Origin of the sequence: Elongatibacter sediminis, assembly GCF_037892215.1 — a bacterium.
GTDB classification, from domain to species: Bacteria; Pseudomonadota; Gammaproteobacteria; order Xanthomonadales; family SZUA-36; genus Elongatibacter; species Elongatibacter sediminis.
In genome coordinates this window covers 1-57,671 of record NZ_JAZHOG010000013.1, presented here as the reverse complement: position 1 = coordinate 57,671, position 57,671 = coordinate 1, and the positions used below count along the sequence as shown (strand labels likewise).

The 57,671-nt window shown below is 61.5% G+C and carries 57 protein-coding genes and 1 tRNA gene (1 of these 58 running past the window's edge); 23 read left to right on the top strand and 35 right to left on the bottom strand.

The annotated features are described in order from the left end of the window. Positions 1-282 carry part of the coding region annotated (locus tag V3330_RS17090) for a DUF7467 domain-containing protein (protein WP_354696661.1) on the top strand (this coding region is incomplete at its 5' end). 1,797 nt of the annotated region lie to the left of the window's left edge, so 282 of the 2,079 annotated nt are shown. A gap of 146 nt (positions 283-428) precedes the next feature. Here V3330_RS17090 and V3330_RS17085 read toward each other — a convergent pair. Further along, a complete protein-coding gene (locus tag V3330_RS17085) occupies positions 429-1,733 on the bottom strand; it encodes a hypothetical protein (RefSeq protein WP_354696660.1) in 1,305 nt (434 codons plus the stop codon). Between the two features lie 259 nt (positions 1,734-1,992). Between V3330_RS17085 and V3330_RS17080 the strand changes: the two genes are divergently transcribed. The 5 genes from V3330_RS17080 to V3330_RS17060 are packed head-to-tail and all read left to right on the top strand — an operon-like array spanning position 1,993 to position 6,275. Then, positions 1,993-2,745, top strand: a complete 753-nt coding sequence (locus V3330_RS17080) for a DUF2520 domain-containing protein (protein ID WP_354696659.1) — start codon at positions 1,993-1,995, stop codon at positions 2,743-2,745. After that, on the top strand, positions 2,742-3,533 hold the full coding sequence (panB, locus tag V3330_RS17075) for a 3-methyl-2-oxobutanoate hydroxymethyltransferase (RefSeq protein ID WP_354696658.1): 792 nt from the start codon (positions 2,742-2,744) through the stop codon (positions 3,531-3,533). The genes V3330_RS17080 and panB overlap by 4 nt, the downstream gene beginning before the upstream one ends. After that, positions 3,530-4,294, top strand: coding sequence for a pantoate--beta-alanine ligase (gene panC, locus V3330_RS17070; RefSeq protein ID WP_354696657.1), 765 nt, complete (start codon positions 3,530-3,532; stop codon positions 4,292-4,294). Before panB ends, panC begins: the two co-directional genes overlap by 4 nt. Next, a complete protein-coding gene (gene coaBC, locus V3330_RS17065; RefSeq protein WP_354696656.1) occupies positions 4,291-5,505 on the top strand; it encodes a bifunctional phosphopantothenoylcysteine decarboxylase/phosphopantothenate--cysteine ligase CoaBC in 1,215 nt (404 codons plus the stop codon). Before panC ends, coaBC begins: the two co-directional genes overlap by 4 nt. Continuing rightward, entirely contained in the window at positions 5,502-6,275 is a 774-nt protein-coding gene (locus V3330_RS17060; RefSeq protein ID WP_354696655.1) for a type III pantothenate kinase, read from the top strand. Before coaBC ends, V3330_RS17060 begins: the two co-directional genes overlap by 4 nt. A 1-nt stretch (position 6,276) precedes the next feature. Here V3330_RS17060 and V3330_RS17055 read toward each other — a convergent pair whose 3' ends face one another. Continuing rightward, the gene (locus V3330_RS17055; protein WP_354696654.1) at positions 6,277-8,853 is read right to left on the bottom strand and encodes a glutamate ligase domain-containing protein; all 2,577 of its coding nucleotides are present in this window, start codon (positions 8,851-8,853) and stop codon (positions 6,277-6,279) included. A 170-nt stretch (positions 8,854-9,023) separates the two neighbouring features. Here V3330_RS17055 and V3330_RS17050 point away from each other — a divergent pair, with 170 nt between their 5' ends. From V3330_RS17050 to V3330_RS17010, 9 genes are all read left to right on the top strand, one after another. Continuing rightward, positions 9,024-10,256, top strand: a complete 1,233-nt coding sequence (locus tag V3330_RS17050) for an acyl-CoA dehydrogenase family protein (RefSeq protein WP_354696653.1) — start codon at positions 9,024-9,026, stop codon at positions 10,254-10,256. 10 nt (positions 10,257-10,266) lie between these two features. Continuing rightward, entirely contained in the window at positions 10,267-11,316 is a 1,050-nt protein-coding gene (locus tag V3330_RS17045) for a phosphotransferase (protein WP_354696652.1), read from the top strand. A 101-nt stretch (positions 11,317-11,417) separates the two neighbouring features. Then, positions 11,418-13,145, top strand: coding sequence for a tetratricopeptide repeat protein (locus V3330_RS17040; RefSeq protein ID WP_354696651.1), 1,728 nt, complete (start codon positions 11,418-11,420; stop codon positions 13,143-13,145). A 19-nt stretch (positions 13,146-13,164) separates the two neighbouring features. After that, positions 13,165-13,710: an NADPH-dependent FMN reductase gene (locus V3330_RS17035; protein ID WP_354696650.1), complete on the top strand. Its 546-nt coding sequence runs from the start codon at positions 13,165-13,167 to the stop codon at positions 13,708-13,710. A gap of 296 nt (positions 13,711-14,006) precedes the next feature. Then, on the top strand, positions 14,007-14,243 hold the full coding sequence (locus V3330_RS17030; protein ID WP_354696649.1) for a hypothetical protein: 237 nt from the start codon (positions 14,007-14,009) through the stop codon (positions 14,241-14,243). Between the two features lie 185 nt (positions 14,244-14,428). Beyond that, a complete protein-coding gene (locus V3330_RS17025; RefSeq protein ID WP_354696648.1) occupies positions 14,429-15,547 on the top strand; it encodes an MlaE family ABC transporter permease in 1,119 nt (372 codons plus the stop codon). Positions 15,548-15,550: 3 nt separating this feature from the next. After that, positions 15,551-16,369, top strand: a complete 819-nt coding sequence (locus V3330_RS17020; protein ID WP_354696647.1) for an ABC transporter ATP-binding protein — start codon at positions 15,551-15,553, stop codon at positions 16,367-16,369. Further along, entirely contained in the window at positions 16,353-17,288 is a 936-nt protein-coding gene (locus V3330_RS17015; RefSeq protein ID WP_354696646.1) for an MlaD family protein, read from the top strand. Before V3330_RS17020 ends, V3330_RS17015 begins: the two co-directional genes overlap by 17 nt. Then, positions 17,285-17,893: an ABC-type transport auxiliary lipoprotein family protein gene (locus tag V3330_RS17010; RefSeq protein WP_354696645.1), complete on the top strand. Its 609-nt coding sequence runs from the start codon at positions 17,285-17,287 to the stop codon at positions 17,891-17,893. The genes V3330_RS17015 and V3330_RS17010 overlap by 4 nt, the downstream gene beginning before the upstream one ends. Positions 17,894-17,910: 17 nt before the next feature. Here the strand turns inward: V3330_RS17010 and V3330_RS17005 are convergent, their stop codons facing one another. Beyond that, the gene (locus tag V3330_RS17005) at positions 17,911-20,343 is read right to left on the bottom strand and encodes an ATP-grasp domain-containing protein (RefSeq protein ID WP_354696644.1); all 2,433 of its coding nucleotides are present in this window, start codon (positions 20,341-20,343) and stop codon (positions 17,911-17,913) included. Positions 20,344-20,350: 7 nt separating this feature from the next. After that, positions 20,351-20,812, bottom strand: a complete 462-nt coding sequence (aac(6'), locus tag V3330_RS17000) for an aminoglycoside 6'-N-acetyltransferase (protein ID WP_354696643.1) — start codon at positions 20,810-20,812, stop codon at positions 20,351-20,353. Between the two features lie 205 nt (positions 20,813-21,017). Between aac(6') and V3330_RS16995 the strand changes: the two genes are divergently transcribed. From V3330_RS16995 to V3330_RS16985, 3 genes are read left to right on the top strand one after another with little or no spacing between them, the layout of a single operon-like run. Next, positions 21,018-22,052, top strand: a complete 1,035-nt coding sequence (locus V3330_RS16995) for a succinylglutamate desuccinylase/aspartoacylase family protein (protein WP_354696642.1) — start codon at positions 21,018-21,020, stop codon at positions 22,050-22,052. Further along, entirely contained in the window at positions 22,053-23,057 is a 1,005-nt protein-coding gene (locus V3330_RS16990) for a lipid A deacylase LpxR family protein (protein ID WP_354696641.1), read from the top strand. Positions 23,058-23,080: 23 nt separating this feature from the next. Further along, complete coding sequence (locus V3330_RS16985) at positions 23,081-25,291, top strand: copper-transporting P-type ATPase (protein WP_354696640.1); 2,211 nt, start codon at positions 23,081-23,083, stop codon at positions 25,289-25,291. Between the two features lie 44 nt (positions 25,292-25,335). Here the strand turns inward: V3330_RS16985 and V3330_RS16980 are convergent. The 5 genes from V3330_RS16980 to nadA form a co-directional block, all read right to left on the bottom strand. Further along, a tRNA-Ala gene (locus V3330_RS16980) sits at positions 25,336-25,411 on the bottom strand. A gap of 105 nt (positions 25,412-25,516) precedes the next feature. After that, on the bottom strand, positions 25,517-26,803 hold the full coding sequence (locus V3330_RS16975; protein ID WP_354696639.1) for an MFS transporter: 1,287 nt from the start codon (positions 26,801-26,803) through the stop codon (positions 25,517-25,519). A 77-nt stretch (positions 26,804-26,880) separates the two neighbouring features. Then, positions 26,881-28,437, bottom strand: a complete 1,557-nt coding sequence (locus tag V3330_RS16970; protein ID WP_354696638.1) for an L-aspartate oxidase — start codon at positions 28,435-28,437, stop codon at positions 26,881-26,883. Between the two features lie 4 nt (positions 28,438-28,441). Continuing rightward, positions 28,442-29,290 (bottom strand): carboxylating nicotinate-nucleotide diphosphorylase, encoded by an 849-nt coding sequence (gene nadC / locus V3330_RS16965; protein WP_354696637.1) that lies wholly within the window; start codon positions 29,288-29,290, stop codon positions 28,442-28,444. Beyond that, positions 29,274-30,326: a quinolinate synthase NadA gene (gene nadA, locus V3330_RS16960; RefSeq protein WP_354696636.1), complete on the bottom strand. Its 1,053-nt coding sequence runs from the start codon at positions 30,324-30,326 to the stop codon at positions 29,274-29,276. The genes nadC and nadA overlap by 17 nt, the downstream gene beginning before the upstream one ends. Before the next feature lie 133 nt (positions 30,327-30,459). On the opposite strand from nadA, the gene V3330_RS16955 reads away from it, so the two are divergent. Together V3330_RS16955 and V3330_RS16950 are read left to right on the top strand one after the other, a co-directional pair. Then, entirely contained in the window at positions 30,460-31,680 is a 1,221-nt protein-coding gene (locus V3330_RS16955; RefSeq protein WP_354696635.1) for a hypothetical protein, read from the top strand. Positions 31,681-31,703: 23 nt separating this feature from the next. Further along, complete coding sequence (locus V3330_RS16950) at positions 31,704-32,207, top strand: acyl-CoA thioesterase (protein WP_354696634.1); 504 nt, start codon at positions 31,704-31,706, stop codon at positions 32,205-32,207. 18 nt (positions 32,208-32,225) lie between these two features. Here V3330_RS16950 and nhaC read toward each other — a convergent pair whose 3' ends face one another. The 5 genes from nhaC to V3330_RS16925 form a co-directional block, all read right to left on the bottom strand. Beyond that, entirely contained in the window at positions 32,226-33,749 is a 1,524-nt protein-coding gene (gene nhaC, locus V3330_RS16945; RefSeq protein WP_354696633.1) for a Na+/H+ antiporter NhaC, read from the bottom strand. A gap of 7 nt (positions 33,750-33,756) precedes the next feature. After that, positions 33,757-34,416 (bottom strand): uracil phosphoribosyltransferase, encoded by a 660-nt coding sequence (upp, locus tag V3330_RS16940; protein WP_354696632.1) that lies wholly within the window; start codon positions 34,414-34,416, stop codon positions 33,757-33,759. After that, positions 34,413-35,051, bottom strand: coding sequence for a hypothetical protein (locus V3330_RS16935; RefSeq protein ID WP_354696631.1), 639 nt, complete (start codon positions 35,049-35,051; stop codon positions 34,413-34,415). Before V3330_RS16935 ends, upp begins: the two co-directional genes overlap by 4 nt. Positions 35,052-35,112: 61 nt before the next feature. Next, positions 35,113-35,652 (bottom strand): bactofilin family protein, encoded by a 540-nt coding sequence (locus tag V3330_RS16930; RefSeq protein WP_354696630.1) that lies wholly within the window; start codon positions 35,650-35,652, stop codon positions 35,113-35,115. Between the two features lie 159 nt (positions 35,653-35,811). Next, positions 35,812-36,324 (bottom strand): CarD family transcriptional regulator, encoded by a 513-nt coding sequence (locus V3330_RS16925; RefSeq protein WP_354696729.1) that lies wholly within the window; start codon positions 36,322-36,324, stop codon positions 35,812-35,814. Positions 36,325-37,054: 730 nt separating this feature from the next. On the opposite strand from V3330_RS16925, the gene V3330_RS16920 reads away from it, so the two are divergent. Next, complete coding sequence (locus tag V3330_RS16920) at positions 37,055-38,398, top strand: sensor histidine kinase (RefSeq protein ID WP_354696629.1); 1,344 nt, start codon at positions 37,055-37,057, stop codon at positions 38,396-38,398. Positions 38,399-38,423: 25 nt separating this feature from the next. Here V3330_RS16920 and V3330_RS16915 read toward each other — a convergent pair whose 3' ends face one another. The 10 genes from V3330_RS16915 to V3330_RS16870 form a co-directional block, all read right to left on the bottom strand. Then, positions 38,424-39,110, bottom strand: coding sequence for a response regulator transcription factor (locus tag V3330_RS16915; protein ID WP_354696628.1), 687 nt, complete (start codon positions 39,108-39,110; stop codon positions 38,424-38,426). A gap of 58 nt (positions 39,111-39,168) precedes the next feature. Next, positions 39,169-40,680, bottom strand: coding sequence for a BCCT family transporter (locus tag V3330_RS16910; protein WP_354696627.1), 1,512 nt, complete (start codon positions 40,678-40,680; stop codon positions 39,169-39,171). Next, positions 40,677-42,038 carry a metal-dependent hydrolase family protein gene (locus V3330_RS16905; protein WP_354696626.1) on the bottom strand — a complete coding sequence of 454 codons (1,362 nt, stop codon included), beginning with the start codon at positions 42,036-42,038 and terminating at the stop codon, positions 40,677-40,679. Before V3330_RS16905 ends, V3330_RS16910 begins: the two co-directional genes overlap by 4 nt. Positions 42,039-42,120: 82 nt before the next feature. Further along, a complete protein-coding gene (locus tag V3330_RS16900; RefSeq protein WP_354696625.1) occupies positions 42,121-42,567 on the bottom strand; it encodes a hypothetical protein in 447 nt (148 codons plus the stop codon). A 71-nt stretch (positions 42,568-42,638) separates the two neighbouring features. Further along, positions 42,639-43,163 carry a GNAT family N-acetyltransferase gene (locus V3330_RS16895; protein ID WP_354696624.1) on the bottom strand — a complete coding sequence of 175 codons (525 nt, stop codon included), beginning with the start codon at positions 43,161-43,163 and terminating at the stop codon, positions 42,639-42,641. A gap of 105 nt (positions 43,164-43,268) precedes the next feature. After that, positions 43,269-43,481 (bottom strand): type II toxin-antitoxin system HicB family antitoxin, encoded by a 213-nt coding sequence (locus V3330_RS16890; protein WP_354696623.1) that lies wholly within the window; start codon positions 43,479-43,481, stop codon positions 43,269-43,271. A 9-nt stretch (positions 43,482-43,490) separates the two neighbouring features. Continuing rightward, positions 43,491-43,625 carry a type II toxin-antitoxin system HicA family toxin gene (locus tag V3330_RS16885; RefSeq protein ID WP_435791840.1) on the bottom strand — a complete coding sequence of 45 codons (135 nt, stop codon included), beginning with the start codon at positions 43,623-43,625 and terminating at the stop codon, positions 43,491-43,493. A 75-nt stretch (positions 43,626-43,700) separates the two neighbouring features. Then, positions 43,701-43,958, bottom strand: coding sequence for a hypothetical protein (locus V3330_RS16880; RefSeq protein ID WP_354696622.1), 258 nt, complete (start codon positions 43,956-43,958; stop codon positions 43,701-43,703). A gap of 211 nt (positions 43,959-44,169) precedes the next feature. After that, complete coding sequence (locus tag V3330_RS16875) at positions 44,170-44,526, bottom strand: DUF1428 domain-containing protein (protein WP_354696621.1); 357 nt, start codon at positions 44,524-44,526, stop codon at positions 44,170-44,172. 115 nt (positions 44,527-44,641) lie between these two features. Beyond that, complete coding sequence (locus V3330_RS16870; protein ID WP_354696620.1) at positions 44,642-45,202, bottom strand: YdeI/OmpD-associated family protein; 561 nt, start codon at positions 45,200-45,202, stop codon at positions 44,642-44,644. Between the two features lie 332 nt (positions 45,203-45,534). Here V3330_RS16870 and V3330_RS16865 point away from each other — a divergent pair, with 332 nt between their 5' ends. Together V3330_RS16865 and V3330_RS16860 are read left to right on the top strand one after the other, a co-directional pair. Then, entirely contained in the window at positions 45,535-45,864 is a 330-nt protein-coding gene (locus V3330_RS16865; RefSeq protein WP_354696619.1) for an ArsR/SmtB family transcription factor, read from the top strand. Between the two features lie 46 nt (positions 45,865-45,910). Further along, on the top strand, positions 45,911-46,396 hold the full coding sequence (locus V3330_RS16860; RefSeq protein WP_354696618.1) for an SRPBCC family protein: 486 nt from the start codon (positions 45,911-45,913) through the stop codon (positions 46,394-46,396). A gap of 136 nt (positions 46,397-46,532) precedes the next feature. Here the strand turns inward: V3330_RS16860 and V3330_RS16855 are convergent, their stop codons facing one another. The 11 genes from V3330_RS16855 to V3330_RS16805 all read right to left on the bottom strand — a co-directional run bounded on the left by V3330_RS16855 (position 46,533) and on the right by V3330_RS16805 (position 57,239). Further along, on the bottom strand, positions 46,533-46,826 hold the full coding sequence (locus V3330_RS16855) for a hypothetical protein (protein WP_354696617.1): 294 nt from the start codon (positions 46,824-46,826) through the stop codon (positions 46,533-46,535). 88 nt (positions 46,827-46,914) lie between these two features. Next, positions 46,915-47,223, bottom strand: a complete 309-nt coding sequence (locus V3330_RS16850) for a hypothetical protein (protein WP_354696616.1) — start codon at positions 47,221-47,223, stop codon at positions 46,915-46,917. Between the two features lie 105 nt (positions 47,224-47,328). Further along, a complete protein-coding gene (locus tag V3330_RS16845) occupies positions 47,329-47,664 on the bottom strand; it encodes a hypothetical protein (RefSeq protein WP_354696615.1) in 336 nt (111 codons plus the stop codon). A 155-nt stretch (positions 47,665-47,819) separates the two neighbouring features. Beyond that, a complete protein-coding gene (locus V3330_RS16840; protein WP_354696614.1) occupies positions 47,820-48,977 on the bottom strand; it encodes a PD-(D/E)XK nuclease domain-containing protein in 1,158 nt (385 codons plus the stop codon). A gap of 20 nt (positions 48,978-48,997) precedes the next feature. Then, on the bottom strand, positions 48,998-51,190 hold the full coding sequence (locus tag V3330_RS16835; RefSeq protein WP_354696613.1) for a Piwi domain-containing protein: 2,193 nt from the start codon (positions 51,188-51,190) through the stop codon (positions 48,998-49,000). Between the two features lie 123 nt (positions 51,191-51,313). Continuing rightward, entirely contained in the window at positions 51,314-52,204 is an 891-nt protein-coding gene (locus tag V3330_RS16830; protein ID WP_354696612.1) for a DUF5677 domain-containing protein, read from the bottom strand. A gap of 111 nt (positions 52,205-52,315) precedes the next feature. Beyond that, positions 52,316-54,007: an AAA family ATPase gene (locus V3330_RS16825; protein ID WP_354696611.1), complete on the bottom strand. Its 1,692-nt coding sequence runs from the start codon at positions 54,005-54,007 to the stop codon at positions 52,316-52,318. Positions 54,008-54,619: 612 nt separating this feature from the next. Then, a complete protein-coding gene (locus V3330_RS16820) occupies positions 54,620-55,144 on the bottom strand; it encodes a hypothetical protein (RefSeq protein WP_354696610.1) in 525 nt (174 codons plus the stop codon). Between the two features lie 117 nt (positions 55,145-55,261). Beyond that, a complete protein-coding gene (locus V3330_RS16815; RefSeq protein ID WP_354696609.1) occupies positions 55,262-55,702 on the bottom strand; it encodes a hypothetical protein in 441 nt (146 codons plus the stop codon). A gap of 103 nt (positions 55,703-55,805) precedes the next feature. Continuing rightward, positions 55,806-56,780 carry a hypothetical protein gene (locus tag V3330_RS16810; protein WP_354696608.1) on the bottom strand — a complete coding sequence of 325 codons (975 nt, stop codon included), beginning with the start codon at positions 56,778-56,780 and terminating at the stop codon, positions 55,806-55,808. Positions 56,781-56,840: 60 nt separating this feature from the next. Further along, entirely contained in the window at positions 56,841-57,239 is a 399-nt protein-coding gene (locus V3330_RS16805; RefSeq protein ID WP_354696607.1) for a hypothetical protein, read from the bottom strand. Between the last annotated feature and the right edge of the window lie 432 nt (positions 57,240-57,671).

Genomic DNA, 57,671 nt, shown 5'->3' with positions numbered 1-57,671 from the left:
TCCACGGTGAATTTCCCGCCGATTGTAGACGTGAAAATCTACAGCAAGAACACCAACCGCGCGCCACTGGATACCTACACGGACGTTCAGGTGGGTGACATGATGATCGTCGAGGATCCGTCCAAGAGCGGCAAGATTCCGCCGACTATCGTTATCCAGATTCTCGATCCGGACAGTGGCGCAGTGCTGCAGACCATCACGTTCCACGGGTCCTGCTCCGCGCCGTTGAATGTCGGTGACGAGTTTGGCGGAATTACCATTCTTGGAGGCGTCTACTTCTGACCCTCCACTCGGGACTCCCCGAAGCAGAAACGAAAAAAGGGGCCGGAATTCCGGCCCCTTTTTGTTTCAGCCTGTTATGCACTGCGTCCAGCGAACGCCTCGACCCTGAAGATTCGATCGAAGCCCGCCACGGTGCCGCGGCCGGACTACAGCAGATCGGGCATGCCCGGCCCCTGGTATGTCGACTCACACAGCGTCACCGCATCGTTGGCGATGCGCTGAATCGGAACCACCCCGCTCACGTTGGCCGTCCCCAGGTCGTAGGTCACGGTGCCGCTCAAACAATCGGTGAAGTCGAGCTGGATGGATCCGTCCACGCTCTGGGCCGGAGCGGGGGAACTGGCGTCGAAAACACCACCGGTCGTCCATTCGATATCCAGGTCGGCCGTCCCGCCGCTGAACGGGCCGAACGCGGTAAGCCAGCGATGGCCCGGATCGCCGATCTGCGCGGTGACCGAATTATCAGGCCGTGACAGGTCGTAACTGAACCACGCCAGAAAGAGCTGATTGATGTTGTCGAACACATCCAGGAAGAACCCCTGCCCGCCTGTCGCCGGGTTGAACCAGCTACCGGCCATGCCGTGATTCAGGCGAAAACTTGCGGGTGGGGCGAACACGAAGAAAAACTCGCCGGTCTGGCCGGTATTCAACGGCTGAACGACGAAGTAATAATCCTGACCCGCTTGCAATTCAATCGCGCCGAAATCATCCGCCCCGCCTTGACCGTCGATGAATGCGATCCGGTTCTGAGTCGGGTTGCCGGTATTGACCGGCGCTGAAAACACCTGCAGGCACATGTCCACATCGTGGGCGATGGAAATGTCCGTGTAGTAGTAGGTTCCCGGTCTGGACACCCGTACCGGACCGCTCTGAATATAAGGGGTATTGCCACAGACGGAATCCAGGTTGGGCTCCGAACCGGTGAAACTTCCGGAAGTGAATTCGGGTACATCCCGCACGGCATTGGCACTCACAGCCCCGGGACCCGCGAAGGTTACGACCCAGGCGCCCTCGCCCGCCTCGCACCACTGCTGCACCACCAGAACGTAATTCGTGCCCGCGCTCAGATTCACACTGCCGAAGCTGTCGACTCCGTCCGGCGTGAGCAGGTTCTGAGTCGGATTACCCGGATTGAACGTTCCCTGATAGACCTGGGCCGAGATATCCACCCCATTGAAGTTGAAGGCATCGAACAGATCGTATTCACCGTTTGCGCCCACCTGAAACGAAACCTGCTGGTAGGGAAGCTGTTTTGGCGTGCTGCAGGTTCCCGGCAAATTGGACGTCACGGCCTCGCTGCCGTCGAATTCACCGCTGAGCACGGAATTCGCGGACCAGCCGGCGGTCGGCGCCAGGATACCGGCCAAAGCCACTGCCACGGCCGCCGACAAGTGCCGGCGGGCGGGATTTCTCCGAATTGCCGGTGGTGTTACCCCTTGTTGATGCATCATCGTAGCTCCTGTGATGGTCATGACATGGATGGAGCCGATGATAGCACCGGCGCGACCGTCCGTAGCCGACGTCGAGCCTTGCGGATGGTATACTTTCGGCAGGTCTGAGTGTTTTCCGGCCAGGGCTGACCCGGTTGCGGGCAGCCACCCGAATCGCCACAACGTGTGCGACTGCGCGGAAAACCAGCAGGCCAGACAGGCCCCGGGATGCCGTGTATCCCGGACAGGAACAGGACTTGATCCCAGAGGACAGGTACCGATGACACACTTCGCCATTCTCGGTGGCGGCCGGCTCGCCCGGCACATGCGCCACTATTTCGCCCTACTCGGCTTGCCCCACAGCGCCTGGGCACGAAACCCGTCGCCCGACCTGAACACCCATGGCGGAATCGATTCCGACCGCCGCTTGCGCAAAACTCTCGAGCCGGCAACGCACGCCCTGGTGTTGATCTCCGACGACGCCATTCCAGGCTTCCTCACGCGCCATCCCGCGCTGCAGGACAAGACCGTGCTGCATTGTTCGGGGACTCTGAGCCTTCCCGGCATCGCCGGCGCTCATCCGCTGATGACGTTCGGGCCCGGGTTCTACACCCTGGAGGAGTATCGGCGCATCCCGTTCATGGTGGACAGCGGACACCGGTTCGAGCATCTCCTGCCGGGACTCCCCAACCCGCATTTTCCGATAGCGCTGGAACACAAGCCCCGTTACCACGCGCTGTGCGTGATGGCGGGCAATTTCAGCCAGATCCTGTGGCAGGGGGTGACCGACCGATTCGCCGACATCGGCCTGCCTGCGACGGCCCTGGAGCCGTATCTGCACCGGGTCGTCGGAAATTTCACGGAGCATCCTGAAACCGCCCTGACCGGACCGCTCAGTCGCGGCGACCGGGGAACCATCGAGCGCAACCTTCAGGCCCTGGCGGGTGACAACCTCCAGCCCGTGTATCAAGCTTTTCTCGACCACTGGAACGCCGAAACCGGTTCCGGGCGAAATACGGAGGTGGCCTCATGAATATCCTGACCTTCGCCGAGCACAAGCGCAAACACGAAAAACTCGTGATGGTGACCTGCTACGACTACACCGCCGCGCGCATCGTCGCCCAGGCCGACATCGACATGATCCTGGTCGGAGACAGCGCGGCCATGGTCATGCACGGCCACGACAGCACCCTGCCCATCAGCACCGACGAGATGGCCATGCACGTCCGCGCCGTACGCCGCGGCGCTCCGAAAACGTTCATCGTCGGCGACCTGCCCTTCCTTTCCTACCGCCGCTCCCAGTCGGAGACCATGGACGCGGTGGCCCGGCTGATGCGGGCTGGCGCGGAAGCCGTGAAGCTGGAAGGCATCGCGGGCAACGCGGAAATCATCCGCCACATCGTCGACTCCGGTGTCCCGGTCATGGGACACATCGGACTGACCCCGCAATCGGTCAACCAGCTCGGCGGCTTTCGCGTGCAGGGCGTCGAGGCGGACGACCGGGAACGGCTCAAACGCGAAGCCGTCGCCTGCCAGGAAGCGGGATGCTTCGCCCTGGTACTCGAATGCGTACCGGAAACCCTGGCGGCCGAAATCACCTCGCTGTTGAAGATTCCCACCATCGGTATAGGTGCCGGCGCCGAAACCGATGGGCAGGTACTGGTCATGCACGATCTGCTGGGCCTGAATCTCGACTTCAAGCCGAAGTTCGTGCGCCGTTACCTGGACGGCAACAAGCAGTGGCTGGACGCCTTCAATCAGTACGCCAGCGACGTGCGTTCCGGGGAATTCCCGGCCAGCGAAGAGCGTTACGCGGGATGAAGGTGTTCGATGAACTGGACGCCTGGCGCGACTACCGGGCCGGGCGCGAGGCGCCGGGTTTCATCCCCACGATGGGCGCCCTGCACCCGGGCCACTTGAGTCTGGTCCAACGTGGCGTGGCCGAAAATCCGTGGACGGTCGCGAGCATTTTCGTCAATCCGGCACAGTTCAACGATCCGGCAGACCTGCGGGCCTACCCCCGCCAGGTGGATGCCGACCTCGCGCAGCTCGAAACGGCTGGCGTGGAGGCCGTGCTGCTACCGAACGAGAAGGCGCTGTATCCGGATGAGTATCGCTACCGACTCAGTGAATCCGAGCTGAGCCGGCGCCTGTGTGGTGCGCACCGGCCGGGGCATTTCGACGGCGTGCTGACGGTGGTGCTCAAACTCCTCAACCTGGTCCGTCCCGCAAGCGCCTATTTCGGCGAAAAAGACTACCAGCAACTGCAACTGATCCGCGGCATGGCGGAAGCCTTTTTCCTGCAGACGCGCATCGTCGGCTGCCCCATCGTGCGCGAAGTTGACGGTCTGGCCATGTCCTCTCGCAACCTTCGTCTCGACCCGGAGCAACGGCGCACGGCGCCGCAGCTGCACCGGGTCATCACAACCGCGGGCGGACCTGGCGAGGCCGTCGCAGCTCTCGCGGACCTGGGCTTTGAAGTCGACTACGTCGAAGATGTGGACGACCGGCGATTCGCCGCCGCTCGCCTCGGCGAAGTCCGCCTGATCGACAACGTACCGCTCGTGGAACCCGCACCATGAAATCACGGCGCATTCTGCACCTCATGTCGGGCTCCATCGCCTGCGCCAAGGCCACCGGCCTCACCTCGGCCTGGGTCAAGGCCGGCCATGAAGTGCGCGTGGCCGCCACCCACTCGGTGGCGCAGTTCGTCGGCAACGCGACCCTCGAGGGCTTCAGCGGGCACCCTGTACTGTCCGACGCTTTCGCCGGCGGACGCGTCATGGACCACGTCAACCTGGCCCGCTGGGCGGACCTGATCGTCGCCGCGCCCGCGACCGCGAACCTCATCAACAAGCTGGCCGCCGGCATCGCCGATGACGCGGTGACTTCGCTGTGGCAGGCCGCCTGGGAACGCGGCTACCCGATGATCATCGTGCCGGCCATGAATACGCGCATGTGGCGCTACCCCGCGACGCAGGCCTCGGTGGAGCGGCTGACGTCCTGGGGGGGCCACGTGCTGCCCACCGCAGACGGCGACCTTGCCTGTGGCGAGATGGGCGCGGGCCGCATGCTGGAAGTGGACGACATTCTCGCGCGGGTCGAGGCGCTGACGGCACCGCGCAGCGGTGCGAAAATCCTGATCACCGGCGGCGGTACCCGCGAGCCCATCGACTCGGTGCGGTATATCGGCAATACCAGTACAGGCCGCACCGCGTCAGCGCTGGCGGACCGCCTTGCGAATCACGGCCACGACGTGACCTGGCTGGGCGCCGCGCAGGCCGAACAACCCCGGCGCGTTGCCAGGCGGGTGCACTATTCGAGCTTCGCCGACCTGCGCGACGCGTTGCAGCGGTTACTGTCAGAAGAATCCTTCGATGCCGTGATCCATGCCGCCGCCGTGAGCGACTACTCGGTTGCCGGCCTGTCCGGGACAGCCGGATCCGGCTCGGGTAAGTTGCCGTCCGGGCAGGAGCTCGAGCTGCGCCTGCAACCCAACCCCAAACTGATCGATGCACTGAAGGGCTGGTCGCGCAATCCCTCGCTTCGCATCGCCGGCTTCAAACTGACCGACACATCGGATACCGACAAACACCGCCAATCCGTGTCCGAACTGTTCCAGCGTGCGAAAACGGATCTCGTGGTGCACAATGATCTTGGGGATATTCGTGCGGGCACGCATCCGTTTACCGTGTACCGTGCCCCGGACCGGCCCGATCGCCTGGGCGATGTCGCCGCCCTGGCCGACTGGCTGAATTACTGGCTGAACGACCTGGCGGAGGACGCTCCATGATCCTGTGTCTCGATATCGGCAACAGTCACATCTTCGGGGGTGTGTTCGATGGTGAGAACTTGCGCCTCACCTTTCGCAAGGCGTCGCGCACCGGCGCGTCCTCGGATGAACACGGCCTGTTCTTTCGCAGCGTGCTGCGCGAGAACGGTATCGACCCCGACGCCATCGAGCGCATTGCGATGTGCAGCGTGGTGCCCGAGGTGGTCTACGCCATCAGTGCGAGTTGCCGCAAATACTTCGACCTGGCTCCGTTCATCCTGCAGGCGGGCGTTCGAACCGGGCTGAAAATCGGTTATCAGAATCCCAAGGAAGTCGGCACCGACCGGATCGCCAACGCCATCGCCGGGGCCCACCTGCTGCCCGGCCAGGACTTTCTGATCATCGACCTGGGCACGGCCACGACCCTGTGCGCGGTCAGCCGTGGGCGGACCTACATGGGCGGCGTGATCCTGTCGGGCCTGCGTTTGTCGATGCTGGCCCTGGAAAGCGGAGCCTCCAAACTGGGCGCCGTCGAAATCGTGCGTTCGGAACGCGCGCTGGGCCGCACCACCAGCGAAAGCATCCAGTCGGGCCTGTTTCTGGGGCATCTCGGCGCGCTGCGCGAAATCATCGACCGCGTGGTGGAAGAAGAATACGGTGGGCAGCGCCCACGCGTGCTGGCCACCGGTGGATTCGCAAGTCTGTTCGAAGACCAGAACCTGTTCGACATCAACGTGCCGGACCTGGTGCTCCAGGGGCTCAAGCTGGCCGAAGCGATGAATCGGGACTGATTCAGTCGCCTCGCGCCGCGGGTTCGAATGACACGATCTCGTTCCACATCGTCTCGAATTCGTAGGTGCCCGGTGCCAGGATCACCTGGTCCCCGGGGCGTGCCAACCCGAGCGCCACGGTGGCCGCGCCTTCCGGCGGATCGACCACGGTAATACAGTCTTCAGAAACCCCGGCATCGATCAGAACCCGGCGCATCAGTTGCGGGACTTCACCCGGCTGACGATTGCGCAGCTTTCCCGGATAGCGGCGCACCACGAAATGATCCACGCGATCGACCGGAAAAAGGGTGTGCGTGGCGATTTCCTCATCGGTGCGATTTCCGGTTCCCGCAAACAACAGGATGCGCCGACCGCTGTATCCGAGGCGATCGGCACAATCGAGCAGCTCGCGCATGCCGTCGGGATTGTGCGCGTAGTCCATGATCACCGTGAAAGGATATTCATCGTAAAGGTTCAACCGGCCGGGATTGGTCTCGTACCGGGAATCGAAGCCCCGCAGTGCGCTCGCGATGGCGTCAAACCCGATTCCCATGAGGCGCGCGGCCGCGATGGCGTGCTGCGCGTTGCTCAGGTTGAAGCGGGCCGCACCGTCCAGCGAGGCCGGGAAATCCGTCACGGGCAGCACCGGAGTGCAGGTCCCGCCCTCGTGCCACACCAGCCACGCCCCGCCCGGATCCGGACCGGGGTTTTCGAGCACGCAGGCCGCTCCCGAACAGTCCAGTTGATTCAGCAGGGACCCGGCCCGTTCCCGCAGGGAGCACAGCGCAATCCTGACACCCTCCGCGAAGGGCAGCATGCTCATGCAGGCCGCGGAATCCGCATTCAGCACCACACCGCGGCGCGCACGTGCCACGATGCTGCGCTTCAATGCGATCATGTCCGCGTGAGTATCGATACCGAATTCGCCGATGTGGTCGACCGTGACGTTGATGCATACCCCCACGTCCACCGCATCGAACATGAATCCACTGTGAGCCACGCCGCCACGAGCCGTTTCGAGCACGCCGAAATCGACGTCGCGGGATTCAAATACCAGGTGGTGGCCACCGGTCCCGGCCAGGTCGCCGGCTTCACGCAATTCGCCGTTGAGATAGACGCCTCCGGTGCTGGCCAGTCCCGGCCGCCAACCGTCGTTGCGTGCCATGCGCTCGAGAATGCGTGCGGTTGTTGTCTTGCCGTTGGTTCCGGTAATGGCGACCAGCGGAATCCGCCCGGTGCCGCCATCCGGAAACAGCCAGCGCAGAAACCGTTCAGCGGCCCGTGATGCCCACACCGAGTCCGGTGGCAACAGATGATCCAGTTGCGGCGCGGGATCCATCGACACCACGGTGGTTCCGGCGGCATCCGGTGGCGCGGCGAGATCATCGCTGACCAGGCTGAACCGCAACAGGCCACACTCCAGCCGCCGCGCGGCCGACTCCAGCCGTTCGGCCAGCTCCGGATGAAAGCCATCCCTGGCGATGACGGCCCCGTTACCCACGTCCGGGTGCTTCGCCCGGCCGGGGCAACGCACCGCACACAGGGTTTCACCGCCGGCCACCAGAACCTCCCAGGCATCACCCGCGACATGGGCTTCGATCAGTACCTCGGGATCAGTGCGGCGCAGGCGTTCGAGTTCGACGGTCAGGCGGGCTTCGTCAGCCAATGGCGGCCGCGAACGCCCCGGGGTCCGGGACTGCGATGCGATGCGGCGAACGGGCTTGAGGACGACCGGGTAACCCAGCTCCGAAGCGGCCCGAACCACCCGACGTGTCATCGTGAGGGGGCGCGCATCGCGCGGTTCACGAGGCAGCGGCAAGGCGAGGTCCTTCAAGGCCGCCCGCCGTTTCCCGCGATCGAACAACAGGGGGACCAGACGCGCGCTGCGTTGCAGGCTCAGGGTGCCGTCCACGACCTGCTGATGCACGCCGTGCCCGAACTTCAACAATCCATGGGGGCGAATTCTGAAATCGCCCGTCACGCCTTCGTAGGGCGCACGCTCCAGTTTCACCCAGGGGATGTCCAGGCTCTCCGCTGCGGCGATCAGCAGATCCGCGTCACGCGGCAGCACGCTGCCCGGCGCCCGTTGCAGAAACTGCCGCAGCGACTCTTCGGCATCCCCGCCGGGAACGTCATCGTCCGCCTCCCAGCCCAGTCCGGGCAGCGCAGCGGTCAGCAGCCGCATCGCGATCTCCATCGCATCGGCCCCGGTATCCGGGTGCTCGTACTCCGCCACCGCCCTGCAGTCATCCGGCCCGGCGGGCAGCACATCGGCAAATCCGACGCGATGACCGGTCGCCTGCTGCAGGCCAACAGCCAAATCGGCCAGCAACCTGCCGAAGAGCGCGAGCGTCTTCCCATCCGATGCAGGCGCGGAGCCTGGCTCCGCCACCCGGCCCGGCGCACCGGCCGCCAGCGCATCGGTGTCGATCCGCACCCCCGCACCCGTCAGGACTTCGGCCACGGCTACCCGGGCCCGCTCCAGTCCGGTGCGTACCCGGTCCGGCTCGCCGGATTCCCACCGCAAATGCCATTCGATGGCGGTGCGTTCAGTCCTCCGGTTGGGACCGATGTACATCAATCGCTCGATAACCTGCATGGGTTTCTGGTCGTTACTTCGGACTCGCCCCAGTTTACTGAAAGTGGCGGTCGGAAAAACGGGTACGCAATATCGGCTACTGAATGGCTGACGCGGGCATGTACAATGAAATGCGACGGGTCCCGCAGCGGACCCGCCGTCGCGTTTCCACCAAGTAAGGACGCCACCTGATGAATTTCGATCTGCCCGAATCCACCCGTGTCCTCAGTAAAAAACTCCTGGCTTTCATGGAAGCCCACGTATATCCGAACGAAGCGGCCTACGCCGAGTCGCTGGCCGAAGCCGAAGATCCGTGGCAAACGCCGCCACTGATGGAAGACCTCAAACAACGGGCCCGTGAGGAAGGATTGTGGAATCTGTTCATGCCGGGAACGAAGTTCGGCGCCGGATTGAGCAACCTGGAGTACGCGCCGCTGGCCGAAATCATGGGCCGGGTACCGTGGGCGCCGGAGATTTTCAATTGCAGCGCCCCGGATACCGGCAACATGGGAGTGCTGGCGGATTACGGCACGCCGGAACAGCAGGAACGCTGGCTGCAACCCCTGCTGGAAGGCCGCATCCGCTCCGGTTTCGCGATGACAGAACCCGCCGTCGCCAGCAGTGATGCGACCAACGTGGAAACCGCCATGATCCGGGACGGCGACGACTACGTGATCAATGGCCGTAAATGGTTCACGTCCGGCGCCATGAACCGGCATTGCCGCATTTTGATCGTCATGGGCAAGACCGATCCCGACAACCCGAACCGGCACCTGCAGCAATCGATGATCCTGGTGCCCATGGACACGCCGGGCGTGCGGGTACTGCGGCCGCTGTCGAGCTTTGGCTACCTGGATCCGCCCGAAGGCCATGCGGAGATCGATTTCGACAACGTGCGGGTTCCTGCGGATAACCTGCTTCTGGGCGAAGGCCGCGGCTTTGAAATCGCCCAGGGCCGGCTCGGTCCGGGCCGTATCCACCATTGCATGCGCCTGATCGGCTGCGCCCAGCGCGCCCTCGAACTGACCTGCCACCGTGCCGAGAACCGCTCCACGTTTGGCCGCAAGCTGAGCCAGCACCAGTCGGTGCGTGAGCACCTGGCGCGCATGTTCTGCGCCATCGAACAGGCCCGCCTGCTCACCTTCAAGGCGGCCGACCGCATGGACCGGCAGGGCAACAAGGCGGCGCGGGACCTGATCGCCGCGATCAAGATCGTCGCTCCGAGCATGGCCTGCGACGTCATTGACCGGGCCATCCAGATCCACGGCGGCGCCGGCGTCACCGGTGATTTTCCCCTGGCATTCGCTTACAACTACGCGCGCACCATCCGGCTGGCCGACGGCCCGGACGAGGTGCACATGATGCAGTTGGGCCGCGATCTGGCGCGACGGCTGTCCAGCGCCTCTGCATCTGGACGAGTGTAGGGAAACCGGCATGCACCAGGGCACGAAACAGGATACGAACCAGGACATCCACCAACTGGACGATTCCTCGCTTGCCGCCTGGCTGGAAGCGAATCTCAAAGGCTTCAGCGGACCGTTGGAAACCCGCAAGTTCAGCGGCGGGCAGTCCAATCCCACCTACCTCGTCGAAGCACGCAGCGGACGTTATGTGTTGCGCCGCAAGCCGCCCGGCAAGCTGCTGAAATCGGCCCACGCGGTGGATCGGGAGTTCCGCGTGCTCGAAGCCCTGCACGGCAGTGACGTACCGGTGGCGCGCCCACTGGCGCTGTGTGCCGACGATGACGTCATCGGCAGCATGTTCTACCTGATGGAGTTCGTCGACGGCGCGGTGTACTGGGATCCGGCGCTTCCCGAACTGCAACGCGGGGAGCGCGCCCCGGTGTTCAGCGAGGTCATCCGGGTGCTGGCCGCCATCCACACGGTCGACCTGGAATCTTCGGGTTTGTCGGACTACGGGCGGCCGGGCAACTACTTCGAACGGCAGACCGGCCGCTGGACGCAGCAGTACCGCGCCGCCGAAACCGACCGCATCGACGCCATGGAGCACCTGATCAACTGGCTGCCGAGCCACATGCCGCCCGACGACGGGCAGGTGAGCCTGATACACGGCGATTACCGTCTGGACAATCTGATGTTCGACCGGAGCGAGCCGCGGGTTCGGGCGGTGCTCGACTGGGAGCTTTCCACCCTGGGCCACCCCCTGGCCGACCTGGCCTACTTCTGCATGTGTTTGCGCCTGTCCCGCAGCCATCGCATCAAGGGACTGGCCGAACTGGATCGCGCCGCACTGGGTATTCCCACCGAGGATGAGATGGTGGCTGAATATTGTGGCCTGCGTTCGCTGCCGGCGATCGAGCACTGGAACTTCTACCTGGCGTTCAGCCTGTTCCGCCTGTCGGCCATCTGCCAGGGCGTGATGAAGCGCGCGCTGGACGGCAACGCGGCCAGCGACGAGGCGCTCGCCACCGGCGCCATGGCGCGGCCATTGGCCGAACTGGGAGCGCAGATCGCCGCCACCTGAAGCGGCCGAATGGGCATTCGGCCGCGGGCACCTATACTGGAGGTGATCGCCGCTCCTGCGAGCGAATGCGCCCGTGTCCCGTCATCAGCCGGAGAATCGCCATGTTTCACGAGTATCGCCCCTTCGCGCAGGCCGTCATCGTAATCGTCGCCGCGTGGTCTCTCACCGCCTGCGATGCCGGGCCCGGCACCGGCGATCAGGAAGCCGCGGCTTCGCCCCCGCCCCCGGAGACAGCGGCCGAAATCGCATCCCGGGCGGGTGCCCCACTGTTCGACGGCATGGGCGATCACCATCATCCGGTGACGACGTCCAGCACCTGGGCGCAACGTTATTTCGATCAGGGTCTGATCATCGACTTCGCGTTCAATCACGCGGAGTCCGCACGCGCCTTCCGCGCCGCCCAGACCCTCGACCCGCAATGCGCCATGTGTTTCTGGGGCGAAGCGCTGGCCCTGGGACCCAACATCAACGTCACCAGCAACGGCCAGGCGATCATGTCCGAGGAGTCCCGCGTGCAGGCCTTCGCGGCGGTGCAACAGGCACTCGCGCTCCGGGACCGGGCCAGCGACATCGAGCGGGATTACATCGATGCCCTGGCCACACGCTACAACGGCGATCCGTCGACCCCCCGCGAGCCGCTGGACCAGGCCTATGCGGATGCGATGCGCGACCTCCATCACAAGTATCCCGATGACGACGACGCCGCTGTCCTGTTCGCCGAAGCGCTGATGACGACGATGCCGTGGGATTACTGGCTGGATCCGGAAAACCCCAGGCCACATACCCGCGAAGTCATCGATGCGCTTGAGACCGTACTGGCGCGTTCACCCGGGCATCCAATGGCCCTGCACCTGTACATCCACGCGGTGGAAGCCTCGTCCGCGCCGGGGCGGGCCGAATCCGCCGCCGATACCCTCGCCGGCCTGGTGCCGGGTGCCGGACACCTGGTGCACATGCCGGCCCACATTTACTGGCGGGTCGGGCGCTACCACGATGCAGCCGAAGCCAACGTGCGCGCGGCAGCCGTCGACGAGGACTATATCGCGCAGTGCCAGGCGCAGGGGTTTTACCCGGCCTTGTATTACCCGCACAACATTCACTTCCTGTGGGCCGCCTCCAGCATGGAAGGCCGCAGCGAGGTCGCGATCGACGCCGCGCGGCGGGTCGCCGCCAATGTCCGCCTGGAAGTGATTAGGGAGTTTCCGATGGTGGAATTCTTTCACACCATTCCACTGCTGGCCCTGTCCCAGTTCGGCCGCTGGGAGGAGGTGCTGAACGAACCCCGCCCGGATCCGGAGCTGACGTATTCCACCGCCATCTGGCATTACGTGCGCGCCACCGCGTTCGCCAACCGGGGGGATCTGGATGCCGCCCGGAACGAACACGCTGCTCTGAAACCACTGCGTGATTCGGCCGAGGTTCATTTTCTGGACAAGGTGGATTACCCGGCCAGCCAATTACTTGAAATCGCCGATCAACTGGCCGCCGGCGAAATCGCCCTCGGCGACGGCGATGCCGAAGGCGCCGCTGAAGCGTTTCAACGCGCCGTGACCGCCCAGGACGCCCTGCCCTATACCGAACCTCCGTTCTGGTACTACCCGACCCGGCAATCGCTGGGCAAGGCCCTGCTGGCCGCAAACCGGCCGGACGAGGCCGAGGCAGTCTACCGGCGGGACCTCGAAGACCACCCCCGCAACGGGTGGTCGCTGTACGGCCTGGTGCTGAGCCTGGAGGCGCAGCAGCGGGCCGAGGATGCCGCGCAGGCGCGCACCCGCTTCGAGAAGGCCTGGTCGCTGGCCGACGTGGAGTTGTCCTCGAGCCGGCTCTGATCCGCTATCATCCGGAGGCATGAAACCAATCATCGCGCTCTCCGGCAGCCTGCGTGCCGGCTCGCTGAACTCCGCCCTGCTGCGCGCCGCGCAGCAGCTCTTTCCCGACGACATCGAGGTCGGGTCAATTGCCGGCATCCCCCTGTACAACGGCGATGTCGAAGAACGGGACGGCGTACCCGAGTCGGTGGAGCGACTCAAAGACCGGATCGCCGGCGCTTCCGGGCTGCTGCTGGCCACGCCGGAATACAACAACGCCATGCCCGGCGTGTTCAAGAACGCCATCGACTGGCTCAGCCGCCCCCCCAAAGACATCCCCCGGGTATTTCACGGCAAACCGGTTGCGGTGATGGGCGCCACACCGGGCGGTTTCGGCACCAACCTGGCGCAGAATGCCTGGTGGCCCGTACTGCGCACCCTGAAAACCCGCCCCTGGTTCGAAGGCCGGCTGATGGTATCGCGGGCCCCGGATCTGCTCGATGACGACGGGCAGCTCACCGACAGCGAAGCCCGCGCACGGCTGCAGGCCTTCGTGGGCGGATTCATTGCCTACGCACAGACCTGATCCCATCCGGCACACCGTCCCGGCACCTCGCCCGGTTTTCACGGATCAACCCGCATGCAGTGACAATTAACGACACGGAGAATGCCGCGTTTGGTCAGCCAGTGGTTCGAGTGGCAGATTTTGTCAGTCCACGGCTTAAAATGAATATTAACGCAGAATCAATAGGTTAGATCTTTTTTTCACCGATATTCCACGCCCAGACCTTTTTGGCACGTTTTCTGCATTTACAGAGTCGTACAGCCGAGCAGTCAAGCGGCACTTTGAAGGAAACGAACCACCGCCAGGAGGGCGAGAAAATGTCACAGTCCATACTCCGTCTGACACAATTCCAGGTCGAGAAGCTCCGCTGCATGGGCGGTGCGGGACGCGCCTCACCCTACCGGATCACCACCTACCGGGGCACCACGATCGGCGCGACCGGTCTGATCGCCCAGTACGGTTGGACAGCCTGCAACGAAGAACGCTTTTCATCCCGGCCCGCGGGTTTGTGGCACCGGTTCCGCCAGGCTCTGAACGTTCGCAAAGCCGGCTAGTCGCACGATTGCCGGAACCCCGTTCCGGCGGCATCCAAATCACACCTTTCTGACCGAGCCCGGGCGCGCTTTGCGCGCCCGCACCGACTTCTCCCCGCATTTGCTAGACTGGCACGACGCCTGAATCATTCGATAACCGCCGGGCCGGCATGACCCTCGCCCGGAGCATTCAGGCTGGAGGGACGGTGACTGAATTCCTGACAGCGCAAACCAGCGGAACGCAGCTGACCATCAGCCTGCGCAACGACTGGCGTTTCGACAACGTGGCCCTGCTGGTCGACGAACTCGAATCGCTGGAACCCGGCCAGGCCCGCGAAATCACGTTTCGCTGCGGCGGCTTGCGCGAGTTCGACCTCGCTGGCGCCTGGGTGTTGTACGACAAATCGCTGGACTTCGAGGAACAGGGTTATGAATCCCGTTTCGAGGGCTTCCAGGCCGGACACCTGAAGTTTCTCCAGAACATCATCGACGTGGCCGCGGTCAACGAGTACGACCCCGATTTCTTCAATCCGCCCCCGCGACACCGGGTGCGCGAGCGCCTGGAAACCGTCGGCGCGGCCACCAATCGCGGTTTCGAAGCCGTAGGCCACATCACACGCGCCATCTTCGACGGGGTCCGGCGTCCCACGCTGCTGATGGTCGGTGAAACCCTGCGTCAGATCCACGAAACGGGCGTTCGCGCCATCCCCATCGTCATGGTCATCACCTTTCTGATGGGCATCGTGCTGGCCTACCAGGCGTCGGACCAACTCGCCAAGTTCGGGGTCACCATCTTCGTGGTCGATCTGGTGAGCAACTCGGTTCTGCGTGAAATCGGCGTGCTGCTGGCCGCCGTGATGGTCGCCGGCCGCTCGGGATCTGCGTTCGCCGCAGCGCTGGGCACCATGAAACTGAACGAGGAAATCGACGCCCTGCAGGTGATGGGCCTGAACCCCAACCAGATCCTGATCGCGCCGCGCGTGCTGGGTCTGACCCTGGCCATGCCGTTTCTGACCGTGTTCGGTGATCTCGCGGGCCTGGCCGGCGGTGCGTTCATCTGCGTGACGGTGCTGGACATCCACTGGGTCCAGTTCTACGACCGGGTCGCTTCCAGCGTCGGCATGACGGATCTCTGGGTCGGGCTGATCAAGGCACCCTTCTTCGCCCTGCTGATCGCCGCCACCGGAACCCTGCGCGGCATGCAGGTCCAGGGATCGGCCGAGGAACTGGGGCGCCTGACCACCCTGGCCGTGGTGCAGTCGATCTTTCTGATCATCATCGCCGACGCCTTTTTCACCGTCCTGTTCTCACGCATGGGAATCTGAAACATGCCCGAAGCCTGCGAGGTCATCCCCCAAACGTCCACTGACGGGCCGCGGAATGAACACGTCATCCGGGTCCGCGGACTGGTCAACCGCTTCGGCCGCCAGGTGGTGCACGACGGACTGAATCTCGACGTTCGCCGCGATGAAACCCTGGGCCTGGTCGGTGGTTCGGGAACGGGCAAGTCGGTATTGCTGCGCAGCATCCTGGGGCTGCACCGTCCCAATGCCGGTTCGATCACCGTGCTGGACCAGGAAATCCACTACCGTCAACCGGGCCCGTTCCGCCAGTGGGGGGTGTTGTTTCAGGGGGGTGCGCTCCTGTCCGGCCTCACCGTGCAGGAAAACGTCGAACTGCCCATCGCGCTGCACTCCAACGTACCCGTGGACCTGCGCCGGGAGCTGGCCTGCCTGAAGATCTTCATGACCGGCCTGACCCTCGACGCGGCCTCCAAGTACCCCAATCAGCTCTCGGGCGGCATGCGCAAACGGGCCGCCCTGGCGCGGGCGCTGGCCCTGGACCCCAAGATCCTGTTTCTCGACGAGCCCACGGCCGGCCTCGACCCGATCGCGGCCACCGAGTTCGATAAACTGATATCGTACCTGCAGAAGAACCTGGACCTGACGGTGGTGATGGTCACCCACGACGTGGACAGCCTGTTCAATATCTGCGACCGCATTGCCGTGCTCGTTGACCGGGGCATCGTGGTGGACCGCACGGAACGCATCGTCGACAACCCCCATCCCTGGATCCAGTCCTATTTCGGCGATCCCCGGGCGCGGCGCGCCCGCAAGGCCACGCAAAACCATGTTCAAAGGCAATAACAACCTGGCCGTCGGACTGTTCGTCACCCTCGCCCTGGCAGCGGTGGCGGTGTTCTCCATGTGGTTCGCCGGCACCAAGGGCAGCGAGCCGACCGAACGGTATTCCATCCTGTTTCAGCGCGACGTCAGCGGTTTGTCGCTGGGCGGTCCGGTTTATTTCATGGGGGTACAGGTGGGACGGGTGGCTGACATGGGTATCATTTCCGACGACACCATCCGGGTTCGGGTGGACATCGATGTCGCCGCCGACACACCCATCGATACCGGTTCATTCGCCAGCCTCACCGCGCAGGGAATCACCGGCGTCAACGTCATCAACATTGCCAGCGAGCCCGGGGAACAGGGTCCATTGCAGCGAACCGAGGGCTTTGATCACCCACTGATCCCGGTCCGCCAGACGGGTCTGTCCGCGCTGCTGGCGCAGGCGCCGGACACCATTTCCAAGCTGAACGCCGTGCTGGACCGAGCGAATGAATTGCTGGGCGACGCCAATCGCGCGTCGATGACGAATGCGCTGGCCAACGTGGAAACCCTGACCGCGGCCCTGGCGGCCAACCCCGACGATCTGGCGCAACTGCCGGGTGAGATGAGATCCCTGGTCGCTGAATCACGCGCACTGGTCCAGGAAGTGGACCAAACGGTCGGCGATATCCGTCCGGACCTCACCTCTACGCTGTCCCAGCTCGACGCGACATCGGCCAACCTGGCGGGACTCACCCGGCGTGTCGATCGCTGGCTGGCCGAGAACGAAACTGAAATCCAGCACTTCATCGACAACGGCCTGGGCCAGGCGCCTGAACTCATGTTCGACCTGCGCCGTACCCTGCGCGATCTGCAGAAACTGTTGCAGTTACTGCAGGAAGACCCGAGCCAGCTCATTCACCGCCCCCGCGAAGAGGTATTGGAGGTCAATCCGTGACAACCCGGACCGTTTTCCGCGCCCTGATGCCAGCCCTGGCCGGTTTGCTCCTCACCGCCTGTGGCGGAGTGCTGGAAAGCCAGAAACCGGCACGTCAGACCTACCTGCTGCAACCTCCCGACCCGGTGGCCGGAACGCTTGCCGAAGGGGTTACGCTCAACCTTGCCGTTTCAGCGGTGCCCGGTCTGGACACCGACCGGATTCTCGCACTCGGCCCGGATGCGCGCCTCAACCCGGTCGCCAACGTCCGCTGGGCCGACCACCTGCCGGAGGTGATGACATCGGTGATCCGGCGCACGCTGGCGGATTCCGGGCAGTTTGAACGGGTCAATACCGACACCCTGGCCCACCCCGGCGACTGGCAACTGGACATCGAACTGCAGGCGTTCTACGGCATGCAGTCGGGAGATGGAAGCATTTCGCGGGTTCGCCTGCTGATGGATGCCATCGTGAGTTGCGGCGAGCGGCGGGAACGCCTGCGCATGAACGAAGAGGCGCCGGCCGGCGGCAGTAACGTCGCACGTCTGGTCGCCGCTCACCAGCAGGCCCTGGACCGGGCGCTACGCAGTCTTCCCGCACGCCTGGCGACAGCCTGTTCCGGCTGATCCCCCTGACGAGTGCCTCAGAGCGTACTCATCTGCAGGTGGTAGTACGGCGGCCGGTCCTTGTAGCGCCGGATTGCCAGGCGCAGAATTTCCTCCAGAAAGTCACCGTAGTCCAGCCCCGCCAGCCGGGCTACCGACGGCACACAGTCAGTTGGCCCGATGGATGGATTGGGATTCACTTCGAGCACGTACGGATTGCCCTTGGCGTCGACCCGCACCTCGGCCCGCCCGTAATCGCTGCACCCGACCACGTTGAAGGCATCCAGCGCGATTTCGGAGATCAGCGATGTGAGTTTTCCGGGCACGCCCCGCGGCGGCCGCTGCACCTCGATGGAACGGCGGTGCACTTCGCTGCCGAGGAATTTGGCTTCGTAAGGGTACATGTGCCAGTAACCTTCGGGCAGGTTGGTGAATACCGAACGTGACAGCGGCAGCACGCGCAGCGAGTCCGCCCAATTACCCAGAATCGAGACATCGTACTCGTCGCCGTCAATGAACTCCTCGATCAAGGCCGGGCGTTTCAATTCCTGCAGCACGTAGTCGATGCGGCGCAGCAGCGCTTCACGGGTGTCGACGACCGAATCGTTGGTGATGCCGATCGAACTGTCGCTGTTGGCCGGTTTGACGATGGCCGGCAGTGGAAAATCCTCGGAAAAGGATTCTTCCGCTTCGTACAGGTAATCCCAGCGCGGCGTCGGTATGCCGTGGAAGCTGAGCAGCTTCTTGACCCGGATCTTGTCCAGGCACAGGCCCAGGGTGAACGGATTGGACCCGGTGTAGGGGATTTGCAGGATGTCGAACAACGACGCCGCGTGCGGTTCCAGCAAGCTGGTGTGGTTGATGCGCTCGCACAGGTTGAACACGATGTCGACTTTCTCCTCCTCGATCTGCCGCACGGCATCGAATGGCCGGTTGAAATCCAGAAACGAGGTACGGTAGCCGCGCTCACCCAGCGTTTCGGCGATGCCGTTGGCATCCGAGGTCAGTTCCGCTTCGATCGGATTGTCGCTGTCCGCAAACCCGTTGCTGGCGATGCCCACGTGCAGGCTGCGCTGCTCATCCGACGGCAGGGTGCGGATGAGTTCGATCCGGGCGGCGCCCAGCACCGCATCGCGCGCGATGTGCGCTGAACTCAGCGAGGTCTTGCGCACGGTCTTGCCCAGCGATGATCCGCGGGTGAACTTGGCCACCTCCATCTTGACGCTGGCCATGATGCGTTCGGTCCGTTCCTCGGCTTCACCCAGGGTGTCGGCGACCGCCCAGGCCCAGCCCAGATACTCGTAGCCCAGCGGTGGCGCCAGCACCGCGTCACCCACCCGTTTGAAGAACTGCAAATCACCGGACCCGGCGTCTTCCGGCAGGGTCAGGGAGGCCAGGACACCGGAGTGCGGCGGCAGGAAGTACTTGCCCGAAACGAATTTCCGTGGCGTTTCCGGTTTCTGCACCGGGCGGACGTACTCACCCAGCGCGATCAGCGCCGCGCTCTCGACCAGGTCCACGCCCCACGCCGTCCGCACGAAATCGTAGACTTCATCGCCGCCCATGCGCAGATTGGCCTCGATCGGCATGGGACCGCGCGAGCCGTACTTCGCTTCGAAATGGATGCAGCCGTCACGCACCCCCAGCCGCTCCAGAATCTCTTCCGCCATGTCGACCAGTTCGGCCTGCTGGGACGGCGCCAGACGGCTCGGAATGCACTGCCCCGTTTCCACGAAGAAGGGTTCACGAGTCGCGTCGTTGTCACTCATCGACCAGAACTTCAGTTTGCCGTTCTGGAGCAGGATGTCGATGTCGACCTCGTTGCCGTCGATGTACTCCTCGGCCATGATCCCGGTACCGGCGGACAACGAGGTCTCGACGTCGGCGGAAATGTTGCGGTGGATGTAATCCACCGTTTCAGCCAACTCATCGAGGTCGTTGACGCGCACCACGTAGGCGCTGCTGCTGCCGAACACCGGCTTGACCACCAGCGGAAAGCGCAGGTCCGTCACCGCCTGTTCCAGATCCGAGCCGGGCTCGATCATCGCATGGCCGGGTGCCGGCAGATCGTTGTCACGGCAGAATGCCCGGAACAGGTGCTTGTCCCGCGCGATGCGGGCGACGTCGTAGGGAATGCCGGCCAACCCAAGAGTGTCCGAGATACGGGAAGCCAACAGAACGTCGTCCTCCCAGAACGTGATGACACCCTCGGGAGGTGAATCCGGATTCTGTTCCAGAAATTCCGCCAGCGCTCGCAGGCTGGCATCGTGATCCGCGGTATCGGCGAGTATCCAGTGCTCGGCATAAGGCCGCGCCCAATTCACCGCGGGGTTGAGAATCGTCAGCCGGCAGCCGAGTTCACGCAGCCTCCGCAGGGTGAAACGCTTTTTGCGGCTGCCCGTGTTGACGACCAGAACTCGCCGGCCCTTGAGGCGCTCATTTCCGTTCCCGTTTCGCCGCCTGCTGTTCACGCTGTTCTCAGGCTCCCTGTCGTTGCCGGATAGGCCGGCGAAAAAACACCACCCGCTCGGTTTCTTCGAAACCAAGCGCCGCATGGGCCGCGAGACTGCCGGCGTCGTTCTGGTGGACATCCGACGCGAATTCCCGGCAACCCTGTTCCAACCCCCAGCCCTCGGCCGCTTCGCACAAGGCTCGGGCGACGCCGCGACCGCGCTGACCGGGATCGACGTAAATGCCTTCCAGGTACAAGGCCGGGCGAAATTCGCAGCCGTTGACGTAATCGGTACGAACCGACACCTCGGCGAAGCCCATGGCCTGGCCGTCATCGGCGTGCGCGACGAACGCCTGGAACCCGGCGGATTCCGCCATGAACTGGCGCAGGATTGCCGCATGCTCCCGGGAGTTCAGCTCAGGAATGAAGGCGCGTCTCAGCGCCAACCAGTCGCGGTCATGACCATCGGCTGTTGCACGAATCTGCATGGACTCTCATGGCCCCGGGAAGACCCGCCCAGTATAATCGGAACCTGGACCGGCACAACGCTCTCCCGGCATTTGCGAGCCCGGGATGACGTGCTGGCAAGGGGGCCCGTCCGCACTCGCCGGAAACCGGCCCGGCCCTGCGGCGGTCACACGACTTCCGCGCTCGAAAGGAACACAGCATGTCGCGCACGACGCAAGACACCCGATGAATCGCACCCCGAAACGCGCCGCGTGGTGGTTGCTGGGCCTGGCTCTGCTGCCACTCACCTCATCCGCCGTGCAATGGGGGCCCATCGAGGTGGCGGGGCGTGAAATCTGGCCCGGTCAGTCACAGCGATTTCCGTACGGTGGGGAAACCAGCTTCGAGTCCGCCTACCTCGATGCCCCGGTGTTCGTGGCGCGCGGTGTTCGGTACGGCCCGACACTGTGTGTGACCGCCGGCATCCACGGTGACGAGATCAACGGCACCGAAATCGCCCGCCGCACCTTCAGCTGGGTCGACCCCGAAGCCCTGACCGGCACGATGGTCGTGTTTCCAATGGTCAACGCGGCCGGTGTGCGCACGGGCAACCGCTACATGCAGGACCGGCGCGATCTCAATCGCGAATTTCCCGGCCGCTCCGATGGCAGCGTCACCGCCATCGTCGCCTATACCCTGTTCAGCGAGATTACCCGTTTGTGCGATTCCCTGATCGATCTGCATACCGGATCGTTCAGCCGCACCAACCACCCCCAGGTGCGGGTCGGAAGCGATAACCCCAAAGCCCTCGAAATGGCGCGGTCGTTCGGAGTCGGCCTGATCGTTCTCAGCAACGGACCGCGCGGCAGCCTGCGGCGCGAGGCGATGGACCGGGGCATTCCCGCCATCATCTACGAGGCAGGCGAGCCCCTGCGCTTCGACCTCGAACAGATTTCCGCGGGCGTACGCGGAATCGAAAGCATCATGGCGCACCTGGGCATGATGCGGGGGCGCTCGACGATCGAGACGCCCGATTCGCGCATTTACACCACGACCACCTGGGTGCGCGTTCCCGTCGGCGCCGGTGGATATTTTTTCCCGTCCACCGAACTGGGACAACGCGTGAACAAGGGACAACGACTCGGCACCATCATCGATCCGCTGACGGACCGCCAGACCCGGATCGAAGCGGCCACGGACGGCGAGGTCATCGGCCTGGCGGCGGCGCAGATCGTTCTGTCCGGGTACGCCCTGGTGCACCTGGGCGTGAGTCATCGCTGAATGCGCCGGCCCCGCCACCTATCGGCTCTCTGCCTGCTGGTGGTCGCCGGTGTCTGCCAGGCCGCAACGGACAGCGCGTTCACCCTGACCGTCGAGAACGACAAATTCACCGGCTCGGACAACAATTACACCAACGGCGTGGGTCTGTCGTGGTCCAGCGGCGACATCGCCAGCTACGAGGAAGGTTCACTGCCCCGGCGCTGGGCCGAACTCTGGGATTTTCTGCCGCGCGTGGCCAACGAGGATTTCCGCACCTACGCTTCCTGGACGCTGGGCCAGGAAATGTATTCGCCCGACGACATCACCCTGGCCAACCCGCCGTTGGACGACCAGCCCTATGCCGGCGTACTTTTCGTCGACAACACCTTTCATGTCCGCCGCAACCGCTGGGGCCATACCTGGAACGTGCGCCTGGGGGTGGTCGGTCCCGCGTCCCAGGCCGACAATATCCAGACCTGGGTGCATGACCTGATCGACACCGACGAGCCACGCGGCTGGGACACGCAGTTACCCAACGAATTGCTGCTCAACCTCGACTATTCAGCGGGTTACGTCTGGCGCACGGGAGAAGTGGGAAAATCCTTCACCTGGCGGTTGATTCCGAACGGCAGCGTCAGCCTGGGCAACTATTTCACCGGCGTCAGCGCCGGCCTGCATGCCGAAATCGGCTGGAACCTCTCGGATGCGCTGGGCATGTCGACCCTGCGACACGGCATCAGCACCGCAACCACCATCGGGGCGGGCCCGCAGGATCACTGGAGCATTTCCTTCTTCGCCGGTGGTACGGCGTTCGGTATCGCCCATTACCTGCCGCTGGACGGAACCCTGTTCCGTGACAGCCGCTCGGTCGACTCGAAGAAGCTGGTCGGCCTGATCACCGCCGGCATGTCGATCCGGCGCGGCCCGTTCGTCCTCTCCCTGGCGCAAACCTATTTCAGCAAGTCCTTCGAAACCGAGCGGGAAGGAGCGGAGTTCGGCTCCCTGAGCCTGTCCTGGTATTTCTAACCCGGCGAGCCGGAAGAGTCATCATGAAACACGATCATCAACACTGTGCGAGCCATGCCTGTCATTCGGATTCCGGGAAGTCGGCGACGGATGCGGCAACCGCGCCGAGCCCGTCCGGCACGATCTGGACCTGCCCCATGCACCCGGAGGTCCGCCTCGATCAGCCCGTGCCCTGTCCGCTGTGCGGCATGGCGCTCGAACCGCTGACCCCGACGGCGAATGACGGCGACAACGAGGAACTCCGGGACATGACCCGGCGCCTGTGGATCAGCGCGGCGCTCACCCTGCCCCTGCTGTGGGCGATGGCCGGCGAGCTGTTTCCCGCGGTCAACCCGATGGAACTGTTCGGCCACGCGCGCGTGGCCTGGGCCCAGTTGCTGCTGGCCACTCCGGTGGTGTTGTGGGGCGGTGGTCCGTTTTTCGTGCGTGGCTGGCAATCCATCGTCAATCGCAACCTGAACATGTTCACGCTGATTGCCATCGGCACCGGCGCGGCGTGGCTGTATTCCGTGGTCGCGACCCTGTTCCCCGCCACGCTGCCCGCTTCGTTTCTGAACGCGGACGGCTCGGCCCCGCTCTACTTCGAGGCCGCCGCCGTCATCGTGACCCTGGTGCTGGTGGGCCAGGTGCTCGAACTGCGCGCCCGCGATCGCACCTCCGGCGCCATCAAGGCCCTGCTCCGGCTCGCACCCACGGTCGCGCACCGGGTCGACGAGGCCGGAGAGGAAACCGACATCGATCTCGCGGACGTACAGGTGGGCGACCGCCTCCGGGTCAGACCGGGTGAGAACATCCCGGTCGACGGGCAGGTGATGGACGGCAGTTCGCACGTGGACGAGTCCATGCTGACCGGGGAACCCGTGCCGGTGCGCAAGAGTCCCGACGATGCCGTTTCCGCCGGCACGACCAACGGCAGCAGCAGTCTTCTGATGCGCGCGGAGCGGGTCGGCGGGGACACCCTGTTGTCGCGGATCGTGCACCGGGTCGCCGAAGCACAGCGTTCACGGGCGCCGGTCCAGCGGCTGGTCGACCGGGTTGCGGCCTGGTTCGTGCCCGGCGTGGTCGTGACCGCCATCGTCGCCGCCATCGTGTGGGCCGTCACCGGCCCGCAACCAGCCCTGGCCCACGCTCTGCTGGTCGGCGTTTCGGTACTCATCATCGCCTGCCCCTGCGCGCTCGGCCTCGCGACTCCGATGTCCATCATGGTCGGGGTCGGCCGCGGCGCCCAGGCCGGGGTATTGATCAAGGATGCCGAAGCCCTGGAACGACTGGAGAAAATAACCACCATCGTGCTCGACAAGACCGGCACCCTGACCGAAGGCCGGCCAAGCCTGCAGGCGGTAATCGCCGCCGCCGATGCTGACGAAGCGGAACTGCTGCGGTGGGCGGCCGCGGTCGAGTCTTCCAGCGAGCACCCGTTGGGGCGGGCCATCGTCGAGGGCGCGAAAGCACGGGACCTCTCGATTCCGCCAGTTGCAGATTTCGATTCGGACCCCGGCCTCGGAGTCTGGGGTCAGGTCGGCGAATCCACCATCCGTGTCGGCAACGAGCGCTTGATGGAACGGCATCAGATCGATGTGACTGCATTGCAACAGGCCGCGGAACAGGCCCGCGACCGCGGCGCGACGGCCGTATTCGTGGCTGCCGGCTCCACCGCGGCCGGTCTGCTGGTGGTCGAGGACGCCATCAAGGCAACGACCGCCGATGCGATCGCGGAGCTGCGGGCCCGGAATCTGCGCGTGGTGATGCTGACCGGCGATAACGAACGCACCGCCCGCGCCGTCGCCGGCAGGCTGGGAATCGATGAAACCATCGCGGATGTGCTGCCCGGCGACAAGGCCGACATCGTCAGCCGGCTGCAGCGTGAGGGAGCCATCGTCGCCATGGCCGGCGACGGGATCAACGACGCACCCGCACTGGCCCAGGCCGATGTCGGCATCGCGATGGGCACCGGAACCGACGTCGCGATGGAGTCGGCCGGGGTCACCCTCGTGAGTGGGGATCTTCAGGGCATCGTGCGCGCCGTTCGTCTTTCACACCGCACGATGCGCAACATACGCCAGAACCTGCTCTTCGCCTTCGGCTACAACGCCATCGGTGTGCCGCTGGCGGCCGGCATCCTGTATCCGGCATTCGGACTGTTGCTGTCGCCGGTATGGGCGAGCCTGGCGATGAGCCTGTCTTCGGTCTCGGTGATCAGCAATGCGCTGCGCCTGCGTACGGCACGGATCTGACACCGTACGCGGGGCGCTGTCCGGTGACGTTCAAACGGTGGGAATGGTGGAACCGAGGGGAATCGAACCCCTGACCTTCGCATTGCGAACGCGACGCTCTCCCAACTGAGCTACGGCCCCACGGAACTGCCCGGCCCGAAGATTCTACTCCGGACCGGTTCGAATTTGAATCGCGGCTGCGGCCGCTTCGGCGGATGACAGCGATCCCCTGCTGGCCCTTACCGGCTAGCGGGGGTCATCCTCCGCATCCGTCGTGCCGCTGTCCGGCTCAGCGGCTTCTTCCTCGTAGGCTACTTCCTCGTACACCTGCGAAGCCGTCGCCACCGAGGCCAGCGCGTCCGAGAAGGCCGCGTGCTGATCCAGCGGCGCGGACTCGCGTCGCTGCAGGCGCAACAGCACGTAGCCGAAGAACACCAGGTGGACGATCGCTGTGTACAGATACAACAATTCGCTGCCGGCGACCATCATGGCAACCGAGGCCAGAAACGGACCGATGATCGCGCCCAGGCCGTACATCAGCAACAGGCCGCTGGAAATGACCACGAATTCGCCCGGATCGGCGTAGTCATTGGTATGCGCGACCGCAACCGAGTACAGCGGAAACGACACTGCGCCCCACAGTGCGCTGAATCCGATCAATCCCGATGGGGGCAAATCGCCCGACAGCCACCACAGGCTGATTCCGGCAGCCGCCGAGACCAGCGACACCGCGCCCAGCACGATTCGACGGTCGACCCGGTCCGACCAGATGCCCAGCGGCCATTGACCGGCGGCACCACCGATAATCGCGCCCGTCATGAAGCCGGCGACCACCTTCAGGTCGGTTGAAATGTCGTTGGCGAACACCGGCGCCAGCGACCAGAAGGCACCGTTCGCCAGGCCCGAGACCAGGCATCCGAGAAGACCGGTATGGGACACGCGCCACAAGCGGCGCAGATCCAGGGTCGCCACTTCAGGGGGCTGCGGCGTGACCGCCCGCGACAGCACCACCGGAACCGCGGCGACCGACACCAGCATGGAAGCCAGCGCGAACAGGACCATCCCGGACGGATCCGACAGCAGCAGGATTTGCTGACCCACGGCCATCACGGTCATGCTGATGAACACGTAGGCCGAGAACACGGTGCCGCGATTATCGTTGGTGGACAGTTCGTTAAGCCAGCTTTCGATCACCACGTACAACACGGCGAAGCAGTAGCCGGAAGCCAGCCGCAGCAGCCACCAGACCCAGTCATCCAGCCACAGGGCGTGCAGCAGCGGCGCGGCCGAGGCAATCGCCGACATGGCGGCGAAAACGCGGATATGGCCCACCTGCTGGACCAGCCGGACTCCCCGCAGGCAGCCCACGGTGAATCCCAGAAAATACGCGCCGCCCATCAGGCCGATGGACAGGGTGGAGAAAGATTCCAGCGTGGCGCGTACGGGCAGCAGGGTGGCCTGCATGCCTTGTCCGGCTAATAGAATCGCCACTCCCAGCAACAGGGCGGCAACCGATGTCAGGGTGCGCATCATGGGGCGCCATCATTGCCAATCGGGCTGGCGATGTCCACCGCGGATTTGGGCGGTCCGGCGCCTGAATCGGGCCGGATTCAGTCGTCGGTGGTGACGAAATGACTGCCGCGGCTGCGCGGGTTGAGTGACGCGGCGTGCACCACCAGCAATGCGGTCTGCACTGCGTTGCGCAGGTCGACGAGGTCCGGGCTGAGACGGCAATGACGGTAGAAGGACTGCACTTCTTCACGCAGTTCCAGCAGGATCCGCCGCGCCCGGGTCAGGCGCCGGGGAGAGCGCACGATGCCGGCGTAATTCCACATGGTTTGGCGCACCAGGCCCAGATCCTGCCGAATCAGGGTGGAGTCGGCTTCGCTTTTCGGGCTGTGCCAGGATTTCGGTTCGGGCAGACGGAATTCCATCGATTCGATGTCCGCCACATCGGCGGCCGCGGTGAATCGCGCTCCGGTCAGACACTCCAGCAGCGAGGTGCTGGCCAGCCGGTTGGCGCCGTGCAGGCCGGTACAGGCGGTCTCGCCTATGGCGTTGAGGTGCAGCACGTTGGTACGCCCTTCCAGGTCGGTGTGCACGCCCCCGCAGGCATAGTGCGCCGCCGGCACCACCGGGACCCGGTCGGCGATGGGGTCCACGTCGTAGGCGGCACAGCGTTCGAACAGTGACGGAAAACGCTGCCGCGCGAAGTCCGCGTCCAACTCCGACAGATCCAGGTAAACGCAGGGGTCGCCCGATGCGGCCAGTTCCTGGTGAATGGCACGCGAAACGATGTCGCGCGGCGCCAGCGAGCCGCGTTCATGCACCTGGTCCATGAAGCGCTCGCCGTGCCGATTGACCAGAACGGCCCCTTCGCCGCGCAGCGCCTCGGTGACCAGGAAGCGCGGCTTGCCGCGGGCATGGAATACGGTCGGGTGAAACTGCACGTACTCCAGGTCGATCAGCCGTGCGCCGACGCGATAAGCCATCGCGACACCGTGCCCGACCGTACCGGGGCGATTGGTGCTGTGCTGGAAAATCTGCCCCAGCCCGCCGGTCGCCAGTATGGTCTTGCGGGCGACCACAGCCACCGGTTCGGTGCCGCCACCGGGCAGGACCCAGGCACCGAAACAGGTCAGTGGCGCATAGCGATCCTGCGGCAGTTCGGAATTGTGTGACAGCGTGAGCAGGTCAACCGCGATGGCCCCGGTCTGGCGGGTGATGTTGGTGGTCTCATCGACCCGGGCCGCGACCGCGGACAGGATCGCTCGACCCGTCAGGTCGCGGGCGTGGATGATGCGCCGCTGACTGTGTCCGCCCTCCCGCGTCAGTTCCAGGTCGCCCGACTCGGTGCGGTCGAAGTCGATATCCAGTTCATCGAGCAGCAGTTCCCGCACCGCTTTCGGGCCTTCATTGACCAACTGCGCCACCGCGGCGGGGTTGGCGGTACCGTCGCTGGCCGCGGCGATGTCGCTGGCCAGCAGATCGCCCTCGGGCGACGTATCGTAAATGATTCCCCCCTGGGCCCAGTCACTGTTGGCCTCGGACGGCCCGCCCAGCGACAACAGTTGCACATCCAACCCGGCACGCGCGGCGCTCAGGGCGTAGGCCGACCCCGCCAGACCGGCGCCGATGACCAGGCAATCGGTATGAATGACTTCCAAGGAATCAGTCCGGTTTCGTGCCGCTCAGGCTCATGCCGAGGTCGGCGGCCGTTACGGAATGCGTCAGGGCCCCGACGCTGATCACGTCGACGCCGGGCAAGGCATGCTGCGCGAGATTGTCGAGATCAATCCCGCCGGACACCTCCACCAGCGCGCGCCGGTCGATGAGTTCCACCGCGGCGGTGATGTCCGCGGCCTGCATGTTGTCGAGCAGCACCACGTCGGCACCGGCGGACAACGCCTCGCGCACCTGGTCGAGGGTCGCGGCTTCGACCTCGATGCGGGCGGTGTGTGGCGCCGCGGCCGACACCCGCCGCACGGCTTCGGCCAGCGAGCCGGCGGCGGCGATGTGATTGTCCTTGATCAGCACGTGTTCACCCAGCGAAAACCGGTGGTTGCCGCAGCCGCCGCAACGCACCGCGTATTTTTCCAGGCCGCGCCAGCCCGGCGTGGTTTTGCGCGTATCGACCACTCGCACACCGGTGCCCGCCGCGTCGGCGGCATCGGCGTAGCGGCGCGCCTGGGTCGCCACCCCGCACAGCCGTTGCAGGAAATTGAGTGCCGTTCGCTCCGCCGTCAGCAGACCCACGGTCGGCCCTTCCAGGCGCAGCACGACGGTCCCCGCGGTGACCCGGTCGCCATCCGCGCATTCAGCGGTGACCGTAATGTCGGAATCGACCCGCCGGAACACCTCGGCGGCGACTTCCAGGCCGCACACCACCAGGTCCTCGCGGGCGTCGATAAACCCCGCGGACCGGTGATCCGCGGGAAAAATGGATTCGCTGGTCACGTCCCCCAGGCCGGCATCCTCGGCCAGGGCCAGGTTGATCAGGGCTTCAGTTTGCGGGCGCAAGTTCGAACATCCTGTCGATGCAGTGCTTGGCGCGAAGCCGCAGGTCCTCGGGCAACGTGATTTCCTGCTCCGGGCGGGGATCGGCAAGCGCATCGCGGATTTTCTCCAGCGAATTCAGCTTCATGTACGGGCACAGACGGCAGCCGCCGATGAAATTCTTTTCCGGATCCTCCACCGCGAGCCGGCCAACCAGACCGCATTCGGTCAGCATCAGGTAGTACGGCGCGGAACTCGTACGCACGTAGTTCATCATCGCCCCGGTGCTGCCGACGAAGTCGGCGAGATCAGCCACCTCGGACGTGCATTCGGGGTGGGCGACCACGGCCAGGCCGGGCCACAGTTCCTTCGCTTCGCGAATCTGGTCCGGCGTGAACTCCTCGTGCACGACGCAGGTGCCGTCGGACGATACGATTTCCTTGTCGATACCCCGTTCGCGCAATTCGGTGCGGATGTTGTCGGCCATCAGGCGGTCGGGCACGAACAGGATGCGCCGTTCCGGCAATTTGGCGACGATGTCGTAGACATTGCTCGAGGTCACGCACACGTCCGACTCCGCTTTCACCTCGGCGGTGCTGTTGATGTAGCACACCACGGCCGCATCCGGGTACAGGGTTTTGAGCCGCCGCACGTCCTCGCCGGTGATGGAGTCCGCCAGCGTGCAGCCCGAGCCGCGGTCCGGCACCAGCACCTGCGCATCGGGCGACAGAATCTTGGCCGTTTCGGCCATGAAAACCACGCCGGAAAAAACGATCATGTCCGCATCGGCCTCACGCGCCCGATCGGACAGGTAATAGGAATCGCCCACGAAATCACCCACGCCGTAGATGATTTCCGGTTCCACGTAGGAGTGCGCGAGAATGACCGCGTTTTTTTCCTGCTTGAGCCGGTTGATCTCGAGGGTGAGCGGCGCGATTTCCCGGCAATTGTCGAGGTTCCAGCGGCGGCCGTCGGCGCAATCCACGTGCATCAGAGAATGCAACAGACGGCGGGCTTCGGCTTCCACTTCGTCAATAACGGCCTGGGTCGTGGTATTCATCAGCAATGATGTCTCATATTGCGGGCACCGGAATTCTCCCGGACATCCCTTGCACCTGAAGATATTTGGCTTAAAAATGATCTTACAAGACCCGGGCAATTCCGACCCGGAAATTTTTTCCCCGGAGTTATTCGTGCGCCGAATGCTTTTCCTGTTGCTGCTGTTTTGCCACCCCGTGTGCGCCGCGTCGACCTACGATGTCCGGTTTTCAGCCCAATTCGAGCCCGATACCGGTTTCGCCATGGCCAGCATTACCGTCGACCAGGATGAGCACCAGCTCATGCTGATGGATCTGGCCGCGCCGGCCGGCCGCTTCACGGATTTCACGGGCGACGGAAAAATCACCCGCGATGGGCGGCGGCTGGTGTGGAAGGTGCCGGCTTCGGGCGGCCGCCTGAGCTACCGGGTCCAGGTGGACCACCGGCGCGGCAGCCGCTACGACGCACGCCTCGCCCCGGACTGGGCGGTGCTTCGCCTCGGCGACCTCTTCCCGCCCGCCCGGACCGTCACGATGGACGGTGCGGAATCGGTATCCACGCTGACCTTGCGCGGGCCGAAAAAGTGGACCTTCGAGACCCGTTACGGTCCGGTGCGCGGACCGCTGCCGGTGCCCAACAAGACGCGCCGCTTCGACCGCCCCACCGGCTGGCTCGCGGCCGGGCGCCAGGGCATTCGGCGGGAAACCATCGCCGAACGCCGGGTCGTGGTGGCCGGCCCGCTGAACCAGGGGGTGCGCCGGCTGGATATCCTGACCTTCCTGCGCTGGACCCTGCCGCGCCTGGTCCGGATCTTTCCCGCGTTTCCGCAACAGGTTCTGATCGTCAGTGCCGCGGACGAGATGTGGCGCGGAGCCCTGTCCGGCCCGGACTCGCTCTACCTGCACGCCGACCGGCCCCTGGTCAGTGAGAACGGCACCAGCACCCTGCTGCACGAACTGGTGCACGTGGGCGCCCGGGCTTCGACCCGCGGCGCCGACGACTGGATTGTCGAAGGCCTGGCCGAGTTCTACAGCCTGGAAATCCTGCGGCGCAGTGGCGGCCTGAGCCAGGCACGCTACCAGCAGGCGTTTGAGCGACTGGAACGCTGGGCCAAGCGCGAAAACGGCCGGCTGACGTCCCCCTCCTCGGGCCCGGACACGGCCCGCGCCACCCTGCTCTTCCGCGCCCTCGATGAAGAATTGAATGACGCCGAGGCCGGCGGCCTGGACGCGGTGGCGCGGCGCCTGCTGGAACACGGCCCGATCCGTATCGAACGACTGGATGAGTTGCTGCGCAAGGCCCTGGACGGGCCTTCGGCGGTATTGGATCGGCACCTCGAGGCATTTGCCGAACCCGAACCGGCCAGCGCACCCTGACCCCGCACCCGCCCGGAGCCCCCATGTCGAAAGGAATTCGCTATCCCGCGCCGGAAGAAGTGCGGCAACTGCCCAGGCACCTCCGGATGACCGTTCCGCCAGAATGGGAGGACCGCAACGGACACGTCAACGTGCAGTACTACCAGCGGCTTTACGAGTTGGGCGGGTACGGAATACTCGACGATATCGGATTCGATCTGGCGCGCTGCAACGCCGAGGGTTTCGGCATGTTCGACCTCGAACACCACATCCACTACCGGGCCGAACTGCTGGTCGGGCACAGCGTGAGTGGTTACAGCCGCGTGCTGGCAGTCAACGAAAAGCGCTTCCAGGGCATGTTTTTCATCCTCAACGACAGCACCGAAAGGCTGGCCTGCACCATCGAGTACGTCACCTGCTGGATTGATCTGGGAGTCCGCCGCACCGCACCGTTGCCGGATGATCTGCTGCGCGGACTGCGCGCAGTGGTGCAACGCTCGGACATCCTGCCCTGGCCGGTTCCCCGCTGTGGGGTGATGGCGCCCTGACCCGGAGCCCGGCCCCGATCAGGTGCCTGTTTCGTCCACCGCCTCCGGCGGCAGCCGAAGTTCGCCATCGGTCTCGGCTTCCTGATCGTCTTCGATTCGCTCGATGCTGAAACCGGTGATTCCGTACAGCAGCGAAACCAGTGGATTGATCAGGTTGAACAGCGCGTACGGCAGGTAGGCCAACGTCGCCACGCCCAGCGCGCCGGCCATGAAGGCGCCGCAGGTATTCCATGGCACCAGCGGCGAGGTCAGGGTGCCGGAATCCTCGATCGCCCGCGACAGGTTGCGCGCGCGCAGACCGCGCCGCCGGAATTCCGCCCGGAACATCCGTCCCGGAATGACGATGGCGATGTACTGGTCCGCCGCGATCACGTTGACCCCGATGCAGGTGCTGATCACCGTGGCAAACAGGGCGCCGGTGGAACGCGCCCTGGCCAGGACCGAACGGATCAACCGTTCCAGCATGCCGGCATGCTCCAGCACGGCGCCGAAAGTCAGGGCGCTGATCACCAGCCAGATCGTAACCAGCATGCTGCTCATGCCGCCCCGGCTGAGCAGGGAATCCACAGCCTCATGGCCGGTGGCCGACACGTAGCCGTTGGCGTAGGCCGTCCACACGCCCTTGAGCAGCGCCATGCCAGAGGAAAGTTCGGCGTCCCCGGCCAGCGCCCGCACCTGCTCGGGCTGCAGTATCACTGCCATCACCGCCCCCAGCACCCCGCCGAACATGATGGTGGGAAAGGCCGGAAATTTGCGCATGGCGAGCCCGAAAACCGCCACCAGCGGCAGCAGCGACCAGCCGGTCAGATTGAATTGCCCGGCCAGCACCTCCAGCGACGACAGCGTGCTGGCAGGCTCGCCGCTGCTCTCGATGTTCCAGCCCAGCACCAGGAACACGATCAGCGCCAGCGTGTACGACGGCACCGTGGTCCAGGCCATGTGGCGGATGTGGGTGAACAGATCGGTGCCGGCGACCGCGGGGGCGAGGTTGGTGGTATCCGACAGGGGCGACATCTTGTCGCCGAAATACGCCCCCGACACCACCGCGCCCGCGGTAATGGCCGGTGACACATCCAGCGCGTAGGCCACCCCGATCAGGCCGACCCCCAGGGTGCCGGCGACGGTCCAGGAGCTGCCGATGCTGATCGACGCGATGCTGCAGATCAGGCAGGCCGCGGCGAAGAACCAGCCCGGCTCCAGTATCTGCACCCCGTAATAGATCATCGTGGGCACGGTCCCGGCCAGCATCCAGGTACCGATCAGCCCGCCCACCGCCAGCAGGATGAGAATGGCCCCCATGGCGGTGGAAATGCCGTGCACGACGGCCTCCTGCAACGCGCCCCAGCGGTAGCCGTTCTTGACCGCGATGCCGGCGGCGAGCATGGCCGCGAGCAGCAGGGCGATCTGGTTGGCGCCATACGACGAGTCGGCACCGTACAGGTGTACCGACAAGGCCAGCATGACGATCAGCGCGGCGATCGGAATCAGCGCATCGACCAGACTCGCATCCCGGGTGGCGGCCGTGCGCCGCTTATCCTTCATTTCAGAACTACTCCTTGGCACCAAAAGCCAGATCGCCCGCATCGCCCAGCCCGGGCACGATGTAAGCCTTGCTGTTCAGATCGGGGTCCACCGCTCCCAGCCAGTAGGTGGTGTTTTCCGGCAGGTTATCGCGGGCGAAGGCCACCCCCTGCTCGCTGGCGATGGCGGCCGCCACGTGGGTGTGCCGGGGCGTGCCCAGCTTGAGCAGCGCTTTCCAGGCCAACACCATCGAAGAACCGGTCGCCAGCATGGGGTCGCACAGAATGACCAGGCGGCCGTCGATCGAGGGGCTGGACAGGTACTCGATCTCGACGTCGAATTCGTCATCGTCGTCGTGATGTTTGCGGTAGGCCGAGATAAAGGCGTTGTCCGCGTCGGCGAATGCGTTGAGCATGCCCTGGTGCAGCGGCAGACCGGCACGCAGTATCGTGGCCAGAACCGGCTGATCGCGCAGGGCCGGACAGCGGGCCGTGCCCAGTGGCGTTTCCACGTCGACCGCGACGTATTCGAGCTGCCTGCTGATTTCGTAGGCCATCATCTCACCCAGCCGGACGAGATTGTGCCGGAAGCGCAACCGGTCGCCCTGCACAGTGACGTCCCGCATTTCGGACAAGGCCAGCGCGATCAGGGAGTTGGCCTGGCCGAGGTGGTGCACTTCCCGGCTCATGAACCGACCCGGGCGACCATCAGGGTTTCGACCTTGCCGTCGGGCAGCAGCACGCCGCGCCCGGTGGAGAAACAGGTCAGCCATTCATTCATGAACGCGGGCGGATGGGGCTTGCACGGCAGTTGCGGCATGCGCCGGGCGCGCACGCTGATCGCGTTCCGTTCGCGAATGCCGTACTCACGATTGAGCAGGCTGGTTCCGGCGCTGCGCACGCCGAAGCCGTGCGCCAGCGAGGCCGGCGTCAGCCACGGCCACAGAGCGCGGCTGAAGGCGCGCAGTCGCTTCTCATCCAGATAGTGCGGGAGGTCCCACAGCAGGCACAGGTCGATGCGGGTGCCGGGGGCGAAGTGGAACAGCTCCTGAAACTGCCGCTCCCAGGTACTGCCATCCGGGAGTTTATCGAAGCGGCCGCTGGCCAGTTCGTCGTACAGGTCGAGAACCTGAATGCGCACGGAGAGGCCGGCGAAGCTATCGATGGTTTCCGGCTGTGCCCGACCGAGATCCAGCACGGTGATGCGTTCGCCTTCCGGCAGGCGCCGCCACAATTCGGGCAGCACCTTGCTGGCCTGGATGGTCGGCTGGTACTTGTCGGAGCCTGCAGCGGAACCTGCGGTCTCAGGTACCGCAACGTTCATGCAGCCCGTCCCTGGCGCGACCCGGCCGGGGAAAGCTCAGCCCCGGTGCGGCGCGCCGGCATCAACTGCTCTTGAGGGCCAGGTCCGCGGTTTTGGGGGCATCACCCGAACCGGCAGAAGCCGACGCGGACTTGGACGTTGGTGCACGTTCAACAGCCTTGACCGGTGAGGCGATTTCGCCCGGGTCCATGTCGATATTGCCTTTGAAGATGGCCCCGTCCTCCAGCACCACGCGTGGTGAGGTGACGTTTCCGCGCACGTTACCGCTGCCCGCGATGATCACTTTCTCTTCACCGGTCAGATCGCCTTCGACCTTGCCCGAAACACGAATGGTGCGACCGGTGATGTCGGCCTTCACGGACCCGGACTTGCCGATCGTCACTTCGTAGGAGGATAAAACGATGGTGCCTTTCACCTGCCCTTCGACCAGCAGATTTTCGGTGCCACTGATGGCTCCGTCGATCTCGATGCCGGGGCCGATCACGGCCACCTTGCCCGTCGTCGCCGAAGGGGTTGAAGGAGCCGGAGCGGCCGGCTCGGAGTGGTCCCGCGGAGATTCGTGCGCCTGCCTTGGCTTGCTTCCTTTGTGCTTGTCAAACATGGCAAATTCCATTTACTCGCAGCAACAGGGGTTGACATCGTATCAACGGATGCGCCGGGGAGCCAGCGTTCAGAGCCAAAAGCCCTGCCTTAAAAGAAAGCCGCAACAACTTGTTGCGGCTTCTTTTTCTGCGGCGCCAACCGCCAGGTGTGCCTGCCTTCAGGCTGCCTGGGCCGACTTGGCAGTCGCTCGTGCCGGTTTCTGGCAGCGCTTGGAAATAAGGCTGCGGGCCTGCTCGGGGGTCTTCTTCAATGCATTGGCCACTTCTTCGACCAGGAATTCGAAGGAGTGATTCAGGTGCACACGATCCGAAGCACGCAGGGTGCCTTCTTCCTCCAGCCGCGTCAGGCCCTTGTAGACCTCGGCGTAGCCATAGGGATCACCGCGGTCGAGCGCGGCCTGATTGGCATTGGCCCGGGCTTTCCACTGCTTGCTCATCCGGCCCTTCCAGGTTTCCAGATGTTCCAGCAGACGCTTGGCTTCCTTGGCATTGATGGGGTTGCGAACGGTTTCGTCCAGGTCCTGTTTGCGCAGCATCAAGGTGAGCTTGTCACGTTTGAAATACAGCTTGGCAAACGTGGCTTCCTCTTCGCCTGAAAAACTTTCCTTGCTGATGGACTGGACCCGGCCGATGCCGTGGCGGGGGTGATGAACGGTATCGCCTTTGTTGATGGTAATAAGCCTTCTCCCGACTCTAACGGATTGACCTAGAAAGGAAAATTGGCCGAGACTTTCTCTAGCCGAATCAGTATCTTACACTAAACCGGCCTGAAACTCAAGCGGGACGCGGCTTTCCGGCGTGCGCCGCCGTACGGGAACGGGGTGGATTTCGGCCGCGGCACAAAGAAAAAGGCCGCCGGACAATCCGGCGGCCTTTTGGCGCGCAAACGCGGCGGTTTCCAGAAGGGGTTTACCATCCCGTGACACCGTTACGCTTGCCGCTCCCTGCTCGCGCTGATTCGCTTACAGTTCCCCCTAAACCCTTTTTCCCCTTACCCCTTCCCCCTTTCGCCGGTTCGTCCCTACCCCTAAGGTCGACCGGCTTCGAGTACTTAAATGCAGGAACCGTGCCAGTTGTTTCAGGTTCAACCAATAAATCAGCAGGATGTCTTGAAACCCGCATGGTTGCGCGCCAAAAAAAATTTTCATGCCCGTTTCGAAATACCGGGGGGAGGCGGATTTTCCCCGGCCCGGCCCCTTTTGGGCTGACGGAATTTGTCACTCACTGCCCCGCCGGGGCCGTCAGCCGGATCAAATGCAGCCAAGGCGCCGTCCCCTCGCCTGTTCACGCCCCCGTGACGCCGGACATGGCAGGCTGCACCCTGACATCCGGCGCAAGCTTCGGGCATGATGCCGGTTGATGAGATCCAGGGACCCGACACACACGGAGACTCCAGCTCCCATGCTTTATCGCGGCGGTACGCTCAGACGCAACCTGATCCGGGTGTTCCTGCTGCAGGCCCTGGGCATCTCCCTGGCCGTGATCCTCGGCGTGTTCGGCGCCGCCAAGGTGGTCGAACGCGTCCTGGTCAACGAGGCACTGGAGGGAGAAGCGGCACATTACTGGACCCTGTACGCGGCCGACCCCGCCTACCCCCGGCCGAATACCCGCAATCTGCGCGGCTATCTGCGCCACCCGGATCATGGCGATGCCATTCCCGATTGGCTGAGCGGATTGGAGCCCGGCTTCCAGCGGGTACCGTCCGGCACCGGCGAATCCCTGGTCCACGTGAGCGAACACGGCCCCGCCCGCCTCTACCTGGTGTTCGACGAAATCGCCGTCTCGCAACTGGCGTTCTACTTCGGCGTGGCTCCCCTGAGCCTGGTGCTGCTGCTGGTCTACACCCTGACCTTCATCGGCTACCGCCTGTCGCGCCGCGCCATTTCACCGCTGGTGCGTCTGGCCGAGCAGGTCAAGGCCATCGATGCCCGTGCTCAGTCCCTGAAACAACCGGATTTCGCCGTCGAGGCCGCCGCCGACAGCGAAGTCCAGGTGCTGGCCGCGGCCCTGCACGAGTTTGTCGAGCGCATCAACGAACTGGTCAGCCGCGAGCGCAACTTCACCCGCAACGCCAGCCATGAATTGCGCACCCCGCTGGCCGTGATGCGCGCCAACCTCGACGCCATCCAGCGCCGGGCCGGCGACAACCCGAAGCTGGAGGCCCCGCTGGCCCGCATGCGGCGCACGGTCGGCGACATGGAGAAGCTGCTGGAAACCCTGCTCATCCTGGCGCGGGAAGACGAAGCGCGGCTGCCCCGCGAGCCCATGATCGTCAACGACCTGCTGCACGAACGCATCGGCCAGGTTCAGCGCGGCCTGGGCAAGGACTCGGTCGAAGTGAAACTGGAGGCCGACTGCCTGCTGCAGGTTCACGCACCGCAACGGGTGCTGGCAATCGTGTTCGACAACATCCTGCGCAACGCCATCAGCTACACCCCGGCGGGCACGGTCACGGTGCGGGTGGAACCGGGGCGCATCGTTTTCGTCGACTGTGGCCCGGGCATGGCGCCGGAACTGCTGCGGCACATTTTCGAACCGTTTCAGCGCGGTGAATCCAGCGAGCCCGGATTCGGGCTCGGCTTGGCCATCGTCAAGCGTCTGTGCGACCGCTTCGGCTGGCAGGTCGACATCGACAGCGAACCGGGCCGCGGCACCACGGTGACCGTGGTATTGCCCGACGCGGAGGTGCTGGGAAGCAGACGCGCCGTGGAATCGTCCGGCGAGGAGCCCAACCCGCCGGCCTGAAACAGCTCACCCGGGGCTTAAAACCTCACGCGTCGCCGGGCTCGGCGATCTTGAATCCGATACCCGGCAGGGTATGCAGCAGCTTGGTCTCGAACGGCCGGTCGACTTCCCGCCGCAGGTTGTACAGGTGACTGCGCAGGGTATCGCTGTCGGGCAGCAGGTCGCCCCACAACTCCTGCTCCAGGGCTTCGCGCGTGACCACCCGCGGAGACTCGCGCATCAGAATGCGCAGGATGCGCAGGCCGGTGGGCGACAGGTTGATGCGTTTGCCCGCCCGTTCCACCCGCAGGCTGCCGGTATCGAAGCACAGGTCGCCGACCCGCAGTTCGGATTCGCTGACCTCGCCGCGGCTGCGCCGCAGCAGGGCCTTGATGCGGGCGGCCAGTTCGTCCATGTCGAAGGGCTTGACCAGGTAATCGTCGGCCCCGGTATCGAAGCCCTCGACCTTGTCACTGACCTGGTCGCGGGCGGTAAGCATCAGGATGGGTGTATCCACGCGTTGTTCGCGCAGCCGCCGGCACACCTCCATGCCATCGAGTTTGGGCAGCATCAGGTCGAGTACGATCAGGTCGTAGCTCTGCGTCATCGCCAGCCCGAGGCCGGAAGCACCGTCGGCCGCGAAGTCCATTGTGTAGCCCTGGGCCTCGAGTTCATCGCCCACCGTTGCGGCGAGGTCGGCATGATCTTCAATCAGCAAAATGGTCGTGGTCACGGTTACAGCGCCCTGTTCGCGGAGAAATCTCCGGAAATCCCCATCACCCCATTGTAGATCACGCGGCCTCGCGCACATGCAGCGCGGCGCTGCGCCACCAGGCCACCAGTTGAATGACCAGCAGCGAGGCATAGGGAATGGCGCCGGCGATGGCCACCGACTTGATCACGTCGGCCGAATCGCGCGCCAGCAACCCGGCGGCCAGTACCACCGTCATACTGCCCCAGAGCAATTTGCTGCGGTTGGGCGGTTCCGGGTTGCCGTGGTGCGCCAGCATGCCCAGCACGTAGGCGGCGGAGTCGGCGCTGGTGACCAGGAACACGAACAGCAGCACGCAACTGACCCAGCCGAAGAACACGCCCGCCGCGCTGCCCATGGTGTCGAACCAGAGGAACACGGGTTCGGTGTAATCGAGCAGCACCGCCGCGGAGAGCACGCCGTCGTTGGCCCGGTCGAAGGCGGTGGCGCCGCCGCCCAGCACCGCGAACCAGATGATCGAGAACACCACCGGCACCCCGAGCACACCGAGCACGTAGGCGCGCACGGTGCGGCCACGGCTGATGCGGGCGATGAAAATGCCGACGAAGGGCGCCCAGGCGATCCACCACAACAGGTAGGTGATGGTCCAGCCTTCGGCCCAGGCCCGGCTGCCGTTCACTTCCAGCGGCGCCAGCGACCAGGCCGGCAGCATGCGCAGGTATTCCAGGCTGCCGTCCACCAGCGCGGTCCATGCCGCGTCCACTCCGGTGACCGCCAGCAACAGCACCAGCAGCACGATGGCGAGCAGGAAGTTGGTGACGCTGAGCCAGCGGATGCCGCGGCTCAGGCCCGAGCTCGCCGAGGCCAGAAAGGCCAGGGTCATCGCCACCAGGATGACCGCGTAGCTGGCCATGGACGGCAGTTCGCCCGGCGTCATCCGGTCCAGCCCGGTGTGCAGCAGGATGGTGCCGTTGGCCAGCGACCCGCCCACGCCGAACACCACCGCGCCGGTGGCCAACACGTTGGCGACGATACCGATCCAGCGCCGCGCCGGGTTCGGAATCCAGCCGCGCAGACCCACATCCAGTGCGCCCGAAGGGGTTTCCGGTGCGGCGTGCCGGTAGGCGAACCATGCCACCACCAGGCCGGCGATGGCGTAAATGGCCCAGGCATGCAGACCCCAGTGAAAATTGGTCACCGCCAGCGCCATGCGCACCCGGCCGGCCTCATCCAGGCCGGGCACCGGCGGGCTGGCGAAATGCATCAGCGGCTCGGCCACGCCCCAGAACACCAGGCCCGAGCCCATGCCGGCCGCGAACAGCATCGACACCCAGGACAGCAGCCCGAACTCGGGCGCCTCGTCCTCGGCGCCGAGGCGCAAGCGCCCCCAGGGACCCAGGATCAGCCAGAAACACAGCAGTAAAAGGCCAGTCGACAACCACAACACCGGCGTGCCGAGCACCGCCATCGACCAGGCCGTCGCGCCGCCGATCAGACGGGTGGCCTGGTCGGGAAAAATCAGCACATACAGGCCGGCCACACCGATCACGACCGCGGCGACCCCCATGGCCGTGCGTTCCAGGCGACTCATTGAACCGCTTCACCCCCCGCCACGAGTCCCGCGGGCGCCTTGAACACCTGCCCGCCCTTGATCACCACGTCGACAGCTTCCAGCACGCGGATATCGTCCAGCGGGTTGCCGGCCACCGCCACCAGGTCGGCGTACCGCCCCGGCCGGATGGCGCCGACCCGGTCGGCCCAGCCCAGCACCCGCGCGGCTTTCGAAGTGGCTGCCTGAATCGCCTCCATCGGCGTCATGCCCCATTGCACCATATAGGCGAACTGGCGCCCGTTCAGCCCGTGCGGATACACCGCCGAGTCGGACCCGAAGACGATGGTGACGCCGGCCTCGTGCGCCCGCCGGAAGTTCTGCCGCTGCATCAGCGTGGTCTCGTCGTTTTTGCGCAGAAACTCTTCCGGCCAGCCGGCGCGCCGGCCTTCGACCGCGATCCAGTCGCCGTTGTACACGTCCATCGACAACGCCACGTTGTGCCGCAGCGCCAACCGGATGCCTTCATCGTCGATCAGGGAGGCATGCTCGATGCTGTCGACGCCGCCGAGGATCGCATCCTTGATGGATTGCGCGCCGTGCGCGTGCGCGGTGACCGGAATGCCGGCCTCGTGCGCCACCGCGACCGCGGCGGCGATTTCCTCCGGGGTCATTTCCGGCGCGCCCGGCACCCCGCCGAAGGCCAGCACCGCACCCGATGCGATTAGTTTGATCACGTCCGCGCCGCCTGCAATGGCCCGGCGCGCCCGCTCGGCGAAGGCTTCCGGACCGCGCGCGACACCCAGGCGGATGTGGGCCGGGATTTCCGCTTCCGGCACACCGGGAATCAGCAGATCGCCGCCACCGCCGGGCACCGTCAGGTAAAACCCCGCGATCTGCAGCCGCGGGCCGGCCACCTCCCCGGCTTCGATGCGCTGACGCAGTTCGCGCGCCGCGAATCCGTAATAGGTGCCGACGTTGCGCGTGCTGGTAAAGCCGGCATCGAGCGTGATGCGCGCCATCTCGATGCCGGTCTGGAGCGTGGCTTCCAGGGTATGGTCGTACACCTCGCGCAAGTCCGCCGTACTGTCCGGCGTTTCCATGATGTGGGTGTGCATGTCGATCAGGCCGGGCAGGCAGGTGTACCCGCTCAGGTCCAGCCGCGGCAGCTCCGCCGCAACCTCGATGCCCTGCCCCACTTCGACGATGCGCCCGCGCTCGACCCGCACCTCGACATCGCGCAGCGGTTCGGCGGCGATGCCGTCGATCAGCACACCGCAGTGGACGATGAGTTGGCCGCTGTCCGGCTCGTACGGCGGCTGCTCGACCGGCGGTGGCGGGTTAGCCGACAACAGCAGCGGATACAGCAGGATCAGGAGGGCGAACCGTAACAATTTCATGGGGTGATGTTTCCCGGGAAGCGTCGATCGACGTACAGGAACTCCATTTTAGCCGGGTTGCGGGCGCGGTAACGGATACGTGTCAGGCGTTGCTGGTAAATCTCCGGGTGACGGCCAGGTAGTCGGCGGCCATCTCAGGCGTAAGAAGCTCGATCATGACGTTGTTCTCGATCCAGAATTCAATCACGCTGAATCCGTCTCGCGGGCACTCCACCGCTTTCCAGCCCTGAGCTTGCGCCGCTTTGAAAATCTCCTCACGGGAACGGGTGGTGGAAATGGCTGCATGGGTCGCGGTGAATTTCGAAGCTGCCGGGTTGTGCTCGAAAATGGCGTCACTCTCACCCACGCCCGGGGACATCTCGGTTCCGGCAGGATACAACTCGATGGCCGAGCCGTACTCATCGCCGAACCAGACGGTGTGGGAATTCGGGTAGGGGTCGAATCGCCCGGTGGTTCCACCGAAAAGCGCGGCCAGCACATCACAAACCTGTTTCGGGTCGTGAACGGCAATTGAATAGTGATGAATCATTCGAGGCATTCTCCCTGAAGCCGGTCGTGTAAGACAAACAGTCCGTTGTCTGCGTCAGCGTTCAATGGCTGTCAAACGCCAGGCCGGCCGTCGATGGCTACCGCCATCACCAGGTCCCGCTGCGGATCCTCGCCCACCGGGAACACGTGGTCGCCCACCACCTCGAATCCGAATTTGCGGTAAAACGCCTGCGCCCGGAAATTGTGCTCCCACACGCCAAGCCAAAACTGGTCGGCGCCGGCATCCACGGCCACTTCCCAGGCCGCCCGCATCAAGTCATGCGCCAGCCCGCGCCCGTGCCAGGCCGGGTCCACGTACAGGCGATGGAGTTCCACCGGCGTTTCCGCGGAAACACAGTCCTCGGTCGATTGCAGCCGAAGCTGCGCGAAACCCGCCAGTGTGCCCTCTTCCTCCGCCACGAACGTGACCCAACCCGGGTCGGTGATTTCACGCCGCTGAATGTCCTCGCTGAAGCTGGCCGCGCAAAACAGATCCAGATCGGAGGCTTTGGTCCCCTCGGCAAACGTCAACCGGAACGTCCGCTCCACCAGTTCGGCGAGCGGCGCGGCGTCAGCGACTGTCGCGCGGCGGATCATCGAAGGCTGCCGTCAAGGCCTGGTGCGGGCGAGATGAATGCGAAATGACATCGGTCGGGACCCAAAAAATGAACGAATAACGTGACGCGGAATCCACGTCACCTGTCATGCGGCCACTTCCACATATTCAACGGAGCTACTGGGGATGGGGATCTCCTGACCGTCGCGTCTCAGCCCTTCCAGATGAAACTTGATAGCAGCTCGAATCTCCTGCTCCGCTTCCTTGACACTGACGCCCGTCGCGACGCATCCCGGCAAGTCGGGGACGTACGCCGAGAAGTTAGATGCGGTTCTCTCAATGACTACGGCATATTTCATGACAGGATCCTACTTCCAACCAGCCTGCTTGAAGATACTACTGATCGTACCGGGGGCCAAATCATCACTTGGTTTCCCTGCCACCGTTACCAGCCCCTTCTTGTTTGGGTGCTCAAATGGTCGATGGAACCCGGGGCAGCGGATTAAGGCATCTGCTTCAATTCGCTCCTCGTTCAGGCCGCGTAACCCCCCGGGTCGATGTGTGAATGGAATGGTTTGTTATTCAGCATGCCCCGCCCCGCGCCGCGCGATCCAGACCAGAAACACAATGGCAACCGGGGCGAAAAACAGAAACAAAGGCCAGAACCAACTGAAGAACGTTTCGAATACCACAGCCCAGTTCGTGCCCGCGCCACCGCGAAATATGCCAGCCGGATTCGCAGACCAATCCAGGATCGTTGGCACCGCTGCCACCAGGAACGCCAGAAGAAACCCAATCAAAACACCTCGGACGACTGCCACCTTCTGCTTCTTCACTCGAATTTCCTTCCTGCCGTTGCCATCGAGAAGCCGCAAGCTAACGCTCGACAATGGTGACAAAACCGCCGAAGATCATGCGTTTTCCATCGAAGGGCATCTTGCCGGGACCCATCGACATAAGACATGAATTCAGCTCCTTGATCCGGGTTGATGCGACTGGACAGCGGTATCGCGCATAACGACCGGGTTCAGCATGCACCGAGCGTGGTCAGAATAGCGCCCCGAACCCACCGTATAGCATTCGTTTGGCCTCGAAGCCTGAACACGATGACTCGACTAAAGCCGTCATCCTCGGGTCGGCGGCCACCTTCTCGTTTGCCAGATCACGCGCCTCACGAGATTCGAACGCCACCCAGCCGAACACGAGGACTTCATCCTCCGTCGCGTCGACGAGTTCGATGAACGAACGCGTGCCCTCCCGCTCTAAATCGTCACCGACATATTCGCGGTAATCGAGTGCCCCATGTTCCTTCCAGATGTCCGCAGCCGCTTGCGCAAGACCCCTGTATTCGCTGAGACGAGCACGTGGAACGGGAAAGACGAATCCGTCAACGTAATGAGCCATGCCACCTCCGTCAGGAGTACCGGGTTTGTATTCACAGCCGCCTGGCGCGCAAGTCCAGCGGCCATCAGGGCGCCTGTCTTGTATGACCTTGTCGGGCGCTCAATGCACCCCGTTTTCAACGGGCCGGCTCTTCAGCCCGGGGTGCGCTGAAGGCTTTGCTGTAGAAACCCGATGGATCAAAGCAGCACACTCGCTTCTTGCCCGCGGCGAGCATCTCGCAGGCGTCCTTGATCCGTTTCGAGCGCGTTTTGTCCTGTTTGGCCGAAGTGATCCAGTGAATCCAGTCGATCCGGGCGATGGTGGTCGTGGCATCCCACGTTGCCCTGGATTCAGGCGCAGCGTTCAACGCCTTGGCGAAGTCACCGGGCACATCTGGCTCCGGTTGCTGCTCCAACGCTGCAATCTCAAACCGGGCATCCCGGCCGATCAATGCTTTGGCTGATTCAAGCTCCGACTCGTCAATACGCAGCCAATGACTTTTCTGGCCATCAGGCTCGAGCAAGGCCTCGAACCTGTGCCCGTTCATCGTCACCGCGACGGTTGTTCGCCCACGCCTGGGAAGTGTTGCACTCACCTCCCGGGGCAAGACGATGAAAGCCCACGCGTCGCCGCCTCCGGGTTCTTTCGGTCGAAGCGGCCTGGCTTGAAACTGTGACTTTGTGATTGCGTGCGACATTTCCGGTTTCAACCCTGCACCAAAGGCGCAAAACGATTGGCTCAATCAGCGCCCGACAGGGATCCGCCTTTAATGGTGGCCATGCCCATCGGTGATGATCCTCGTGGTCTGGAACGTATACATTTCCTTCACGAAACTCAAATGTAATTCGCCGCTTGCCTCTGACCGACACGAACCCGCGGCCTGACATAGCCCGTTGCGCATCAGGCGCTTGCTGACCAGACAAAACGCTCGGGCGCACAGGCGTTTGCGGCGGCGGGTAGCTCTGCGAGAGCGAAACAGGCCTTTCATGGACTTGTAAACGTACAACCTTTTGGTTGTATACTGGCGGTATGGAAACGGCCCTGGAAGACCGAACCGACGCGCTGTTTCATGCGCTGGCTGATAGAACGCGTAGAGATATATTGCGCCGCTCGCTGGTGCGCGAATACTCGATTACCGCTCTGGCCGGCTTCTACGACATGAGCTTTGCCGCGGTGCAGAAGCACGTGGCCGTACTTGAACGTGCCGGCCTACTGGTCAAGCGCCGCCGTGGTCGTGAAGCCCTCACCCATGGAAGAGTCGAAACCGTCCGATCCGCGGCAACCTTGCTGAACGAGTTGGAGGAACTCTGGCGGGGAAGAATCGGCAGGATCGACGACCTGTTGGCTCGCGACGATTAGCGCGATCGCACCGGATTAACAAACCCACGAAAGCGAAGGAATAACCATGCCTGTAAAATACGTTTCGCATGATCTGGAGACGCTGACGCTAACCATCACAGCGGAATTCGCCGCGCCTGTTCAGCGCATCTGGGATCTCTACGCCGATCCCCGGCAGCTCGAAAAAGTGTGGGGACCGCCTTCCCACCCGGCAACGTTTGTAGCGCACCGCCTGGAAGTGGGTGCCAAAACTACCTATTACATGACCAGTCCAGAGGGTGAGAAATACCATGGTTACTGGGTTCTGACTCAAATCGATGAGCCAAACGGATTTGAATTCGAAGACGGCTTCGCAGACGCCGAATTCAACCCGAACACGAACATGCCGGTATCAAAAAACGTATACCGCTTCGAGTCCATCGCATCCGGAACCCGTGCAACCTATATCAGCACGTACGCCACCCAAGAAGCCTTGGAACAGGTCCTGGCAATGGGAGTTGTTGAGGGTGCGACCTCCGCCATCAACCAGATCGACGACTTTATATCGCACTGAGGTGACACGCTCACCTATGTTTTGGGGATTGGGGTATTGACTACTTTCAAGTGATTCCCAACGTTTTAGTTAAGTGGCGAAGCGCAGCTGCGTCTGGTGAAGCCAGCTTGCTGGCGGAACGTACTTTAACTTTTTGTTATGTATGGGTTGGCTCATATAGGAAACCTGATTTCGCAGCATCAAGGCCTGCGATAACATAGAAACCTACTTGATCGAACGTTTGGCTGAGCGGATCTTTCTCGCACACTTCAACAATAACGTGGTGGTAATAGTCACCGGGCGCACTTGTATTAAAGGCCGGCCGTTCAGGGCCTAGAAAGTGGCATTGATAATCAGCTAGCCTGTCAGAAAGGGTTGAAAGTGTTATTTCATGCCCTTCACTCGCAGATTGGTCTCCTGGCCCATCTTTAACTCGGTAAATCATTGCCATTATCCATAGTTCCTCAATTTAGACTTAACGTCATAAACAAGCGGAAGCTGCGCAGCAACCGTCCGACATGGCTGTAGGCCATGCGCACTTAATTGCCTTGTTTTGTGTCGTTTTCACTACCGCTCGCCAACTCAATCACCGAGCGCTTCTTTGTCGATTTACGGAAGATAAGTACAGCAATAATCGCGATGATAGGGTGCCAGAACAGACCGATGACTATTTGAGCCGCAATTTCACGCTGCGTGAATGAATCAGATGCAGTGAAATAAACCAACAAGCCTCCCGCAATCGCCGCAGCAACACCAACGAGAACCCCGCAAAGCAAAGCAATCCAGACATTTGCGATATACCGTGCAATCGCATAAGCGCCGCCAATATCAATTAGAATCGTAAGCACTCCGAACCTCCCTCTTTATTAACCAACGTTTAAGTTAACTTGCGCCGAGCGCCAGCGAGGGAACTCTGGGCGCATAACGACCACTGCATCTGGTTGAACGACTTGTTAGGTTGCACCGCCGGATACCGCAAATATGGATGCGAGAACTAAAACCACCACAACTGCTATAAACGTTGCGATGACACCGATTAAGAAACCCTTTACAAAAGTCGTGTCGAGGATGAATGCGTAAATTGCCGAACCAACAACAACCGCAACAATGATTGCGACAGCTGGGCTGGAAGTTAACCCTCGGGTTAAACCAGATGCGACCCCTTGAAAGATTACGGCGACAAGAGCCCAACCAAACCCCGCTCGACCCGCACCCATGAGTCCTGCCGCGAACTTTACTGGCAGCACTGCGACTACAATAACAACCGCGATGACTGCAATGATTTCCAAAGTTTCTCCTTCTCGCTTTTCAATCTAACGCCGCGCTCACTGGCAATTTTTAAGCGCAGCGTAAAATTGCCCGAGTGCAGCGCTTTGTTAGACGCCACTCTCAGGATGTCTCTAATTTCGCCACCACTTTCCTAAAGTTAATTGCTGATCTAACTCTATTCAAATCCCTTATTCTTACCCTGTGGCCGCCTATCCATAGTGGATGGTGCACTAATTACGACGCACCCTTTAATGTCGCCTATCTTCAACACACCTTCCTTGAATTTAGCGTGCTCCTGCGTCGCGCGCGTGCAATCCCATAGGAAACTGACGATATGCGCATTCTTGTATTTCGTGTCGGCGCGATAAAGCGAGTCGTCTTCGGCAATCTCACCGATAATCGTCTGGAAAGATTTCTTCGTATCCTTACGGTACTTAACTTCTATGATCGTGTGCAGTGACGGAAGGTAGAGATCAATACGTGGATTCTTCTGCCCAACGGGCTGTAGATTTACTTCGTCCGCGATGTCGTTGAAGATCGGCCCGAGCAAAACATACAGAAGGTTCTGAACGTGATATTCGTTCTCTACCGGCCAATTGACGGGTTCCGCCCCTCGCGTGCGACCCGTATGCTCCCATGTCCACCGCTTGAGGCCGACGGGAATATTCTCTAAAAACCCCAGAAGATCATCGAGGCTCCAGCCCTTCGGCGGTGCGACTGCCACATCCTTATTGACTTGATCGAAGACGTAGACCATCACGGACAAGAGCGCTGCTGAAGCATCACCCTGCGCCAGCGCTCGGAACTCGTCCATGAACCGACTGATTAAGGACATGCGGCCCTGGTGATCCTCGATCCGCCGGAGCTTCCTGTAGTGAAGAAAAAGTGGCACGCACGCGCTGGCGTAGAGAGCTGACTCGTCGCTGCTGATATAGGCAGCGATGTCTTTCTCGAAGAGATTAAGGTGATCGCCGCTGGCCTGCTGCGTCAGAAATCCTGAAATCCAGTTCCCGAACTCGCGGGCGATGCGGCTATCGTTAATCTGCCCAGCTAGCCACTTCACAGCCATGACGCCGAACACGTCCGAGACCCAAGGGCGTGGAGTTAAGTCGATCTTGGCGGCTTGCCCGAGGAGGCGCGAGATATCGTGACTGGAAACGGTTTCGTCCAGAACGCCGAGGCCCGCAATCGCACACCGCTGGTACAAGGAAAGCGAGGCAAAGTCGAAGGCCGGAACACCATCATTCGACAATCCCAGATAACACAGGAAGGTGGCTTTGAAAGGGTCAGCGTACGCGCACTCGATCACCTTGCGGTGCAGATACTCGCGCAACTGGTACGCGTTCTCCTTCTCTATAGAAACCATTGGGATTGCCCGATCTTTCCGATCATCACAGAGTCGTTCCAGCCCGGAAGCTGATTGAGCCACCCGAGATTCCGCGCAATCAAGTTGGAATAGCTGATCGTCACCGGCATCGGATTAGGAAAGTAGCTGCGCCAGGAATGGGATGCGAAGCTGTAAAGCTGAGCGCTCAGATACTTGATATCCTTAAAGGTCGAGTCCTTATGGACATCAAGGATCACTCCACGCGGATGCCCGTCGGTGTTCTGCCGTAACTCGCGCTGACCGATCAGATAAATCAGCATTTCATGCTTGGAAAGCTTAAACGTCTTGCCGCGCTTTGGCGCGAGCTTTCCTTTCTGTTCTTCGGCGGTCGCAGAGTCAAACATATGCAGCCCATGATCTTCCGAGATTTTCAGGAACGCATACTCGACCTGATATTCGCGGTACCTGTCGATCACTGCGCGAACGGCCGCGATCTCATCCTTATTGAACTTCTTAACTTGCGCATGAAAGATCAGACGGATCGTGTCACCTTTCTGCCAGTTCATACGTTTTTGAATCTTCTCGATGGTTTCACCGAGCACCCAAGTCAAAGCCTCGCAATAGGCATCTGGCATGACGGCCTTGGACGTATTCGAGACAATGTAACTCCCGTCGCCGGAGAAGACGGTCGTGATGCCCATTATCCGCTGATTATCCTTTCCGCGCTCCTGCCCGATATTCGCACTGCCAATGCCGATAACGAGTTCATGGGAAAGCGTCGGCGAGCATTTGAGCAACCAAGGAACGCCCCCCATCTTTGCGTAGCAGGCCAGCGCCATGTTGTTGAGCGAGTAGCCGAGCGAGGAATCGGACTGCGCCAAAAGTTCGATGGTGAAGTCCTGCACTGGAACCTGATGCAGGAAGAACAGGCTCTTACCCAGATAGTACGGATTCTCCGTCACCTTAAGCTTCTTGAAGGACTGCCGGACCTGCACGAGGGCCAAGTCCCATCGTCCGCCGTCATCCGCCTTCTTCCGAATCGCAGCCTCGATGGCGCTCTTATATGCCTCCGCGCTTTCGCTGGTTGTGGTGAATAACTCCACGCAGCTTGTTCCGAGCGCGAACTTGCCTTCGAGGCCGTTTCTGAAGTACTTGCTTTTCGAGATACCCTTGAGGAGTTTGCGGACAAACTGTTCGACGCGGCCCTTGTCGTGCTGACCGCATATCACGCAGATCGACGGATCGTTGCGATCGAATGTGCGCTTCGTATAGGGGCCGCTCTGCGTCAGTCCCTTTTCGGCCCAATCCGCTTCTCCGTTGTCATTGAAAACAAATACGGGTTTCTGCATTTGCCCGGAATCCTTCTGGATATCGAGCGCGTCCTGAATCTCAATTCGTGTTCCATCGATTAGCGGGATAGTCTTTGACTGGATGTACTTCTTGAGCGTATCGATGCGAGCCGTCTTATTCTCGCCTCCATTAAATGTGGAAACTGTCTGTCGGATACGTTCGACAATGGCGTCCTTCTGCGCACCGTGCGTATGCAGAATGTAGTCATCAAAGTTTTTCCGACTCGCTTCAAGATAAACGCCCTTTGCATCCACCTGTACAACCTGACCGTCAGTCCGCGTGACGTGCAACGTCTCGCCTTTGATCGCGCTTACCGAGCCCAAGAGCCTTCTGTAGCCATCCTCCTGTTCGGTGACCATATAGCGGCCCATGGGATCGAACCCGTCATTTAGAAAAAACAAGCCGTTCTCTTTAAGAATCCGGCGTGTTGAGCAATCAATAACAAGGCACGGATGGCCCTGCACATAGCGAGTGTTGATTGTATATTTGACGCAGACCTTAAACGGATAGTCGTCGCCCAGAATCGGTGAAAGGAGATTGTCTTGAGGTCTGGCGCTGACCAGCTCGATAGGGTTGAAGCCGGAGGGATTGCGTCCCAGCCCTGCAAAGTGCCGTGTCAGCCCGTCCTTCACCAGCGAGCAGAAGATGCCGAAATTCTCATTGGGCACAATGGTTTGGGACGTGCCGGAGACGGGGAAAGTGCCGTCTACTGAAAAGATCAGAATATTTTCGCGCTGCCGACGGAAGAAGTGCGTCGATCCGTGTTTCGCACGAAGACCATACAGCGTCTCCTTGTCATAGGGAACTCGGAGAGCTTTAAGCTCCACGTCGGGAATTTTGAGTGGAAAAGCATTCAGAAAAACTGGCAAAAATCGATCCTTTCTTTAGTTAACACTCATACCATTTTGGGCGTTTAACGCCAGCCGTAACCGGCGCATTTGTAGTGAGTGCAGGGAACGAAAAATGCGTCCGAGTTAACGGCCTTGTTAGATTTATTCCGCACTCTGAAAATCACCCCCAACCATTTCGCTATTGATTTTCAGGATTTCTTCTTGAATAGAATCCAGTAAATCCACAACGGCTTTGGCTTCCTCTTCCTCGATTAAGTAAACGATGAACGCTCTAACGGCACCCAAAACCTGTACTGGAGTCATTACAAATTGATTTGGGTGTGTTCGGCAATCGTGGTCTCTAAGTGAAAATTCACCATCATCATTAACTTCAAGATAGTGCAGCAGTAAGCTTGGCCATGTTCCATGCACATGATGAGAGCCTAGACGTTGTGCAACTACGTACATTAGACGCTCATGACCTAAATCACGCAACATCGCTGAGACATCGGGTAATTTTTTAGCTTCAGTAATCTCTTCGCGGCTCAACCCGGCGGCATCTATATGGCGATCAATAGATGAAAGCATTCGCTTTTCTATATTCAGTACTTCGCCACCCACTCGTTCAGTGATGTTTCCAGCTATTTCTTTTTCGAGTTCAATTTCCGTTTTTAGACCACCCGCCAAATATCTCTGAAAACTTTCGTCATTTCCTTTATGGCACAGCCAATTAACCTTTAACGAAGACTCAAAAATACACCTATCCAAAAGTGCTGTGGTTTCGCCAAATCGTCCATTATGGGACAGAGCTACGTTTGACAGCATCAACCTTGCACAGCGGTTCAGTAGCCCAGTGAGGATTGCAAAGTGTATTGGTGGAATCTCCTTAGCTGCTGGCGACTGCCTCTGCAATTGGGCAAAGAAAATGCAGATATGACCTACAAACTTGTACCACTCAAAAAGTACAGGCATGAAGTCACCGCTTTCCCGACATTTTTGCATTTCCTCATCAGAAAATTGAGGAGGATCTGGTAACTGTGCTGTCTCGCTCATAGTTTTAAAGATCTAACTCCTGAGTTCAACGGCATTTGACGCGACGGACGCTTTGCGGAAGCAAAGCGGCTGGCGAGTCAAATGTCCGCTGCAACGACTTGTTATGTTTCGTCACGCCGATTCTTGAATCTGCCGAATTTCAGCTGCAAAAGATCGGAAGTGCTCGAAATCCTGGGCTGACCCATTGGAAACCATATGTTTAGCAAACTCGCCCTTGCATTCCGGATCAAACTGCTGAATCTCCCGGCCATCCGCTTTCTTGATCGTTTGCAAGAATCCTTCGAAGCACTCCTGCGGGAATGCATTCTCGATACCTTTCGATACCAGCGTATTTCTGGGATTGTGGGGAACTACGAAAGGATAGGTATTGTTGGAAGGCGTGAAACCAGGGTTAGCGTCACAATCCCATATAACCGCGACCTTTCCTTGGTGATCAGTTCGAGACAGGAATTGAAAAATCGTATTGAGTTGATTCTTTCCAGTTCGATCCTCTAGGCCGGACAAGATGTGTACGCCGCGAATACCAAAAAGTTCTAGCGCCTTCTCAAGGATCAGGGTGTTGTGGCCTTCGGTAATTAAAGTGACCTGCCCAGGCAAGATCTCATCAGCGATCTTTAGCCCTTGGTCGAGGGTAACGAAGCCTTGAGTAAGGACGCTCAGCGCATCGCCCTTACTGGTTTTCCGAAGTCGGTCGTGACCCGATTGCATCATGAGGAAAATCGAATCCTCTGGCGAGAGTGCAATCGTAGTTGGCGAATGTGTGACAAGAATTACGTGCGTACCCTGCCCCAGAAAAATGCCTTCGATTGCCTTAAGCATGTTTCTCATCATTGATGGATGAAGTGACGCATCGACTTCATCCAACAATATCAGTTCAGGGAAGTATCCATCAGAATCCGCCTTGTAGATCGAAGCAACCAGCGCCATGAGAATGCGTTCTCCGGACGAAAGCGAATCAAAGTCAATTTCTATATCAGGCTTATCCGTATGCTCAAGACGAAGCTGAAACTTTTCATACAGCTCAAGCCCTTCGGGATTTGAAACCTCGTAGTTCAATGTATCAAAATCGGCGAGAATCTTGTTCACCACGCCCCAAGGCTTTGGCCCGTACTCAGAAACGAACTGCTCATTCGTTAATGTTTTTCGGCCTTTTCCATCTAGCTGATTCTTATATATTTTATAATTATTAGTCTCCAAACGAATGAAATAGTCCCAAAACGCCCGCCCCAGTTGCGTCGGCAAGAAATCGTTCTTGAAATTGATTGGGCGAAAGTTTTCAAAAAACTTCCTTTTCTCCAATTTTCTCAAACTGTAAGGTATCGTCCGTGCGATCCAGTAAATGCCTTGAGCTTGATGATGAGCTTTGTGCTTGTCGAGGCCAAAAAACTTACTCAGGGCCTTGCGGTAAGCAGCAACAGGCGTGGCCTCGAGATCCCAAAGAGGCATTTCCGACGCCACACATGCCGATTCGAAACGCTGGTATTCGTTACCCAAATGAGCATGCCACCTATCCAAGCTGGGCCGGACATTCTTCTCAAACCATTGCCAAGCACCTTCACGCTCGGATTCTAGTTGGTGCGCTGTAATTGCGGGTTCCTTTTCAAGTCGAAAACTTCCGGCATCAAAATGGACAATTCGCTCAATTTTCTCGTCTGCTTCGACAAGCAAGTGGCCATCGCGAATGGCTTCAAGCAGGTGCGTCTTCCCAGCGCCGTTGACGCCAGTTAAAACGGTAAACGGCGGAAGGTCGACAGCAGCAAGCGTGTCGAGCGACCTGTACGAAGCATGAAGGCTGAGTTTCATGGGCTCAATTTTCCTATTTGCTCATCTAGAAACATAACGTTTGAGTTAAGCCGCGCAGCGGAGCTGCGTCCGGTGGAGGCCGCAGGGCGGAACGACCTTGAACGCTTTGTTATGAGAATTGCCCCGTTTCACGACCCAATTGAGCATAGCCCACCAGCGAAAACGAGTACTCCAGCTGCAACGAAAGCAAATAGCGAGGCCCACATTAGAATCGTACTTCGCATGCACAGACAGGGCTCGCGAAACTCATACTTGAAATAGACACACGGGTCGGGGTGTCCCACCGGAGACTCAGCCCGGGCCTCCTCATAAAGTTCGGAGCACTTCCTCCGCAATCTATTGTGCGCGAGGGCAAAAACTAGACCGAATTGAAGCACGAGGAGCCCGTACAGCACGGCCTTCGCCAGGGCTTCAAATTGCTCTTTGTCGAGAACAAACGGCAAGAATGTGAGCAAGGCTAAGGAACCACCACCATTTACAAGAAGCAGACCTCTTACATTTTCAGAGTCAATTCGTGATCGAATATCCTTATCGTCCGACATTTCTGAGATTCACATCACGTGTTAGTTAAGCGGTGCATCCGCCGCCGAAGGCGCGAACTTGAGCGCTTTGTTATATTTTCTCACCGTACTGCTCCGCAATCCGTTCTATATAGGCAGTTTCCTTCTTTGAAAATGGCCCGAACTCAAATGCACCCGTTGACTCACTACGTAACCGTGAAAAATGTCCGGAAGCGCAATGTGGTGCCGCAAGTTCAATTAGATCAGCGCGACAAATATCAGGGTCAGACGATCCAAGCCCACCAAATTGAGATTGCGCATCTTGGCTGAAGCCAAGAGCTGGAGCTTTCTCTGGTCCGTCAAGATAACAGGCCTGAAATGGCAAAGCCTCCTCCGTTTTTGACACCGATAGCACTAGGTACCCAACGTTCTGGCATTGTCGGACTTCGACCGTATAGCCTGAAACCGGGGAATCTACTATTGCATCAATGTAGTCGTGCAACTGCTTCTCACTAACCGTGTCGTAACCATCAGTATGAGCAAGCGCCCCAGCCAGGAAGGGAAGAGTGATGCCAGTTGTTCCCATGCCCTCAGGCACCCAGCGGTCGATGAAACGAAACCAAAGGGGTCTATTCATTCGGGTGTTTCCTTAATAAATATAACGTCTTAGTTAAGCGGCGCGTGCGCAGCACGCGTCTGGTGGAGCCAGCTTGCTGGCGGAACGTACTTAAACGCTTTGTTATGAGACACCTGGCTATTCAATCGGAGCATCATTCCTCGCAACTGAATTTTGGATGAACTCTGCGACAGACTCGACCGAGTAACGACGACTTTCCAATATCTTGTCAGGTGGGCAAATATAATCGATAAAAACGGCCATCGTGTTTTCATTGCCAGGGTAGTAGCCGCTACCTATCGGGCTCTCTGGCCCATTTGATATCTGAGCCATGTAGAACGTTAACTCATTACCATTTCCGTCAGGCAAATAATTTCCGCTTCGGCGTGGATAGCAGTTTTCATTAACTACCCTAGGGCCGACAATACTCACTTGAGTTGCTTCTGATGAGATTTCGAAAGTTACAGAAAACCCTAAGCTTTTGGCATTATCCGGGTTTAATCTCTCAACTGTTATCGGTCCACTGGCATAAACCAGCCCTGACAGAAATAGTGCAATAACAATTGTAGAACGCCTCATGCTTGATTACTCATATCGCCTGAGCTCAGGTGCGTTTGAGGCGACGCCCGCTTTTGCGGCAGCAAAAGTGGGTGGCGGGTCAAACGTCACCTGCAGCGATTTGTTAGCCGTCTTTTCTCTTGTCTGGATCATAGGCCATCCTCTCCTCTGACCAACGCTCATCAAGTTCAATGAGCAAGCCGTCAGCGAACGGGGCAGAATCGGTTTCAATCTGGTTAGAAGCAGGCTGACTTCGATCGCGAACTGCCGCAAAAGTCATTTGGTTGTCACCTTCCAAAAACTGCCGCAGCTCAGAGCTCAAACCAATAGTAACGCCGACCTCATCTATCTTTGCCAAATCGTACTCGCGCCCCCTGCGATTTTCCCGGCGTGCCGGTGACCGAGTGGCTTCCAATGGGAATGAGTAGTACTGCCGTATCGCAGCATCTTCATTCAGCGAGACGTCTATTGGCTCCTCGTCCATATCTTCTGGATCCGAGATGGAAAAGCAGAGGTTTGGCGAGAAATGAGCTTGAACTGCTACCCGGACATTTGGAAGAGACCCATTAATTCGCCGCAATCGGCGGGTCTGCTGTTTTGCCTTTGACATTGCGTCAGCGCTGAAGGCGTTTGAACGTCCCTTTGCTTCTGCGACGGTCCAGCGACCCATTCGATCAATGCCAATTAGGTCTGGTTGAGAGCGGCCTCGCAATGCAGCTGCGCCCCCTGCGGCCTGGAACATGGAAAGGTGCAGCAACCAAGGTGTATCAAGAAGGCGGGCACAAAGAACTTTTGCTGCCACCATTCCCATGAAGTACGAAGCTGCACCCTTTTCTGTCGGGTCCAAATCTTGGTACAGAGTGCTCTTCTGAAACCGGTTGGAGCCTTGGCGCAAGTTGGCGTAAACCGTGTGTGACCGGACTATCACGTCACTAATGGAGTGCCAGCCGTGAGTAAGCAAATGAGCAATGCCTGGCTTCCCCACAGTGATTGCCGCCCAGACCAACTCTTGCCAAGAGATGGAAAGATCATGACGGCCAGCTAGTTGTGTACCCCAGTGGCTCCCAAAATCCGACGCTTCGTATTGAATCAATGGCATGAGAGACGGCTAACGTCGGAATTAAGCGGCGCCCATTAGGGCGTCTTCTTTAATGAATAGTTAGGCGATTCCAAGGCGAAACTTCTCCGCCAGGGGTAGAAGAACTTTTATTGGGTCTTTACCCTCGGCAATTGCCCTGACTGCGCTTCCAAACATGTGCACCCACGGCTGCGCTTCTGGATTGTGAGGTGCTGCAACGACCAACCTGAACATGCTTTCACCGTCTGCGTACTTCGCCAAGTATAATTTCAGCCCTCTGACTGTTGTTTTCACGTCCAAGCCTTGGAGTTGTCCAAGGCTGTCTGTAACGCCCCAAAGTATTCCACACATGGCCAAATGGTTCTGCGGTGGTGCTTTCGTACCGGACAGCATTCCATCCATAGCCTGAATCTCTATCCATCTGACCATGAAAGCATCGATAGCTTTGGCGAGTCTCTTGTGTTTTCCAAAACTCAGCATTTGGAGTCCAGTCGCTACAGCCTAACGATTTAGCTAAGCGGTGCCTGCGTAGCAGGCGTCCGAGTGAGCGCAGCGAACGCCTTTAGCGGCTTGTTATTTGTCGCGGAAGAATGCCTGGCAATAGTGTTCATCTGAGCTCCTGCAATGACTCTGGCTCGATCCTGGCTGTGCTGCCTCGGCGGTCACCGTAGAAATTTAGCTCTGATACCCCTTAGTGATCGCATCGCGCACATTCTCTCAGCGAAAATTCCCGCGGGAACGCTTGGACCACGTTTCCGCGGAAACTTCTGCGCCAGACTCCGGGCCAAGCGACACGTTGGCAATGCCCATTTTAATTTTGGTTGGCGCAGTACAAATAACGTTGGAATTAAGCGGCGCCGTTTACGGCGTCCGTCTTTAATGACTTGTTAGGCATTTCTTGCCTCCCTGTAT

Excerpts from the sequence above, each read along its gene's own strand:
- V3330_RS17085 (WP_354696660.1), bottom strand. The coding sequence starts at position 1,733 with ATGATGCATCAACAAGGGGTAACACCACCGGCAATTCGGAGAAATCCC.
- V3330_RS17080 (WP_354696659.1), top strand. The coding sequence starts at position 1,993 with ATGACACACTTCGCCATTCTCGGTGGCGGCCGGCTCGCCCGGCACATG.
- panB (WP_354696658.1), top strand. The coding sequence starts at position 2,742 with ATGAATATCCTGACCTTCGCCGAGCACAAGCGCAAACACGAAAAACTC.
- panC (WP_354696657.1), top strand. The coding sequence starts at position 3,530 with ATGAAGGTGTTCGATGAACTGGACGCCTGGCGCGACTACCGGGCCGGG.
- coaBC (WP_354696656.1), top strand. The coding sequence starts at position 4,291 with ATGAAATCACGGCGCATTCTGCACCTCATGTCGGGCTCCATCGCCTGC.
- V3330_RS17060 (WP_354696655.1), top strand. The coding sequence starts at position 5,502 with ATGATCCTGTGTCTCGATATCGGCAACAGTCACATCTTCGGGGGTGTG.
- V3330_RS17055 (WP_354696654.1), bottom strand. The coding sequence starts at position 8,853 with ATGCAGGTTATCGAGCGATTGATGTACATCGGTCCCAACCGGAGGACT.
- V3330_RS17050 (WP_354696653.1), top strand. The coding sequence starts at position 9,024 with ATGAATTTCGATCTGCCCGAATCCACCCGTGTCCTCAGTAAAAAACTC.
- V3330_RS17045 (WP_354696652.1), top strand. The coding sequence starts at position 10,267 with ATGCACCAGGGCACGAAACAGGATACGAACCAGGACATCCACCAACTG.
- V3330_RS17040 (WP_354696651.1), top strand. The coding sequence starts at position 11,418 with ATGTTTCACGAGTATCGCCCCTTCGCGCAGGCCGTCATCGTAATCGTC.
- V3330_RS17035 (WP_354696650.1), top strand. The coding sequence starts at position 13,165 with ATGAAACCAATCATCGCGCTCTCCGGCAGCCTGCGTGCCGGCTCGCTG.
- V3330_RS17030 (WP_354696649.1), top strand. The coding sequence starts at position 14,007 with ATGTCACAGTCCATACTCCGTCTGACACAATTCCAGGTCGAGAAGCTC.
- V3330_RS17020 (WP_354696647.1), top strand. The coding sequence starts at position 15,551 with ATGCCCGAAGCCTGCGAGGTCATCCCCCAAACGTCCACTGACGGGCCG.
- V3330_RS17015 (WP_354696646.1), top strand. The coding sequence starts at position 16,353 with ATGTTCAAAGGCAATAACAACCTGGCCGTCGGACTGTTCGTCACCCTC.
- V3330_RS16995 (WP_354696642.1), top strand. The coding sequence starts at position 21,018 with ATGAATCGCACCCCGAAACGCGCCGCGTGGTGGTTGCTGGGCCTGGCT.
- V3330_RS16990 (WP_354696641.1), top strand. The coding sequence starts at position 22,053 with ATGCGCCGGCCCCGCCACCTATCGGCTCTCTGCCTGCTGGTGGTCGCC.
- V3330_RS16985 (WP_354696640.1), top strand. The coding sequence starts at position 23,081 with ATGAAACACGATCATCAACACTGTGCGAGCCATGCCTGTCATTCGGAT.
- V3330_RS16975 (WP_354696639.1), bottom strand. The coding sequence starts at position 26,803 with ATGATGCGCACCCTGACATCGGTTGCCGCCCTGTTGCTGGGAGTGGCG.
- nadA (WP_354696636.1), bottom strand. The coding sequence starts at position 30,326 with ATGAATACCACGACCCAGGCCGTTATTGACGAAGTGGAAGCCGAAGCC.
- V3330_RS16950 (WP_354696634.1), top strand. The coding sequence starts at position 31,704 with ATGTCGAAAGGAATTCGCTATCCCGCGCCGGAAGAAGTGCGGCAACTG.
- nhaC (WP_354696633.1), bottom strand. The coding sequence starts at position 33,749 with ATGAAGGATAAGCGGCGCACGGCCGCCACCCGGGATGCGAGTCTGGTC.
- upp (WP_354696632.1), bottom strand. The coding sequence starts at position 34,416 with ATGAGCCGGGAAGTGCACCACCTCGGCCAGGCCAACTCCCTGATCGCG.
- V3330_RS16935 (WP_354696631.1), bottom strand. The coding sequence starts at position 35,051 with ATGAACGTTGCGGTACCTGAGACCGCAGGTTCCGCTGCAGGCTCCGAC.
- V3330_RS16930 (WP_354696630.1), bottom strand. The coding sequence starts at position 35,652 with ATGTTTGACAAGCACAAAGGAAGCAAGCCAAGGCAGGCGCACGAATCT.
- V3330_RS16920 (WP_354696629.1), top strand. The coding sequence starts at position 37,055 with ATGCTTTATCGCGGCGGTACGCTCAGACGCAACCTGATCCGGGTGTTC.
- V3330_RS16910 (WP_354696627.1), bottom strand. The coding sequence starts at position 40,680 with ATGAGTCGCCTGGAACGCACGGCCATGGGGGTCGCCGCGGTCGTGATC.
- V3330_RS16905 (WP_354696626.1), bottom strand. The coding sequence starts at position 42,038 with ATGAAATTGTTACGGTTCGCCCTCCTGATCCTGCTGTATCCGCTGCTG.
- V3330_RS16900 (WP_354696625.1), bottom strand. The coding sequence starts at position 42,567 with ATGATTCATCACTATTCAATTGCCGTTCACGACCCGAAACAGGTTTGT.
- V3330_RS16895 (WP_354696624.1), bottom strand. The coding sequence starts at position 43,163 with ATGATCCGCCGCGCGACAGTCGCTGACGCCGCGCCGCTCGCCGAACTG.
- V3330_RS16890 (WP_354696623.1), bottom strand. The coding sequence starts at position 43,481 with ATGAAATATGCCGTAGTCATTGAGAGAACCGCATCTAACTTCTCGGCG.
- V3330_RS16875 (WP_354696621.1), bottom strand. The coding sequence starts at position 44,526 with ATGGCTCATTACGTTGACGGATTCGTCTTTCCCGTTCCACGTGCTCGT.
- V3330_RS16870 (WP_354696620.1), bottom strand. The coding sequence starts at position 45,202 with ATGTCGCACGCAATCACAAAGTCACAGTTTCAAGCCAGGCCGCTTCGA.
- V3330_RS16865 (WP_354696619.1), top strand. The coding sequence starts at position 45,535 with ATGGAAACGGCCCTGGAAGACCGAACCGACGCGCTGTTTCATGCGCTG.
- V3330_RS16860 (WP_354696618.1), top strand. The coding sequence starts at position 45,911 with ATGCCTGTAAAATACGTTTCGCATGATCTGGAGACGCTGACGCTAACC.
- V3330_RS16855 (WP_354696617.1), bottom strand. The coding sequence starts at position 46,826 with ATGGCAATGATTTACCGAGTTAAAGATGGGCCAGGAGACCAATCTGCG.
- V3330_RS16830 (WP_354696612.1), bottom strand. The coding sequence starts at position 52,204 with ATGAGCGAGACAGCACAGTTACCAGATCCTCCTCAATTTTCTGATGAG.
- V3330_RS16825 (WP_354696611.1), bottom strand. The coding sequence starts at position 54,007 with ATGAAACTCAGCCTTCATGCTTCGTACAGGTCGCTCGACACGCTTGCT.
- V3330_RS16820 (WP_354696610.1), bottom strand. The coding sequence starts at position 55,144 with ATGAATAGACCCCTTTGGTTTCGTTTCATCGACCGCTGGGTGCCTGAG.
- V3330_RS16815 (WP_354696609.1), bottom strand. The coding sequence starts at position 55,702 with ATGAGGCGTTCTACAATTGTTATTGCACTATTTCTGTCAGGGCTGGTT.
- V3330_RS16810 (WP_354696608.1), bottom strand. The coding sequence starts at position 56,780 with ATGCCATTGATTCAATACGAAGCGTCGGATTTTGGGAGCCACTGGGGT.
- V3330_RS16805 (WP_354696607.1), bottom strand. The coding sequence starts at position 57,239 with ATGCTGAGTTTTGGAAAACACAAGAGACTCGCCAAAGCTATCGATGCT.